The following is a 57,671-nucleotide window of genomic DNA, read 5'->3' as shown; positions in this document are numbered from 1 at the left end:
ATGTTCATCGTGGCGACCTCAACCCTGCTGGGCTGGTATCTGACCAACCAGCGCATCCCGCAGGACATCGCACAGGCGATCCTCGGGATTTCAGACAATTACTGGGTGGTTTTGCTGGCGATCAACGTGTTCTTCCTGCTGGCGGGCACGATCATTCATGGCACACCGGCAATCCTGATGCTGGTGCCGATTTTCCTGCCGCTGGCCGATCAATTGGGCATCGACCGAGTGCATTTCGGTCTGATCCTAACGATCAATCTGGGCATCGGACAGCAGACGCCGCCGGTTGCATCTGTGGTTCTCATCACCTGCGCCATCGCCAAGATCTCGATTGCCAAGATCATCCCGTCGATGCTGGCCTTTATCGGGGCCATGCTGATCGCGCTGATCCTCGTCAACCTGTTCCCGGCGATTTCGCTCTGGTTGCCATCGGTGCTGGTCTGATGCGCTTGCTTGTCGTCAATCCGAACACATCGCGGGGCATCACCGACCGCATCGCACAAGCGGCGCAAAGTGCCGCGCAACCCGGAGATCGGGTGACGACCTTTTCGGCGGCGTTCGGCCCTGAACTGATTGTGACACCCGAGGATGGGGAAGAAGCCGCGCGCGGTGTGGTCGAGACCATTCGGAGCCAGCCTGAACTACCGGACGCAATTGTTCTGGCGTCGTTTGGTGACACTGGCGCAGAGGCTGTTCGCGCGCTTTGGCCGGATATCCCCGTGATCGGGATCGCCGAGGCCGCGTTCGAAACCGTGCGCGGGATCGGAGGGCCGTTCGCCATCGTGACCTTTGCGCCTGAAGTCGCGCCACCACTTCGGGACAAGGCCTTTGAGCATGGCGTCGGTGACCAGTTGATCGGGGTTGCGGCGCATCCCGAAGCCATTGAGGGCGATCCCGCTGACGTGGCCGACGCCCTGTTCAAGGAGCTGGTCGATCTGTGCCACGCCTGCGAACGTGATGGCGCAAATGCGATTGTCATGGGCGGTGGTCCTTTGGCCGGACTTGCTGCGCGGATTGCGCCGCTGTGCGATGTGCCGATCATCGACGGCACAGTCGAGGCGCTTCGCCACATCCGCCTGCGCATCACTGCCGCCACCCCGCTTTCAAAAACAGGCGGCGTGCTGCCGTGAGTGTGCGGGTCGTCACAGCCAGATGGGTCGTCACCGGCATCTCCGAAGATGGCGAGATCCAGATGATCGACGATGCCGCCATCGCGTTTGAAGACGGAGTGATCCGCGCCGTTGCGCCAAAAGCTGAGATCGTGGCCGCCTTTCCCGACGCGCGGGTTGAGGAGTATTCCCATCACCTGATCATGCCCGGCCTGATCAACGCGCATCACCATGTCGGGCTGACACCACTGCAACTGGGTGCCCCGGATTCCCCGCTTGAACTTTGGTTTGCAGCGCGGCTCGCCATTCGTAAGGTCGATCCCTATCTCGACACGCTTTATTCCGCATTCGAGATGATCTCGTCCGGTGTGACCACGGTGCAGCATATCCAAGGCTGGGCCGTGGGCGATCTGGATGCGGTGGTCGGATCGGCCAGCCGCGTGATCGAGGCCTATGACGACATCGGGATGCGGGTGTCCTACTGCTACGGCGTGCGCGAACAGAACCGATTTGTCTACGAAGACGATGCCGCTTTCTGTGACCGCCTGCCGCCAGAAATTGGCAAAGCAATGGCGGCGCATCTGCAACGGCTGACCATGCCGTTCGAGGATTTCCTGACGCTGTTCGACCGGTTGACCGAAACCAAAACTTCCCGCCGCGCGCGGGTGCAATTGGCCCCGGCCAACCTGCATTGGATGACCGATGACGGGCTGTTGGCGTTGCAGGAAAAATCCGTTGCCGCCAATGTGCCGATGCACATCCATCTGCTCGAAACAGCCTACCAGAAAGAATACGCCTACCGCCGCACCGGCACGACTGCCGTGCGGCATCTGGAAAAGCTGGGGATGTTGGGTCCGCATATGACCATCGGCCATGGCGTCTGGATGACCGAAGAAGACATCGAGATTTGCGCCGGGACCGGCACCTGTATCTGTCACAACTGCTCGTCCAATCTGCGGCTGCGGTCAGGCGCGTTGCCTCTGATGGAACTGGTCAATCGCGGCATGACCGTTGGCATGGGCATCGACGAAGCCGGGATCAACGATGACCGCGATATGTTGCAAGAGATGCGCATGGTTCTGAACCTGCACCGCACCCCCGGCATCGACCCGTCGGATGTGCCCTCGGCGGGTGACGTGCTGCGGATGGGAACCGAACACGGCGCGCGCACCACCGCGTTTGGAACTGAAATCGGTCAGTTGGAACCCGGCTGCCGGATGGATGCGGTTATCCTGGATTACGACAAGGCCACCTTCCCCTATCAGGATCCGGACATCGCGCCGATGGTCGCCCTGATCCACCGAGCGAAATCGAAAGACGTTGATACGGTGATCATCGAAGGTGAGGTGGTTTACCAAGACGGATGCTTCACGCGGGTGGATCGCGACGCCATTCTGGCTCGGATCGCCGAAGCGCTTGCGGCGCCACGTGACGCGGATGAACTGCACCGCCATGAATTACGCGAAGCCGTGTTTCCGACGGTTCGGGCGTTTTACGACGACTACCTTCAGAACACTGCAGACCGGACACCCTTTTACAAAGCGTCATCTCGCCGATAACTCCAGTTCGTCACCGATGTAACGGCGATTGACCTTCCGCCGCGTTAGCGGCATGACCGAACGCACTCTTGCTCAACCAAAAGTGTACCGGCGCGCCAATATGCAAACCCTTTCGGAAACCTCCAAGGCCGCGGCGGAACGTGTCGCCTCGATCCTGCGAGACCGGATCGTCAAAGGCGACCTTGCGCCTTTGGATCGTTTGGTGGAACGGCGCTTATCGGCAGAGTTGGACGTTTCAAGAACGCCAGTGCGCGAGGCGCTGAAGCTGCTGGAAGCGGATGGTTTGATCGAAATCACGCTGCATCGCGGCGCTTTGGTGTCGGTCTTTGGCCCCGATGAAGCGCTGCACCTGTTTGATGTGATCTCAAGTCTTGAAAGCCTCGCCGCCGAACGGCTTGCGGAAACCATCACACCCGACAGCCTTCAAAAGCTGGAAGACTTGCATGGCACCATGCTCGAACAGTTTCAGTCGGACCGGATCAGCAACTATTTCGATACCAACACGCTGATCCATGATTTCATCGTGACAAGCTGCGGAAACCCCATTGTGATCGCGACGCATAACCGTCTGATCGCCCGCGCGCGGCGTGGCCGTTATATGGCGATCATGAACCCCGAACGGTTAGAACAAGCCGTCGGCGAACATGAAACTCTGATGCAGGCTTTTCGGTCGCGCGATCCTTTGGCAGCCGCCAAAATATGGAAGACTCACCTGTTGCATACGGGTGAAACGCTGGCCGAGGTTTTGGTCCGCCAGGGCGACCGGAACCCGGGTTGATTCCACCCAGCACAATTATTCCCCCCACCCTGCTCATTCGCTCAAACATGAGGCAAAACCGAGATTTACCGCACGATTTCCCCTTAAAAATATGACTCCCCCAAAATGGCATGCCATTTTTATGTGGAACTGAAACATCCTGATGGGGGATTTGAAGATGACGAAAAGAACCATGGGCGACCTATCCCGCCGGTCTGTCCTGAAAGGCTCTGCCTATGCCGCGCTCGGGACGCTGGCAACACCAGCTCTGCTGCGGGCGCAAAGCTCTGAGCTTGTGATCGGATGCGCCGGATCGCACACCGCATGGATGGAAGAGATTGTCATCCCGCACATGAAGTCGACCATCGGTGCGGACATCCTGTTTGAGGGCACCAAATCGTCGGTGAACCTTGAAAAGATGTCATCGAACAAGGACGCGCCCTATCTGTCGGTGGTCCAGATGGACGACCCGGTGATGATCCAAGCGGTCGAGGCCGATTTGCTGACACCGATCACTGCCGATGCGGTTCCGAACATGACCGACCTGCGCCCGGACGCAGTGCACATGGATGGCATGTGGTGCAACTACGTGCAGCCTTGGGCAGGTGTTGCCTACAACACCGAATTCGCGCCGGATGGCGTGCCGTCTTGGACCACGCTTTGGTCGCCCGAGGCAAAGGGACAGCTGATTATCCCGTCGCTGCAAAACACCGAAGGCATGTGGACGCTGTTCGCCGCTGCCATGCTCGGCTCTGGCAAACCATTCTCTGAAGCGCAGTACGAAATCGACGCGGCCTTTGCCAAGCTGGAAGAGCTGAAACCGAACCTGCTGTCCGTCTACACAACGATGAGTCAGGCCTTCAACCTGCTTGAGCAGGGTGAAATCACCATGCTGGCAGGCAATTTCTCGTCCTATGCGTTGCCGCGCAAGAACGAGGGTGTACCAGTCGACCTTGCCGCGCCGTCCGAGGGGATTTTCGCAATGCCATCAGGTATTTGCCTTGTCAAAGGCGGGCCGAACCCTGAACTGGCGCAGGCCTATGTCAACGAGATGCTTGGCTCGGACATGCAGTCGGCAATTGCCGATTTTGCCTCCTCCGTCCCGGCCAACACGACTGTTACCGCCGGTGCGATCATCCCGGACGGGGTGCCGATCTATTCGCCCGACTGGGCCTTCGTCGCCGCCAACCGTCGAGACTGGATCGAACGGTTCGACAAGCTGATGGCCATCTGATCCATGCAGGGCTCCGCAGGGACGGAGCCGGACAAACGCGCCTATCTCGACGTTGTCGGTGTGGGCAAGGCGTTCAAGGGAACCACCGTGATGTCCGACATGGACTTCCGCGTGGCGAGAGGAGAACTCGTGTCTCTTCTCGGCCCGTCCGGCTGCGGCAAAACCACATTGCTCCGCATCATCGCAGGTCTGACCTCGGCCGATGCGGGCGACATCCTTCTGGACGGGCGCGCGATCACGCGGGTGCCGGCACATCGCCGGAATATCTCGGTGGTGTTCCAAAGCTATGCGCTGTTCCCGCACCTTACCGTGGCAGAAAACGTTGCTTTCGGCTTGCGGGCGCGCAGCGTTCCTAAAGGTGACATCGCCCCAAAAGTCAGCGAGGCGCTGCAATTGGTGCGGATGCGCGACTTTGCGGATCGTCCAGTGGCTGCTCTATCCGGTGGTCAGCAACAACGCGTGGCGGTCGCCCGCGCGCTGGTGGTCGATCCGGTGCTGTTGCTCTTGGATGAACCGTTTTCCGCGCTCGACCGCAAGCTGCGCGAAACCATGCAGGTCGAACTCAAGTCCCTGCTGCGCGACCGGGGAATGACAGCGATTTTTGTCACCCACGATCAGGAAGAAGCAATGGGTGTCTCCGATCGTATCGCAGTCATGAATTCGGGCCAGATCGAGCAATTCGCCACACCGTCTGAACTCTACGCCCGGCCACGTTCGTCCTTCGTGATGGACTTTGTCGGCCTGTCGACGCGCATGCGCGGACGGGTCAGCAAGACCGATGGCCCGGTGATGCAAATCGACACTGCAAACGGCATGGTTCTGGCCCAAGGGGATTACGGAGTCGGCACCGAGGTGACCGTCGGCGTCCGCCCGGAACTGATCACGCCCGTTGCCGGAGAAAACACAATCAAGGTTACGCTGGCTGATGCGATGGTGTTGGGGGCAAAGACCCAATTGCACGGCGCAAGCCACCCCGAGGATCGCCTTCTGTGCGAAGTGCCGGGCATCCAGACCAACCTGACCCGCGGACAGGACGTGACCTTTGGCTGGTCGGTCAAAGACACTCTGGTCTACGAGGCGCCACGCTGATGCGGCGGCTGGAACATATCGGGCTGCTGGCCCTGCCGGGGCTCACCTTTCTTGCGGTGATCTTTGCCCTGCCGCTGTTCATGCTGCTGCTCAAGTCGTTTCAGATTGACGGTCAGTTCTCGCTTGAGGAATACCGCCTGTTCTTCACCGATGAGTACAACATGTCGGTGCTTTGGCGGACCTTGCGCGTCGCCGCTTTGACGACGATCGTAGCTTTGCTCATCGCCTACCCGACCGCGATCGCAATGTCGCGAGCCAACGGGATCTGGTTGTCGATCTTCCTTGTCGCGATGGTTCTGCCGATGTCGGTCGGCGTTGTGGTCAAGGCCTTTGCGTGGTCGATCATATTTCGCACGCGCGGGGTACTGAACGACATTTTGATGTCTCTGGGTATCGTCGACACGCCCATCCGCATGCTGTTCACGGAAACAGCGCTGATCATCGGCGCGGCCAACGTGTTCCTACCCTTCATGGTGCTGCCGATCTATGCGGTCCTGCGCCAGATGGACACGCGCCTGCCCGAGGCCGCGGCATCCCTTGGCGCGACACCCGTATTCCGGTTCTTCAACGTCACCTTGCCGCTCAGCCTGCCGGGTGTGGTAGCGGGATGCGCCTTTGTCTTTTCGCTCGCCGTGTCGATGTACGTCATTCCATCGCTGATCGTGGGCGAACGGCAGCAAACGCTGTCGATGCTGACCGCGCGGTCCTTCCTCTACCTTCGCAACGAAGCACTCGGCGCCACGATCTCTTCCATCCTGCTGATCATCGCGATCTCGGTCGTGCTGGGGTCAAGTTGGCTCGCCAACCGTCTGGGGGCACGATCATGACCGGGACGGACCGCCTGTTTCTTGCGATCAGCTGGGCCATCGGGCTGTGCTGCGTGGTGTTCCTGATGCTGCCCATCGTGATCACGGTGGCCGCGTCGTTCACGTCGTCTTCGGTCTACACGCTGCCTCCACCCGAATGGTCGCTGCGCTGGTATCGGTCACTGCAGGAACGATCCGGCTTGTGGGAGGCGGTGACCCTATCGCTCAACCTAGCAGTGGTCTCGACGGCGATTTCTTTGGTGCTGGGCACACTTGCCGCCGTTGCGGTCGCACGGGGCCGGTTTCGGGGACGCGAGGCAATCGCCACATTTACGGTGTCCCCGCTCATGATGCCGGGGTTGGTCGTCGGCGTGGCGCTTTTGCAGTTCTTCCGCGAGATCGGTTTGCGCGATGCTTATTGGTCGCTGCTGCTGGGTCATATCGTGATCACCCTGCCCTTTGTGATGCGCACGCTTCTGGCGTCGATGTCGGCCTTCGATTTCTCACTTGTGGATGCGGCGCGGACCCTTGGGTTGTCTTACCCCAAAGCCATTCTCAAGGTGCTGGTGCCCAATCTGGCCCCCGCCTATCTGACTGGCGGCCTGTTCGCGTTTCTGGCGTCGATGGACAACTACCCGATCTCGATCTTCCTGACGGACGCCCGCAACAAGACCCTGCCAATCAAGATGCTGCAGTATCTTGAGGAACAGCCCGACCCGTCCTTGGCAGCCATGTCGTCTGGCCTGATCCTGATGGCGGTGATCGCCCTAGTGGTCGGCGCACGGACCGTGGGCCTCAACCGGATGATCCAGGGATGAGGCGTGATCTGAAGGGATATTTCGGCGCAGAACCCGCGCCCTGCTGGCCGGATGACGCGAGGCTAGCCGTGTCGTTCGTCGTCAATGTCGAAGAAGGCGCGGAACTGTCCATTGGTGACGGGGATGAACGTAACGAGTCGCGCTACGAATCCGTCGAAGAGGTCAAAGGCGCGCCGGACCCCTGCATGGAAAGCCACTTCGGCTACGGTCCGCGCCAAGGCTACAAGCGGATTGCTGACGCGTTCGACGCGTATGGCGTCAAGGCGACCTTCTCGACCTGCGGACGCGCTGCTGAACGCACGCCGTGGCTCATGCGCGATGCGGTTTCACGTGGGCACGAGGTGTCTTGCCACGGCTGGCGCTGGGAAACCCATGCCGGCTGGGATGTAGACAAGGAACGCGCTGTCATCGCCAAGACCCACGCTGCCCTGACCGAGATTGCTGGCGTCGCTCCGGTCGGCTGGCACACGCGCTCCGCCACGTCGCCCCACACGCGTGCGCTGCTGATTGAACATGGGGGCTTCACCTATGACAGCAACGCTTATGATGACGACATCCCCTATATGGAAGGGGCGCATGTCGTGCTGCCCTATGCGTTTGACACCAACGACATGCGCTTTTCCCCCGGCGGTGGCTTCGTGCAGGCGCGGGACTTCTCCGACTACGTGATCGCCGGGTTCGACCGGCTGTATGCCGAGGGCGCAACGGCTGCACGGATGATGTCCATCGGGCTGCACCTGCGCATCATTGGCCGCCCGGCCCGCATCGGCGGGTTGGAGACAGTTCTGGCCCATATCGCGGCCAAGCCCGGCGTCTGGATTGCGCCACGCCGCGACATTGCCCGCCACTGGGCCGCCCAGCATGGAGAGACGACATGACCGCGCTTGACCTGACCGCCCGCGATTTGGCCGCTGCTGTGCGCCGTGGGGATGTCACCCCGGCAGCCATTGCCGCGGAAACGCTGGCCCGCGCAGCAGAGCGCAATCCAGCGATCAACGCCATCTGCCACATGAACCCCGATTTCGAAGCCGAGGCTGACCGTGTGACGCAACGCCTTGCCGCTGGGGAAGACATGCCACTGGCCGGGGTGCCGGTGCTGATCAAGGACAATATCTGGGTCAAAGGCTTGCGGGTCTCGCAGGGATCACGGCTCTTTGCCGATCACATCGCCCCCGAAGACGCCGAAGCCGTGCGCCGGTTGCGCGCAGCAGGCGCGATGATCCTTGGCATTACGACCTGTTCTGAGTTCGGCTGCAAGGGTGCCACCAATTCGCCGCATCACGGCATAACCCGCAATCCCGTGGACCTGACACTTGGTCCGGGCGGATCGTCCGGCGGGTCGGTCGCGGCGGTGGCGGCTGGCATTGTGCCGCTTGCCCTTGGCACGGATGCAGGCGGGTCTAGCCGCCGTCCCCCGGCGCATACCGGCCTGTGCGGAATGAAGCCAACCTATGACCTGATCCCGTATGGTCCCAGCTTTCCCGAACCCGTCTGGGGCATATCCGTGATCTGCCCCATTGCCCGCGACATGGGGGATATCGCGCTGGCGATGGAGGTCATGGCGGGCGTTCGGGCCGAGGCACCAGCCACACTCCACATCGCCACAAGCCCCGATTTCGGCACGGGACAGGTGGTCGAACCGGATGTCGCCCAGAACTTTGCCGACGTGATCAAGGCGTTTGGCACAGCGGGCATCGCAATCCAGTCGGCAGAGATCGACTGGGGTGAACAAAAGGGACACGATATCCTGCCGCTGCAATTCGCGGGCCTTGCGCAGGCTTACGGCGATGTATGGCGCAAAACGCCCGAGGTTTTCGATCCGGTGATCGCCAAGCAGATCGAAACCGGACTGTCTCTGACAGGTGTCGATGTCGCAGCCGCGCATCAGGTCTCGCACCGGATGCGGGCGACCCTTCGCGCGGCGTTGGACCGCTACGGGATCATTGCGACCCCGACCACACCCTGCCCAGCCTGGACTGCAGAACTCTCTGCCCCCGAAACCATCGCAGGTCAGCCCGCTGGCCCCCGCGACCATGCTGCCTTCACTCCGCAAGTGAACCACGCGGGCGTACCTGCCCTGTCCCTGCCCTGCGGCAAGGATCACCAAGGGTTGCCCTTGGGTCTGCAATTGATTGCCCCCGCAGGTCAGGACGGCGCGCTGATCGGCGCGGCACAGATGCTGGAACCTCTCTTGAAGGAACTCAACTGATGCGTCTGTTGATGATCAACCCAAACATGACCGAAGCGATGACGGGGCCGATGGCACGGGTCGCCCAGGATCTTGCAGGGGATGCTGCCGAGATCGTGGCGCTGACCGCAGCACAGGGCTTTCCCTACATCTCGTCCCGTGCTGAAGCCCAGATCGCCGGGGCGCATGTGCTTGAGATGATTGCGGATCACCAAGACAGCGTTGACGCGGTCATCGTCGCAGCCTTTGGTGACCCCGGTCTGGTGGCCGCCCGCGAACTGTTCAACCTGCCCGTCGTGGGCATGGCCGAAGCGGCGATTATGACCGCCGCGATGCTGGGTGACCGTTTTTCGGTGGTGACGTTCTCGCCGCATATGGCGCGGTGGTATACCGATTGTGTCCGCCAGACAGGGTTAGAGGCGCGCTTTACCGGTGTCAGATGCCCCAAGGTTGCGCCTGACTCGGTCGACAATGTGGCAACCGCATTGCGGGGTGACCTGATTGACCTTGTCGGTCTGGCCACCTCAGCCGACGGCGCAGATGTGGTGATCCTTGGCGGCGCGCCGCTGGCCGGACTGGCCAAAGAGATGGCATCCGAGGTCGACGGGCTGCTGATCGACCCAATCGCCGCTGCTACGGCGCAGGCGATGAGCCTCGTGCGCCTTGCCCCGGCCTATGGTCAGCGCGTGGCAAGACCGGCGGCCAAGCCTTCTAAAGGACTGTCGCCCGCCCTTGCCAGCATCATCGCAGGAGAACGGGCATGACCCATGATCTGGTGATCAAAGGCGCGCGCGTGGTCTCTGCAAGCGGCACAACGCAATGCGAGATCGGCATCAAGGACGGTGTAATCGCCACGTTGGGCCATGACCTTGCCAGTGCCGAGGTGATCGACGCCACCGGTCTGATCGCCCTTCCCGGCGGGATCGATAGCCATGTTCATATCTCGCAACCGTCGGGTCCGGGGATCGAGATGGCGGATGATTTCACCACCGGCACCCGCGCAGCGGCTTGCGGTGGCAATACGACTGTCCTGCCCTTCTGCCTGCCAGAAGAGGGCCAGACCCTGCGCGAGGCCGTCGCCGCCTACCGCGCCAAGGCCGAGGGCAACTGCCTGACGGACGTAGCCTTTCACCTGATCGTCAAGGAAACTGATCCGGTCACCTTGGGGCAAGACCTGCCCGCATTGATCGAAGCGGGCTACACCAGTTTCAAGGTCTTTATGACCTATCAGGGGCTGGCCCTTTCGGACCGTCAAATCCTCGAAGTGATGTCAGTCGCCAAAGCCCATGGTGCCATGGTGATGGTTCATGCGGAAAACGAGGACGCCATCGAATTCCTGCGGGACCGCGCAGAACGCACCGGCGAAACGGCCCCCTATCACCATGCCACCACGCGCCCCGTACCAGTGGAACGCGAAGCCACCCATCGCGCCATTTCACTGGCCGAGATCGCGGGCGTGCCGCTGACCATCGTGCATGTCTCAAACGGAGAGGCGACCGAGGAAATCATGCGCGCCCGACAGCGTGGGTTGACGGTCTTTGCCGAAACATGCCCGCAATACATCACGCTGACCGCCGACGATCTGGACCGCGACGGGTTTGAAGGGGCAAAATATGTCTGCTCCCCGCCGCCCCGCACGCGGGATGAATGGGCCAATATCTGGCGCGGGATCGAAACCGGGGTGTTTGACCTTTTCTCCTCCGACCATTGCCCGTTCCGCTTTGTCGATACCGCAGGCAAGGATGCGCCCGGCGCGCGCCAAAGTTTTCGCAACATTCCCAACGGGATACCCGGCGTTGAAACCCGTCTGCCGATCTTGTTCTCGGAAGGCGTCGTAAAGGGCCGCATTTCGCTTGATCGCTTTGCGGCGCTGACGGCCACCAATCACGCGCGGCTTTACGGGCTGTTCCCGCGCAAGGGGGCGATCATGGTCGGCGCCGATGCTGATATCGCACTTTGGGATCCAACGCTGACGAAACCGATCCGCCAGAGCGACCTGCATCACGGCAGCGACTACACCCCTTGGGAAGGCTTCACAGTCACCGGCTGGCCCGTGCGCACCCTTTTGCGCGGCGTAACAACTATGCAAGACGGCGCGCCTGTCGCGGCGGCCATAGGCCAACACCTGACACGGGAGGCCCCTGATGTGCTGCGCTGAACCAAGCCAACGCCCTGCCGCACAAGGACTGCGACAATGACCAAAGAACTCGCCACAACCCGGCTTGGCATGCTGACACCGTCGTCCAACACGGTGTTAGAGCCGATCACCGCCGCAATGCTTCATCAACTTCCCGATGTCTCGGCACATTTCGCGCGCTTTCGGGTCGTCAAAATTTCGATGGAAGACGACGCACTCGGGCAATTCACCAACGAACCGATGCTCGCGGCGGCGGACCTGCTTGCAGATGCAAAGGTGCAGTCGATCTGCTGGAATGGCACCTCTTCGGGCTGGCTTGGGTTTGATACCGACCGAACGCTGATCGCAGAAATTGAGCAGCGCACCGGTGTTCCTGCCTGTTCGTCCGTGCTTGCTATGAACGAACTGTTCGAAAAATTGGGCGCGACCCGTATCGGTCTCGTCACGCCTTACCTGCCTGAAATTCAAAGCCGGATCGTCGCCAATTATGCAGCGAACGGGATCGAAGTCGTTGCAGAACGACATCTGAACGATCCCGGCAACTTCTCGTTCGCCACCTATAGCGAGGCGCAGATCCTGCAGCTGTGTCGCGAGGTTGCAGAGGCAAAACCGCAGGCCATCGCGATCTACTGCACGAACTTTCGGGGTGCCGGGGCAGCCGAGCTTATCGAATCCGAAACCGGCATTCCTGTGCTTGACAGCGTGTCCACCGCGCTTTGGAAATCCATGCTGGTGGCGGGCGATGATCCGGCCCGCATTCGCGGCTGGGGACGTATTTTCGATGTCTGAGCGCGATCTGATCGGATACGGCGCGCAGCCGCCCAAAGTGATCTGGCCGAACGGGGCACGCGTTGCCGTTGCTGTGGCCGTCAACTTTGAGGAAGGGGCCGAGCTTCAGGTGGGCGATGGCGACCCTGTGTCCGAACGCGTGGGCGAGATTGTCAGCGTCGTCAAAGAGGGCAGCCGCGATCAGGGGCAGGAACAGCTTTTCGCCTATGGCACGCGGGTCGGGTTGTGGCGGTTTCTGGACGCCCTGCGCAGGACCGAAACGCCTGCCACATTCCTGATGTGCGGCCGCGCGGTTGAACGCAGCCCCATGCTTGCCCGCGCCATCACTGACGCCGGACACGAGGCGGCAAACCACGGCTGGACATGGCGACCACATTCGGATTACGCCGATGCCGCAACGGAACGGCAGGACCTGCTTCGCGCGACCGACATCATCGAACAGGCAACCGGACAGCGCCCGCGCGGGTTCTTTTGCCGGGGATCGGAAAGCGCGTGGACGCGCAGCTTGCTGGCCGAAGCGGGCTATCTCTATACCTCAAACGCCTTTGATGACGATCTGCCTTACAGCGATCCAAGCGGCCTCATTGTTGTGCCGTACAACCTCGACACCAACGACATGAAATTCTTTCATCCCAATGGCTTCGTCCGCGCTGTTGAGATGGTGGATTATGTTCGCGATGCGGTTGAGCAGCTGCTGATCGAAGCCGAGCGCGGCAGGTCCTCCACACTCTCTATCGGATTTCACCTGCGCATCAGCGGCAGGCCCGCCCGGTTCCGGGCTGTGACCGAAATCCTCGAATATCTGGCCTCACTCGAAGACCAGATCTGGCGGGCGCAACGCATCGACATTGCCCGTCACTTTGCCGCGTTCTCCCCTGCGGCCAATACATCTCAGACCCGACAAGGAGACATGACATGAAGACGACGATCCTCGCCTCTGCACTGGCGCTGGCCACGGCGCTGCCTGCCATTGCCGAAACCGAAATCCGGGCCACTGGCCTTGTGTCGACGCACAAATTCCACACCGCGCTGGAACAGGAATTCTACGCCTCGCTGCCCGAAAAGACCGGCATTCCGCTGGCCATCAACTTCAACCCGCTGGACGTCATGGGCGTCGACATGCAGGACACGCTGCGCATGGTGCGCACCGGCGCGTTCGACATCGTGCAAAGCACCGTCGGCGCCGCTGCCCGCGATGATGCGTTTCTCGAAGGGATCGACCTGATCGGTGTGTCCACGGACATGGATCAGTTGGCTGACGTGATCGAGGCCTTCCGCCCCGAACTGGAAAAGCGCGTTGCCGAGAAATTCAACGCAAAGCCATTGGCCGTCTGGCCCTATGGCCCACAGGTGTTCTACTGCAACGCCGAAATTGCCTCGCTTGATGACTTCGAGGGCCTGAAGGTGCGTAGCTATACCGCGTCGATGTCCACACTGCTCGAAGCGCTGGGGGCAAGCCCGGTAACCATGAGTTTCAAGGAAGTCTACCCTGCCCTGCAACGCGGCGTGGTCGATTGCGCCATCACCTCGCCCACATCCGGCAACACCGGCAACTGGCCAGAAGTCACCACGCATTTCCTACCCTTGGGAATTTCGTGGTCGGTGAACGCGCATTTCATCAACCTCGACAAATGGAACAGCTTCTCGGACGAGGAAAAAGCCAAGCTGGAAACCGAATTTGCTTCCTTCGAGCAAGCGTTCTGGGATCTGGCCCGTGAAAACAATGGCTGGGCCACTGCCTGCAACACCGGCGGCGAAGGCTGCGAGAATTACACCCCTTTCAACATGGTTCTGGTCGAACCCAGCGCCGAGGATCAGGCCAAGGTGACCGCAGCCACCATGGAAAAGGTGCTGCCGGGATGGGCCGAAAGCTGTGATGCCGGGTTCGCGGATTGCTCCAAGATCTGGAACGCCACCGTTGGTGCCGCACGCGGCATCTCGCTGAACTGAGCAAAGACTGAACTGGGCACGCCATCGCGCGCCCAGTTCCGACAATAAGGAAGACGCCTGCAATGCGACTGATTGGAATCCTCGGAGGATATGCCTGCCTTGGCCTGTCGTTCCTGATCGTGTTCGAAATCCTCGCGCGCAAGCTGTTCAACTTTTCGCTTCAGGGTGTGGACGAGATCGGAGGCTATGTCGTCGCGGTTGCGGGCACCTTCGGCATGGCGCTGGCTGCGGTTGAGCGGGCCCACACGCGCATTGACGTCCTGCTGCTGCGTCTACCGTTCAAGATGCAGGCCGCGCTCAACCTGCTGGCCTATGTCGCGCTTGGACTGGGGGCTGCCTTCATGGCCTATATGAGTTGGCAGACCTTGTCGGAAAGCCTTCTGTTCAACTCTGTCTCGTCCAGCCCGTTGCAGACACCGCTATGGATTCCGCAATCACTATGGGTGGCGGGTCTGGTTGTCTTCGCCATCGCAGCACTCTGGTCCGCCTGCCGGGGCGTTTTTGCCTTGCGAAATGGACTGGAGGCCGCAAGCCGGGCATTGGCCCCGCCCAGCATCGCAGAAGAAATCGAAGAGGCCCGCAAATGATCGACGTCACCGGCGCAACCATCGGGTTCGTGATCATGCTTGGCCTGATGTTCATCGGCCTGCATGTCGGCATTGCGATGCTGGCCACAGGTATTCTGGGTGCACTGGTCTATTTCGGCCCGCCGGTTCTGATGTCCTTTGGCACGAACCTTTGGGCGACGATGAACGACTTTCTGCTAACGACAATCCCGCTTTTCGTGCTGTTGGGTGAAATCCTGCTGCGCGCAGGGATCACCCGCAATATGTATGACAGCCTGTCAGACTGGCTGAGCCGCCTGCCCGGTGGACTGCTGCACACCAATATCGGCGCGTGTGCGATGTTCTCGGCCGTGTCCGGATCTTCCGTCGCGACAGCCGCCACCATTGGCACCGTGGCCTTGGACGAATTCAAACGCCGCGCCTATCACGAACCCTTGGTGCTTGGCACCATCGCGGCGGGGGCGACGCTTGGCATTCTCATTCCTCCTTCGGTGAACCTGATCATCTATGGCGCGTTGACCAACACCTCGATTGGGCAGCTTTTTGCGGCGGGCATCCTGCCGGGTTTGATGCTCACGGCACTCTTCATGCTGATCATCGCACTGATCGTGTTGCTGCGTCCGTCATTGGCCGAACCTGTGCAACCCCCTGCCTCGCGTGCCGACCGGTTGCGCCGTCTGCGTCACCTGCTGCCACCGTTGGCGATCTTCGTGGTCGTCATGGGCGCCATCTATGGCGGCTGGGCCACCCCGACCGAAGCCGCCGCAATCGGCGTGGTCATGGCATTCGGGCTGGCGTGGAGCAACAAGGCGCTCAGCTTTGTCATGCTACACGCTGCCTTTATCGCGACGATCAAGACCTCAGCGATGCTGCTGTTCATCATCACCGCCGCATTCTTTCTGAACTTCATCGTCGGATTGCTGGGCGTGCCCCAAGCGATGAGCCGGGTCGTCACCAACCTTGGCCTTTCGGCGACCGAGATGATCCTGATCCTTGTCCTGTTCTATCTGGTCATGGGGTGTTTTCTGGAAACCCTGTCGATGATGGTGGGCACGATCCCGGTCGTGATGCCGGTTATCCTGCATCTGGGCATTGACCCGGTCTGGTTCGGGATCTTCCTTGTGATCATGATGGAGCTGGCGTTGATCACGCCCCCGGTTGGCATGAACCTTTATGTTGTCCAAGGCGTGCGCGGACGCGGAGAGCTGGCGGATGTCTATCGCGGCATCCTGCCGTTTGTGTTCGCGATGCTTGTGATGATCGGGCTGATCATCATCTGGCCGCAGATCGTACTGGTGGTTCCGGAGTGGCTCTATTGACCCCGCTTGACCGAGCAGAACGGCTTTTCGCCGAATTGGCAACGCTCAGCGCCGATGTGCCGGGGGTGACCCGGGCCAGCTTTGGCCCGGTCGAAGACGCCGCCCATGCGATGATCACCCGCGAGGCCGTGGCGCTGGGGTTGGAAACCCGGACCGACGCGATCGGCAACCTCTACGTGACCTTGCCCGGAGCAGACCGCGACGCCCCTGCGCTTATGACCGGATCCCATCTCGACTCGGTCCCGCATGGCGGGAATTTCGATGGCGCGGCCGGAGTTATCGCCGGATTGGTACTGCTTGAGCGGCTGCGCGACGGGCCTCAGCCCCCGTGCGACGTGACGTTGATGGCCATTCGCGCAGAAGAAATGATCTGGTTCCCTGAACATTACCTTGGCAGCCGCGCCGCGTTTGGTGTGCTGCCCACAGACGCGCCGGACCGCGTGAAGCGCAGCGATACGGGCCGCAGTCTGGCAGAGCACATGACCGAAGCCGGATTTGATCCGCAGACGATCCGCGACGGTCAGCCCCAGCTTGACCCCAATCACATCGCCGCCTTTGTCGAAGTCCACATCGAACAAGGCCCGGTGCTGATCGAAGCCCAGCGCCCGGTGGGCATTGTCACGGCAATCAGGGGCAACATCCGGCACAGGTTCTGCCGGATTGAGGGTGAAACAACACATGCGGGCGGTGTTCCGCGCCAAAGCCGCAGGGATGCGGTTCTGGCTGGCGCAGAATTGGTCCACGCGATGGAGACCTATTGGCTTGAGGCCGAAGCCAAGGGCGATGACATGGTGCTGACCTTGGGGGAATTCACAACCGACGCCAAATTGCATGGCATCACCAAGGTGCCCGGTCTTCTGACCTTCACACTGGATGTGCGCAGTCAGGACGACACCGTTCTAAACCTCTTCGAACATTGGGTGCAGAAACAGGCCAGTGACATCGGCGAACGCCGTGGCGTACGGATTGATCTTGGGCCGTACACGCAAGCCGCCGCCGCGCCGATGACCGCCAGCATCAGGCGTGGCCTGGTCATCGCGGCAGAGCAGTGTGCCATCGACATCCTCGAATTGCCGTCAGGCGGTGGGCATGATTGCGCGACCTTCGCAGACCAGGGAGTGCCATCAGCGATGGTGTTCATTCGAAACGAGAATGGCAGCCACAACCCCGCAGAGGCGATGGACCTCAGCGATTTCGGTCACGCCTGTGACGTGCTTTATGCTTGGGCGCGCAGTTACCTGAAGGTGTAAGCGGTTCGGGCCGTATCAGGCGTCCCGCTCCATAATCCATTCCACTTCGGGCGCAGCCACAAAGCGCCACTTGCGCAGCGGACCGGCCATGACGTTGAGGTAATACATCTCAAACCCATAAGGTGCCCCGCAAGGGTGATGCCCGCGCGGGACAAGCACCACGTCGCCATCGCTGACTGCCATGGTTTCATCCAACTGACCGTCGTCAGTATAGACGCGCTGAATACCGAACCCGTTGCCGGGGTTGATGCGGTGGTAATAGGTTTCTTCAAGATAGGTGATGCGCGGAAAATCGTCTTCGTCGTGGCGGTGGCTGGGATAACTGGACCAATGGCCGTGCGGCGTAAAGACTTCGGTGACCAGCAGGCTGTCGGCGTAGTCTTCGTTCTCCATCGCGATGTTGTTGATATAGCGGGTGTTCACGCCCTTACCCCGTTCCGTGAGCGTGATCCCATCCGGTCCGATCCGACGTGCCTCGTGCCCGCCAATACCGGGAGCCGAGCAAACCGCAACCGTACACGCGGTTACGGCTGTGGCATTCCAGTCCGATCCATTTGGTAGGTATAGGCAATGCGGTGGCGTTTTTTCGAACACATCCATCCGGTCGCCCAGAACGCCCCAATCCTGCCCGGCACCACTGATGCTGGCCTTGCCCTCGACCATGACAAGGATCACCTCGCGGTCGCCAGTGACCTCGCTCACAGTCTCGCCTTCACGCAGCCTGTAGAGGGAGAATCCGACATAGCGCCACCCGGCAGAGGCAGGCGTAATCTCGTGTACCTTTCCGTGAGTACCAAAGGGTTTGCGCAGAAGATCGGGCATATGTCTTATCCTTCTGGGGCTCCGGGACGCCGATGCGACGCCCCGAAGCAGGGAGGTTCCAGGATCACGCCGCCTGACGGGCGGACATCTGACCAAGGGCGTCGGACAGCTGATCCGTCGTCCAGCCTTCTGACACGGCACGGCGCATCAGGTCGGCCTGACTTTCGGGTGCAAGGCCACCCACCGGCGGGTCGGTGTCCAGATTGGTCGGAAAGCTGTAGCCCTCGGCACAGGCCGCAATCGCCGCGTCCAGTTCCGGGGCCGTCAACCGCCCCCCCTGTTTCAAAGCGACAAGCGCCGGGAACAGGGCCGCTGTCATCGACCGACGGTTCACCGCTTCCATCGCCCGGCCAAAGGCCGAGGACACCTGAAGCAGATTTACCATCCGGTTGATATCCGTGCTGCGGTTCTCGCCCGCTGCATGGAAGAGCGCCGGATTGAAGAACACCGCATCGCCCTTTTCAAGCGGCACTTGAACATGCGCCTCTTCGAAATGCTCCCGATGATCCGCCTCGTGAAACCCCAGATACCCTGCCGGATACAGCTGTGAGAACGGCAAGAGCTTGGTCGGACCGCTTTCCAGTGGCATGTCGCAATGGGCCACAGCGCCTTGCAGCGTCAAGGTTGCCGTCACCTCATGCGCATGCGCCGGGTAACGTGCCGACTGGTCGGCCGTCTGGAAACCCAGATGATAATCCCGATGCGCCGATTGCGCCTTGCCGCCGGGTCGCACTTGATTGACCTGCGCGGTCACCTGGTAATTCGGCCCCAACCACGCCTCGCACGCCGCAGCGATGGACGTGTTGCCGTAGTAAAGCGCAAAGCCTTCGGGATCGCGAAGACATTGCTTCTGCAGCGAATTCCAGATCCGATCGTTAGCGCCAGAGGCCGCAAAGTGATCGCCTTTTCCCGCAGCGCCGACCTTTTCATCTGCAATGATTCCATCGAAAACGTCGGACGCCCGGTCGATCACCGACGTGTCGGCATAGGCATGCTTGAGCGCGATCACCCCTGCTGATGAGCGCAGAACATGCGCCCATTCCGCCATCAGCCCACGGCGCTTGTCCGCGTCGTCCAGCGCGGGTCGCAGCGCCGCCATATCATAAAGCGGCACGTTCTTTTCGATGGCAGCGGCATGGGGCAAATCCACCGCCTCAAGCTGTTGCGAGGTCAGCACCTTAAATTCATCCAGATCGCAGGATTCCCGGTCAAAATAGCCGATGTATCCGAATGTCTGATGTCCCATGTCGTCCTCCTATTGCATGGTGTTCAGTGCTGGCCCCAAACCGGGACCGGTGAAACCTTACGGCGCGATCGCCAAACCAGAGGCGCTGGCGACGGCGCGAATGTGGTCATAGCCCATTTTCGAGTAGTCAAAGGGTGGCGCCTTGGCGGGGTCCTGTTCGGCTTCGACGACAATCCAACCATCATAGCTCATCGCCTTGAGCCGATCGGTGATGGCTTGGAAGTCGATGCACCCTTCGGGATCACCCGGCACGGAATAGACGCCCGCCGCGACCCCATCGAGGAAGCTGCGGTCTTCAGTATGGACCCAGTCGAGAACCGGCTGGCGCACATCCTTGAAATGGACGTGGTGGACCCTGTGTCCCCATTTATCCAGTACTGCGAGCGGATCGGCCCCGGCGAAATGCAGGTGCCCGGTGTCATAGAGCAGCGTGAGGTCGTCGGTCGAGCCTTCCATCAGCCAGTCGATGTCTTCGGCATCCTGTACCATTGCCCCCATGTGGTGGTGGTAGGACAGGACGCAGCCCTGATCCGACGACCATTTGGCCAGTTCAGAAAGCTTTGCGCCATAGCCCATGACCTCGTCACGGGAAAGTTTGGGACGCTGGCTGACCGGGCGGTGAATGTCGCCCTGAATGGTGTTGGAGCATTCGGCGTAGACGATGCAGGGCGCATTCAACGCCGCGAATTGTTCGACCTGTTGGCGGATCGCAGCCTTTTCGGTGGCCAGATCGTTGATCATCAGGTTGCCGGAACACCAGCCACCACAAAGCGCCACGCCATAGCGATCAAGATAGGCGCGCAACCCTTCGGTGTCGGCGGGCATACGCCGCCCGCGTTCCACGCCCTGATAGCCGATCCGCCCGGCATCCTCCATCGCGCCTTCGGTGGTGAAGGCCGCCGTAAGGTCCGGCAGGTCGTCATTCTGCCACGCAATAAGGGAAATCCCCAGTTTGACAGCCATCAATCGGCCCTTTGCAGTTTCTTGTTGGTGACAGCTTTCTCATGTGCCGCGCGCACTTCGGCCCGGTCGGACACTTCGGGCACGCCCACTTCCCACCATGTGCCGCCATGCTCGGTCGACGGGTACGGGTCGGTGTCGATGACTACGACATAGGGCACGGTCTGGTTGTGGCGTTTGGCGAGTGCCTCCTCCAATTCCGCGATGGAGCCGACCTTGACGCTGACAGCGCCCATCGCCTCGGCGTGTTTGGCAAAGTCGATAGCGCTGGGATTGGCGTGAACGGCGTGGTCCAGCAGGTTGTTGAACTCGGCCCCGCCGGTGCCCATCTGCAGCCGGTTGATGCAGCCGAAACCCCGGTTGTCGGTGACGACGACAGTGAACGGAATGCCCATCATCGCAGCGGTCGCCATTTCAGAATTGGCCATCATGTAGGTGCCGTCGCCGGTGAAACAGATCACGTCCGCCTCTGGTTGAGCCATCTTGATGCCCATGGCGCCAGCGATCTCGTACCCCATGCAGCTAAAGCCGTATTCCATGTGATAGCTGCCCGGCTTGCCCGCCTTCCAAAGCTTGTGCAATTCGCCCGGCATGGTGCCTGCGGCGCACATCACGACCGTGTTATCGGCGGCGGCGCGTTGGACAGCGCCGACCACTTGCATGTCAGTCGGCAGTTGATTGCCGTCAGGAGCTTCGGTCAGCGGGTCGACTTTGGCGAACCAACCCTCTTTGAGCGAGGTCACAGGCGCATCAGGCGCATAACCTGCCAGTTCGATGGCTAGCTCGGTCAGGCCTGCCTTCGCGTCTGCCTGCACAGGCATCGCGCTGTGTTTCATGGCATCATAGGCCTGCACATTCAGGCTGATGAGTTTGCGTTTCGGGTTGGCAAACAGCCCCCAAGACCCGGTGGTAAAATCCTGAAAACGCGTGCCGATGCCGATCACCACATCCGCCTCGGCACAGGTGGTGTTGGCAGGCTCGCCGCCGGTCACACCGATGGGGCCAAGGTTCAGCGGATGATCCCAAGGCAGCGCGGATTTGCCCGCCTGCGTTTCCACAACAGGGATGTTGTGCGCCTCGGCAAAGGATTTGAGGTCGGCGGTCGCATCCGAATAATGCACCCCGCCCCCGGCCACGATCACCGGGCGTTTGGCAGCGCGGATCACTTCGACCGCACGGTGCAACTCATGCGGATCAGGATGAATGCGGCGGCGGTGCCACACGCGCGGTTCGAAAAAGCTTTCGGGGTAGTCATACGCCTCGGCCTGCACGTCCTGACAGAAGGCCAGCGTCACCGGACCACACTCCGCCGGGTCCGTCATGGTGCGGAAGGCACGCGGCAGTGCTGTGAGGATGTGTTCGGGCCGTGTGATGCGGTCGAAATAGCGGCTCACCGGGCGGAAGCAATCGTTCGCGCTGACCGTGCCATCGCTGAACACTTCGGGCTGTTGCAGCACCGGATCGGGGCCGCGATGGGCAAACACATCGCCGGGCAAGAGCAGCACTGGCAGGCGGTTCACATGCGCGAGCGCGGCGGCGGTGACCATGTTTGTGGCACCGGGTCCGATGGAGGACGTGACCGCCATCGCGCGTGTGCGACGCAACTGCTTGGAGTACGCAATGGCCGCATGCGCCATCGTCTGTTCATTATGCCCGCGATAGGTCGGCAGACTGTCGCGGACGCTGTATAGCGCTTCGCCCAACCCTGCCACATTGCCATGTCCGAAGATGCCCCAGCATCCGGCGATAAAGGTCTCGCCCTCTTCATTGAGCTGTGCTGTCAGGTAGCGCACCAGCGCCTGTGCGGCGGTCAGTCTGATGGTTTTGCTCATGCTGCGTCCTCCTTTGCGCCTCTGCGGGCGTCGTCCCATATGCGGCAAAGCCGAGTGTACCGGTCGGCCATCTGGGTCACGGCCTCGGCATCTGATATCTCACCCTTGAGCCACGCCCGTGCGGCATCGCCAAAAATCGTGCGTCCAACCGCAAACCCTTTGACCAAGGGCTGTTTTGCGGCCAGCGCAAAGCTCGCCACAAGTTCGTCTTCCGGTGCGTCGAGGCCCAACACCACGATCCCGCGCGTGCGGGGATCGTTGCGGGTGATGACGTCAACGGCGTTCTGCCACGCGATGTCGGTCTTGAAAGGCTCCAGCTTCCACCAATCGGGGAAGACGCCCGCATCGTAGAACGTCTGGATCAATGTTGCCGTCGTGTGGTCATCTACCGGGCCGACCTTGGACGGGATCAACTCAAGCAGGAATTCCAGCCCATTGCGCCGCGCGGCGGTGAATAGCCGTTTGACCCGTGCGATCTGCATCTTGGCGGTCTTGTCATCGTCGTCCGGATGGCAGAAGACCAACAGCTTGACCACGTTCTCGCGCGCCCATTCGCGGAACCCGCCAAGGTCGTCGCCCAGTTCCGGCTCAAACTCGATGGGCCGCGATCCGGGCAGTTCGGTGGGCCGTCCGACCCAGAGGCCCGTGCCGCTGGCCCGGTGCAGCGCGCTGCGCCCGATCCGGTTGTCGCAGAGAATGCCATAGCCCACCTGCCCGTTTGCCACCTTGAGGGCCGCGTCAAGGCATAGCTCTTTGAAGGCCGCGCCCTTGTCGGGGGTGTAGCCCGTCATCTGTTCCAGTTGCGAGCGATGATCGAACGCAAAAGTACGCACACTGGACCAGTCGCCCTTGCGGTTCGTGGCCCAATGCACCTGTTCGAGTTCCGCATCGTTGCGCAGATCGGGACGTTTGATGCCACGGTCGAAGAAAAACTGCAGTTCTTCCCAGCTGGGATACGCCGGGGTGCAGCCATGACGGCTGACAGCAAAGGCTCCACAGGCATTGGCGTATTTGAGCGCGGTGGGCCAGTTTTCGCCGTCCAGCCAACCTTTCAGCAGACCGGACATGAACCCGTCACCCGCGCCCAGCACGTTGAACACTTCGATGGGAAAGCCCGGGCCGGTCTGGCCGTCGTCCAGAGAGTCCGGAATGTCGCCCTCAAACGCCACGGCCCCTGCGGCCCCGCGCTTGCAGACCAGCGTCGCGCCCGACACGGCCCGCACCGCACGCAGGGCGGCAATCGTATCGGTCGAGCCGCCCGCGATGTGGAACTCTTCTTCGGTGCCGACGATCAGGTCGAAATAGTGCAGCGTCGATTGCAGCTTGGCTGTGACAGCCGCAGACTCAACGAACCGGCTTTCCCCATCGCCGTGCCCAGCCACACCCCAAAGGTTCGGACGGTAGTCGATATCAAGCGCCGTCTGAATTCCCTCTGCCCGCGCGATCTCAAGCGCCTTGAGCGTCGCCGCTTCGACCCGAGGATGGCTGAGATGCGTGCCGGTGGCGACCACGGCCCGCGCCCGACGGATGAACTCCGGGTCGATGTCATCGACCGTCAGCCCCATATCCGCGCAGTTTTCGCGGTAGAAGATCAGCGGGAACTGCTCTTGATCGCGGATGCCGAGCAGCACCAAAGCAGTCAGGCGGTCGGGGTCGGTCTTGACCCCGGTGGTATCCACCCCCTCTTTCTGCAACTGCTCGCGGATGAAGCGGCCCATATGTTCGTCGCCGACCCCGGTGATGACTGCCGACTTCATACCCAACCGTGCGGTTCCGCAGGCGATATTGGTGGGCGAGCCGCCGATATACTTGTCGAACGACCCCATATCCTCCAGCCGTCCGCCAACTTGTGCGCCGTAAAGGTCTACCGACGATCGGCCAATGGTGATGAGGTCCAAAGTCTTGGTCATGGCTCAGCCCGTGATCTCGGAAAGTTTAACCGCGCGGCCCTCTTTGACCGACAACACTGCCGCATCGGCCAGTGCCAGCGCCATCAGACCGTCCTGCCCCGTCGTCGGTGTCGGTGCGCCATCGGCGACAGAGGCGACAAAAGCCGCGATCTCGTTTTCATAGGCGGCAACGTAACGGGTCATGAAAAAGTTGAGCAGCGGCGGCGTGCCAAAGCCGTCACCATTGGCCAGTTCGATATTGGCTTCGGCCATATTCTTGGCGCTGACCATGCCACCCGAACCTAACACTTCGATGCGCTGGTCATAGCCATAGGTTGCACGGCGGGAATTGGTGATGATCGCCTGTTTGCCGGATGCGGTGCGCAACATGACATTGACGCTGTCAAAATCGCCCGCCTCGCCAATTTTGGGGTCGGTCAGGACCGAAGCCTGCGCCATCACGGTTTCAACCTCTTCGCCCAAGAGCCAGCGAGCCATGTCGAAATCGTGGATGGTCATGTCCCGGAAAATGCCGCCGGACACCTTGATGTACTCCACCGGCGGCGCACCAGGATCGCGTGAGGTGATAGTGATCATTTCGACATCACCCACGCGACCCGCGTCAATAGCGGCTTTGACTGCCATGAAGTCGGGATCAAACCGGCGGTTGAAGCCGACCATGAGTGTCGCATCTTCGGCGGCAACGGTGGCAAGGCAGTCCTGCACCCGCTTCAAGCTCAGATCGACGGGTTTTTCACAGAACATCGCCTTGCCCACCTTTGCGAACTGCTCGATCAGGTCCGCATGGGTGTTGGTCGGGGTGCAGATCAAGACCGCGTCCACGTCCGAGGACGCCGCGATCTCGTCGATGGTGCGGATATCGCAGCCATATTTTTGGGCGACCGATTGCGCCGCCTCGGTCATGGGGTCGGCAATGGCAACCAGTGTGGCACCCGGGGTGGCGGTGACCGCCTTGGCGTGCACTTGGCCGATGCGGCCTGCACCAAGGATGGCAAATCTGACAGTCATGGGTCTTCCTTTGTCCTCCCAAAGCCTTTCGCTTGGGATATTCTTGTTCTGTTGCCGTCAGTGCTCTGGTTGTCCGGTCAAAGCCCGGAGCCGGCACGTTGCGGGCAAAACAGCCTTAGCCGCAGCTTGCCCACAATTCGAGGTTTGTTCGGCGGCTTCGCCTTTGATCAGACCGCTTCCGCCACCTCGTATTCGGGCTGCGTCTTGGCCCCAGTGATATAGGCCACAACATCTTGCCCGTCGGTGTCTTCCTTGCGCAGGTTGGCGCAGATGCGACCCCTGCGGAACACGACGATCCGGTCCACCAGATCCATCACCTGCCGCATGTTGTGACTGATGAGGATCAGGGGCTCACCCTGTTCTTTCAGGGTGCGGATGATGTTTTCCACCTGTGCGGTTTCCTGAACCCCCAAGGCCGCCGTCGGTTCGTCCATGATGGTCAGCTTGGAATGGAAGGTCGCCGTTCTGGCAATCGCCACACATTGGCGCTGACCGCCGGACATGTTCTGGATCGTGTTGCGGATGTTGGGGATCTTCACCGCTGTTTTTTCCAGCGCGGCAATCGTGTCAGCGCGCATCGCCTTGTAGTCAAGAAACCGGAACGGCCCCAGCCAATCGAACTTGGTCTTTTCCCGCCCCAGAAACAGGTTGTCCGACACATCCAGATCATCAGCCAAAGCCAGCGTCTGGAACACCGCTTCAATCCCGGCCTCGCGGGCATCCAGCGGCCCGGCAAAGTGCACCTGTTTGCCGCCGAAATGGATCTCTCCGCGTGTCGGCTGTTCGACCCCCGTGATCTGGCGCACGAAGGTTGATTTGCCCGCGCCGTTGTCGCCCATGATGGCCACGTGTTCACCTTTGCGCAGGGTAAATGTCGCATCCTGCAAGGCGTGCACACCGCCGTAATGTTTGGTCAGGTTGCGGGTCTCAAGAATGATATCTGACATTGTCTCGCCTCCTTATGGCCGCGCGCTTGCGCGTTGTTGCCGCCATTTGTCGAGCACCACAGCGCCAATGATGATCGCGCCCATCGCCATGATCTGAAAGTACGCGTCAAGCTTGATATAGGTGAACCCGGACTGGATCACGCCGAACACCATGGCCCCCAGAACCGTGCCGATGATGGACCCGCGCCCACCAGTCAGGCTGACCCCGCCGATCACCGCCATCGCGATGGCGTAAAGCTCGTAGAACAGCCCCATACCGGATTGCGCCGTGAGGTTTTTGGAGCTGAGGATAATGGCCGCAAACGCTGCCAGCATAGAGGCGATCATGTAGACCATCACCTTGTGCCGTCTGACGTTGATCCCCGACATGCGCGCCGCGTCTTCGTTCGATCCGATGGCATAGGTGTGCTTGCCGTAAACCGTATAGCGCAGCAGCACATGGCACAGGATCGCCAGCATCACGAACCAGACCACCGGCATCATGCCCGCGCCCAAACCAGCGTAGCTTTCGGTCGGGAACGACACGGGCTGGCCACGGGTCCACCATTGCGCGATACCGCGGCAGATCAGGAACATGCCCAGTGTCGCGATGAACGGCGGGATGCGCGTGAAGGCGATGAACATGCCATTGATCGCGCCGATGAAGGCACCGAAGGCCAAACCAACAATGATTGGAATAATCACTGGCAGATCAAAGGCCCACGACCCGAACACCGCTTTGGGGTTGGGGTTGCCGTTGACCAGTTCGGTCTGGGCAAACGACATCACGATCATCGCGGTGGCGGCGACCAATGGCCCCGAGGAAAGGTCGATCCCGCCCGAAATGATAACCTGCGTCACGCCCAGCGAGATGATCCCGATAATCGCCACCTGCAGAATGATGATCTGCAACCGCGCTTCGTTGAAGATGGAATTGAACCGGTCATTGGTGTCGAACAGAAAGCTCTGCCCATTCATGTAGGGCAACACCTGACCGAGCACTTCAAAGATCGCAACGATGATCACAAGCGCGATGAAGATGTTGAATTCGTTGGGCCAGCTGCGCTTGGAACTGTCGTATTTCAGCCCGCCCGTCCCTTGCGTGGTCTCCGCCATGGGTGACACTCCTGATGGATTTGGTCTGCGCCCGAACCGGGCTTCGGTGCTAAAATGGACAGGGCGCAGGATGCGCCCTGCCGTGTCGCTGTGTCAGCAGATCAGTTCTTGCTGAGGAACTCGTCGACATTCGCCGGGGTCACCAGCTTGAACGGGATGTAGACCTTCTGGTCCACGTCTTCGCCACGGGCCAGCGCCAGTGCCGCATCGACCGACCCTTCACCCTGACCAAACGCGTCCTGGAACACTGTTGCATCAAGATCGCCTGCCTGCATCGCAACCAGAGCGTCCTGCGTTGCGTCAACGCCGACCACAACCACGTCTTCCATAGAAATGCCGGAGGCTTTCATCGCCTGGATCGCGCCGATGGCCATTTCGTCATTGTTGGCGAAAACGACCTGGAACTCTTCGCCCGAGGACAGCCAGTTGGTCATGAGATCCTGCGCTTCGTCGCGCGACCAGTTTGCAGTCTGGCGGTCGTTGATCGAGATGAAGTTACACATGTCGATCCCAAGGATATCGTCCACGTCTTTTGTCCGCTGAACAGCCGCTTGGTTCGACAGCTGGCCCATCATCAGGTAGCCCGATGCACCACCGGCATAGCCCATGCCGCGCAGCAATTTGCACGCCTCGAACGCGGCCAATGTGCCGGATTCGATTTCGTTCGACGCCACAAAGGCCTGATTGTCCGGCAGGTTGTCCACGTTGATCGGCTGGCGGTTCACATAGACCAACGGAATGCCTGCGTTGGCTGCGGCCTGTGACATCGCCTCGGTTGCCGACGTGTCGACTGCGTTTACGATGATCGCATCCACACCGGAGGCGATGAAGTTGTTGATCTGGTCCAGCTGCTTGGCCACGTCATCCTGTGCGTCTTCGACCTGAAGGTCGACACCGTCGATGCCTGCCGCGTAATCCACCATACCGTTGCGCATCACGGTCAGAAAGTTGTCGTCGAACCGCGCAATCGACGCACCAATGGTTTCCGCCATCGCGGTGGTCGACATGAGGGCGGCAAGGCCCGCGGCAATAAGGGTTTTTTTCATCAGTCTAGTCCTCCCAAAGTGGTGCCGGCACACCATTTTTACACGCCGGAGCCCCATTCGGGGCAGTTTCCCTTCACTCAGGCGGCCTCTACCGCCAGCTGCGAAGAAATGAACTCGAACGATTTGCGGATCGCGCTTTCAGGATCACGCAGCGCATGTGTTAGCGGTGAAAAGCACTCGTAAGAAATCGGGCCGTCATATCCGGCATCCAGCAAAGCGCGGATCTGTGCGACGTTGCTCAGCCGGTCTTTTTCATCGACCAGAACACGGTGTTCGTCCTCCATCTGGTCGATACCCAATGTCGGATCGACGACCCCCGAGATATGCACGATGCCGGTTTGCGCCGGGAACAACGGGCCACCTTCGGCCAAGGTGTGATGGAACGTGTCATGCACGATCTTGAACACATGCGCGGCGTCCAACGCCTCGATTGTCTCCACCAAGTCTTGTTTGGATCGCAGCGAAGAACGTGGAAAACCCAAAGGTTCGACCAGCGCGATCAGCCCGGCATCGTCGACCATCGGTTTGATATTTTTCAGTGCGATGCGCAGATTGGCGTGCCGTTCCCCGTTGCCGCATTCTGTTCCGTCATTGCGCGGGATCAGGCTGATGGTTTCCGCTCCACAGGCGGTGGCGGTGGCGATCAGGTCGCGCACTTCGGTGGCAATCGCATCTGACCAACTGTTGAACGGATAGACCTGGCTTACACCGACAAGACGCAGCCCGGCATCGCGTGCCATCTTGCCAGCGGTTGCCGCATCGGTCCCGTCAAATAGCGCGCGATCCAGATCGTTGCGTACCTCGACCCCAATGCATTCAAGCGATGCGGCCAGCGCAAGAAACGACTCGTATCCAAGTCGGGGAACCGTCATGTGATTGAGCGCACGCTTCATGTCGATCACATCCTCCCAAATGCTTCGGCCAGTTTGACGCTGGGTAAGCTGTGCGAAGGTTGGGCGATTCCGTCAATCGTTCGACAGTCGCTTTACATCAACCATGATGGATTTCTGCAGATGCAAAATGATGCTTTTACATCACTACAAGATCTCGGGAAGGATGATCCTTGGGTCCAGAAAATGCTGCTCGACCGAGGTCGAGTTCGGGTCGGAACAGGCTTTGATCGCCAAATCGATCATACTTTGACAGACATCCCGAAGCGGCGTTGAAATCGCCATTTGCACATATCCATCCAACAGCCCTGCCCGGCTGTCAGCCGTCACTTCATTGACCACCAGACGCACCTTGCCCGGTGGCCGTACCTCGCGCAGGGCTGCAATCGCACCCTCCATCCCGCCACCCGCGACATAGATCCCGCGCAGGTCGGGGTGACGTTCCAATAGGCTCAAGGTGGCCTCGTAGGTGACTTGCCGGGTTTCAAGATTGACCAGCGTTTCGAGCGTTTCAAAGCTTGGCGCATTCTCTCGCATGAAGGCGCGAAACCCCACTTCGCGCAGGTCGTGGCCATGCCATCTATTACCTCCGACAAAGATCCCAACCCGGCCCGGCGTGGCAGTTTGGGTCAACATCCAAGCAGCTTGCCGACCCACCTTCATGTTGTTTAACCCAATGTAACTACGCCTAATTCCTTGCGCAAAGTCATTGAGAAGCGAAAACACCGGCACATCTTTGGCCTTGAGATCAGACACCACCTTGTCCAGGCTCTGGTGGTTGACAGCGACCGCCGCCACAGCATCGCATTCGGCCCCAAGCTTTTGCAGAAGCTCCGCGAATTCGCTTGGGGACTGCGAATTCGAGAACCGGATGGCAACCTTTCCCCGGATGTCCGTCCGCTCTAAAACCGCCCGTTCGATCTCTGCACGGAACGCCTGATAGAAGTGCTGCTTTTCCTTGAGCAGCACCACACCGATCCGCAGTTCGGGAACAGTCGCATCCAGACGGTGATCCAAGACTCCCCGCGCATGATACCCAACCTCTCGGGCCGCGTCGGCGATCCGGCGCAGGGTTTCTTCACGCACCGTCACACGTCCATTCAGCGCCCTGTCGATGGTCGCGGTGCTAAGACCGGACACACGGGCCACATCTTTGATGGTTGCTCTGCGTGCCATGCCTTGCCTCCGATCTGTAGAAGTACTCACTCCATCACGAATGATGTCTTTTCGGCAAGAGTGCATTTTTGGACTGGGATTTTTGCAACCTGTTGCAAAATCCTGCAACGCCCGGTCAAAATGGTGCAACGCGCAAAAGGAAACACCACGGATGCCCATCACTCTTCAGGACGTTGCACTTCGGGCGGGTGTCTCGAAATCCGCTGTCTCCCGCACCTTTACGCCCGGCGCGTCGGTGTCCGCCAAGACCCGCGCCAAGGTCGAAGCTGCCGCCAAAGAGCTGGGTTACATGCCTAACGTGCTGGCCTCGAGCCTGACAACCGGCCGCACCGCGCTGATCGGTCTGATCTCCAACAACTTCACCAACCCCTACTTTCTTGAGATCTTTGATCTGTTCACCCGCGCCCTGCAAAAAGCGGAATTGCGCCCCTTGCTCATCAATCTCAGCGCCGAAGAAGACGCGAGCCGGTCACTGTCCATGCTGCGGCAATACAATGTTGACGGGGTGATCGTCGCCTCCTCCACCCTGCCACCCGATTTTGCCAAGGTGTTTCACGACGCGGGCATCCCCGTGGTCCATGCTTTTGGCTGGTCCTCCGAGGCGCCGCAAACCGGGCGGGTGAGCATCGACAATACCGAAGCCGGGCACCTTGCCGCCGTGACACTGATCGAACGCGGCTATCGGCAGGTCGGGTTTCTGGGGGGGCCGCAAAACGCGGCCACAACCGCCGACCGTTTGCGCGGGTTTCAGACCGAGCTTCTGACACATGGCTTGGCCCCGGAGGTTGAGTTCGCCACCGCCTATTCTTACGAGGCCGGGCGCGTCGCCATGACCCGCGCGCTGGATTCCGTACCCGAAGTCGAAGCGTGGTTCTGCGGCGACGATGTGATCGCCATCGGCGCAATGGACGCGGCCACTGCTTTGGGCCGCAGCATTCCGTCAGACATCGGCTTTATCGGCCTCAACGATATGAACATGGCCGGTTGGGACCGCATTGCACTGACTACGATCCGCCAACCGGCACAGCAGATCGTAGCCACATCGGTCGACCTGATCCGTCAAGGCATCGCTGACCCGGCGACCGAGCCACAGATGGTCCTGTTGCCCTGTACCTTGATCGACCGGAAAACGCTGCGCGCCAAACCCTGACGCGCAGCCTTTGTTTATGTGCGGAACATCGGCGGGCGGGCATCCACCCATGCGCCTTGGGCCTTGCCGCTTTGCGCCACGGCAAACACCGCCGCCATCGACCGCAATCCGTCTTCTGCACGCGGATAAAGGTTCGCCGCCGGATCCATCGCGCGGCCGTCTTTCTCGGCCCGGATCGCCTCGGCCAGATCGGCATAAATGTTGGCAAAGGCCAGCGGCATCCCTTCGGCATGACCGATGGTGACACGGCTGGTGCGGTCGGCCTCGGGCGATAGGTTCGCCTCACCGCGTTCGATCACCTGCAAACGCTGGCCCAGCGGCATGTAGTAGAGCTGGTTCGGCTGTTCCTGCGCCCAGCGCAATCCGCCCTTTTCGCCGAAGACCTGGATCGACAGACCGTGCTGATTGCCCAGCGCGATGGACGAGGTCCAGAGCCGCCCCACCGTGCCGCCATCAAACCGCAGGTTCAGCATGGCGTCGTCTTCGAGAACGCGGCTCTCGATGCAACTCACCGTATCGGCGCTCATGCGGTCAACCTCCTGCCCGATGACAAACGACGCCATGTGCAGCGCGTGAATACCGCAATCGGCAAACTGCGCGCTGACGCCGGCTTGCGCCGGATCATAACGCCAGCGCACACGGGGGTTGTCGGCATCGGCGGCATCGGCGTGATGGCCGTGGGCGAACTCGGCCTTGACCAGCCGGATGCGTCCCAGATCGCCCCGCGCCACCATCGCACGCATGTGACGGACAAGGCTGTAACCGGTATAGCCGTAATTCACCGCGCAGATGCGTCCGGTGGATTTTGTCAGGCGCACGATCTCTTCGCCCTCTTCGACGGTCATGGTCATGGGCTTTTCGCAGAGCACATGAAACCCGGCTTCAAGAAACGCCTTTGTGATCTCGAAATGCGTGGCATTGGGGGTGGCGACCGTCACCAGATCAATCCGGTCGTCCCGGCCCTTTTCGCCCGCCAGCATCTCGCGCCAATCGCCATAGGCGCGATCCTCGGCCAGGCCCAGCCGTTTGCCATAGTCGCGCCCAGCGTCGGGCCGGTGATCCAGCGCACCTGCCGTAAACTCGAAATGCCCGTCAAGCCCCGCGCCCAAGCGATGCGCCGGGCCGATCTGGCTGCCTTCGCCGCCACCGATCATGCCCCACCGAAGCTTTGCCATTCTGTTCGTCCTTTCGTGAAACGTCCTGACCCTGTGCGCGGATCAGAAGCCGATAGAGGTAAGGTATTCGCGGTTCGCACGCGCGTCGTCGATGGGCCGCACGTCAAGCGTCGGATCACAGTCCTGTTCAACCGTGCACCAGCCGTCGAAACCCGCGCCCAAAAGCACGTTTCGTACCGCCGGGAAGTCAACGTCGCCCTGACCGAGGTTGCAGAAGATGCCCTGCCCACAGGCTTTGTAGAAATCGGTGCGGTTGGCCACGACATCCGCCTTCACCGCAGGATCAATGTCCTTAAAATGCATGTAGGATATCCGGTCGATATGGCGCTGCATGAACGCCACCGGATCGAACCCGGCATAAGAGTGGTGGCCGGTATCGAAGCAGATCTTGAGTAGGCTTGGATCGACTTCATCCAACAGGCGTTCCAGTTCCGGCTCGAAGTCAATGAACCCGGCTGCGTGGGCATGGATCGAAGGGATCAGCCCATACTCCTCCGCGCCAATCTTGGCCGCTGTTTCAATGCGCTGCACAAAGGCGCGCCATTCATCCGCCCCCATCTGCTCGGCCTCATCCGCCCGACCTGCGGTGGGCGCACGGCGGGGCGAAATGGAATCGATCAGCACGAAATGTTGCGCCCCATGCGCGGCAAGCGCCTTGGCTGTGCGGTTCACCCCGTCCAGCACATCGTCCCATTTGGTGGCGTCATGAAACGGGCGGAACACCACGCCGCCGATCAGTTCCATGCCGAATTCGGACAGTGCCTCGCCCAGTTCTACCGGGTCTTCGGGCATGAAGCCCACCGGCCCCAGTTCGATACCGGTATAGCCCGCCTCCGCGCAGTCGCTCAGCACCTGCCGCCAAGGCGGGTTGCGCGGGTCGCCTGCGAATTCGACACCCCAGGAACAGGGGGCATTGCCGATGCGGATGGTCATGCTGTGGTCTCCTGAAAATCGCTGACGTTTGTCCATCCGCCCCCATTGGCAGAGGCGTGGATGGCTTCGATCACCTCGGCAACGGCAAGCCCATCGCGGAAGGTGGGCCAGACGGCCTCTCCGGTGTGGATGGCGGTGAGAAAGTCCTTGGCCTCGATAATGATCTGGTCCTGATAGCCGGTGCCGTGGCCCGGCCCCTGGCAGAACGGAAGGTAGTCAGGATGCGCAGGTCCGGTGAGGATCTTGCGAAAGCCGCGTGTCGCCTCAGGCCCTTCGGCGAGGTACAGCCAGACGGCGTTCTGGTCTTCCTGATCAAACCGGATCGCGCCCTTCGTGCCGGTGATCTCATAGGCATAGCCCATCTTTCGGCCCGTCGCGATGCGGCTGGAATAGATGTGGCCCATGACGCCAGAGGCAAAGCGCACCATGATCTGCGCGTGGTCGTCATTGTCCACCTTGCCGCCGGGGCGGGAGGTGTGCACGGTTTCGAGATCCGCGCAAACCTTGGCCACTGGCCCTATCAGCGCAAGGGCGGCGTTGATCGGATGCGGGGCAAGATCGCCCATATTGCCATTGGCGAGTCCCGTGCAGCGCCAGTTGAAGGGCGTTGATGGGTCGGACAGGAAGTCTTCGGTGTGTTCGCAGCGGAACCATGTGACATCGCCGATGGTGCGTTCGGCCAAGAGCTGGCGGACGAACTGGCTGGCCGGAGTGCGGATATAGTTGAAGCCGATCATGTTCGGCACGCCCGCCGCCTCGGCCGCTTGGACCATCGCGCGGGAGTCTTCCAGCGTATCTGCCAATGGCTTTTCGCACAGCACCGGCTTGCCTAGCGCGATGGCAGCTTCAGCGATGGCGCGGTGGGTGTCCTGTGGTGACGCGATCACCACGGCGTCGACCTTGGGGTCTGTGACCAGCGTTTGCCAATCGGAGGCAGCGCGGTTGAAGCCAAAAGAAGCGCGATACCGTTCTGCACTGGCGAGGCTCGAGGCGGCGATCATCTCAAGACGGGGGCGCAAAGGCGTGTCGAACACGGCAGCAACAGACGACATGGCAACGGCATGCGCCTTGCCCATGTAGCCCCCGCCAATGATCCCAATTCCGATCTCGGACATGGAGTCCTCCCTGCATCTTGCAACCGGTTGCAAAATCTGTATCGTCCTGTTCAAACCCGTGCAACTCAAAACGAGTGTGACCATGAAAGATCTGGCCCGGCTCCGCGGCAAAGGCTTCCTCGTGATTGGACGCGCAGGGATGGATCTTTATGCCGATCCACCGGGCACGGAAATCGAAGACGCCGTGCAGTTCACCGCAGCACTTGGTGGATCGTCAGCCAACATCGCCGCGGGTCTTTGCCGAATGGGCTGCGACGCGGCATTGGTCACCTGCGTGTCGGATGATGCGGTGGGGCGTTACTGCCTGAAACAACTGGACAATTACGGGATTGATCGTCGCTTCGTGCGGTCGGTCGCAGGCGAAGCGCGCAACTCGCTGGCTGTGGTGGAAACGCGGTTGGAGAACACGCAGTCGGTGATCTACCGCAACAACGCCGCCGATTTCGCGATGACGATGCAGGATGTCGACGCCCTGCCCTATGCCGGGTTTTCGGCGCTGATCACCACAGGCACGGTACTGGCAGCAGAACCCTCGCGCAGCGCCACATTCCATGCGTTCGAGCGTGCAAATGCAGCTGGGGTGCCCGTGATTTTCGACGTGGATTACCGGCCCTATTCCTGGGCCTCGGCGCAGGAAGCGTCTGATGTCTATTCCCGCGCTGCCGCGTTGTGTGACATCGTCATCGGCAATGATGTGGAGTTCGACTTCATGGCCGGAGCCGAAGGCCAAGGGCTTGAGAAAGCGCGATCTTTACTGAACGAAGGCGCGCAGATCGTCGTCTACAAGATGGGCGAACTGGGCGCGATCACCATCACGCCTGAGGGCGAGACACGCACCGGCATTTTCGAAACCCAAGCGCTGAAACCCACCGGCGCGGGCGACAGCTTTATGGCAGGCTTTCTTGCCGCGCTGGCCGAGGGCCAGACCGTCGCGGACGCGGTGCGCAAAGGCTCAGCCGCTGCTGCCATCGTGGTGTCGCGCGTGGCGTGCGCGCCTGCCATGCCGACCCCTGACGAAGTGACCGAATTCATGGCGCGCTCTACCATGCGCCCCGCCTGACAGGAGGCTTTATGCACATCCCCCCCTTTGACAACGCGAACCAACCGATCGTTGATGTGGACCACCCGCTGGTGCCGCTCAATTACTTTAACATCGTGAAGCTGAAGGCGGGTGAAACGTACGATTACCAGCTTGAAGCGTACGAAACCTGCATCGTCCCCGCGACCGGGACGGTGACGGTCGAAACGGCGGGCGAGACATTTGCCGATATCGGCCATCGGGGCGCAGACGTGTGGGATGGCGATCCGGAGGGCGTCTATGTGCCGACCGGATCAGGTGCCCGGATCACTGCGCGCACCGACACCGAGGTGTTTATCGCAGGTGCAAAATTTGCAACGGCCTTGCAACCCTTTGCAATCCGCAAGGATGACTTGGACCTCGTGCAATACGGGAGCGACGACACCAAGACCCATCGTAAGATCAAGCACATCCTTGGGGCCAACCACCACGACCGCGTCGGGCGGCTGCTCGTGTCCGAGTTGTTCACTGTTGGCGCTGGCGGCTGGTCGGGCTTCCCGTCGCACAAGCATGATACGGACCGCCTCCCGGACGAGACGCGGCATGACGAGACGTACAATTTCCGATTCAAACCGGACTACGGGTCGGGTCTGCAAATGCTTCAGCGGGTCGATAACGAGCCGGGGGATGCGTATCACATCATGAACGGATCGACCGTGTTGATCGATAAGGGCTATCACCCCTGCTGTGCGCTGCCGGGATACGAGATGTATTACTTCACCATCCTTGGCGGGCTGTCGCAGCGCTCGCTCAAGCAGTATTTCCAGCCGACCCATGCCGAGCAATTGCACACGATCCCCGGCATCATGGACATGGTGGCCAAGTTCAAATGACCCGCGCAACGCTGGCCGAGGTGTTGCAACCCGCATTGCGGGACGGATACGCCGTGGCCGGGCTGGTCTGCCTTGGCTGGGAGGATGCCCGCGCCTATGTCGCCGCCGCCGAGGCCGAAGGCGCGCCGGTCATCCTGCAGGCCGGACCGGGTGCGCGGACGCACATGCCCCTGCCTGTCTGGGCGGCGATGTTTCACGCATTGGCAGACGGGGCGTCGGTGCCGGTGGTGTCGCATCTGGATCACGGGACCAGCGTTGAGGAATGCGAAGAGGCAATTGCGCTGGGATTCACGTCGGTGATGTTCGACGGCTCGCGCCTTTCGTTGGACGAGAACATCGCACAGACACGGGCAATCGTGGAGATGGCGCATGCAGCCGGTGTGTCCTGCGAAGGAGAGATCGGGTTTGTGGGCTATGCAGACGGCGGGGAGTCCCACGGAACCGACCCGGTTGAGGCGGTCCGCTTTGCGGCTGAAACGGGCGTTGATGCAGTGGCCGTGTCCATCGGCAATGTTCATCTGCAAACCGAGCAATCAGCGCAGATCGACCGCGACAGGCTGGCCCGGATCGAGGCTATGACGGACGTGCCTTTGGTGATCCACGGGGGGTCCGGCTTGCCGCATGACCTGCGCCAAGACCTCGCGCGGAAGAGTGCCATTTGCAAATTCAACATCGGCACCGAGTTGCGCATGACGTTCGGCGGGGCTTTGCGCGGAACTTTGACGGCACGGCCTGATGTGTTTGATCGGATCGCAATTTTGTCGGCGGTGGAGGAACCGTTGACACAGAAAGCGCGTGAGGTCATCCGGGGATTGCGCTGATCCTCCGGGTTTTCACCTATTCAGCGTCGAACCAGCATCGCGCCTGCCCCGTGGGGGCGGTTCGGGCGCTGCCTTTGCTTGGCACAGGCATGGGACACTGCTTTTCAGAACAGCCTGTTCAACCTTTGCGGAAGGCTGTCATGATGGTAGCGCTCGACCCAGTAAAGGACCAAACCCTATGATCGCCTATGTCACAGTTGGTGCAGATGACATCGAACAGGCCAAACGGTTCTATTCGGCGTTCCTACCTGCCCTTGGCTATGGCATGACCCAAGGCTCCGAAGGGCTGAGCTATGCGCTGCCGGTCCCGCCGGGCCAATCGCCCATTCACCCGGATTTCTACGTCAAACCCACGTTCGACGGGCGTCCCGCCTCAGCCGGAAACGGAACAATGGTGGCGTTTGAGGCCGCTGATCAGGCGCAGGTCCGCGATCTGCACACCGCCGCGTTGGCTGCAGGTGGGTCCGATGAGGGGCAACCGGGTTTTCGAGCTGACTATGGCCCGCGTTTCTATGTGGGCTATTTGCGCGACCCGCAGGGCAACAAGATCGCGCTGTTTTCAAGCAATCCGAGCGATCCCAGCCGGGACGACTAAGACCGGACGCAATCTGCATCAGCTCTCGAGCGCCGCACGGAAGGCATCGAACTCGCTGTCAGAGATCGGAACGCAATGCTCGGGCGCCGGATATGCGCCGGTTTTCACATCCGCGATAAACTCTCCGAAGGCCGCGATGCGTTCGTCTTGAAGGCGCGCGAATTCCGACGCGAAGTTGCGATATCGCTTGGCGTGACGCGGTTGTTTGTTGGTGCCGTGGCCCAGCACGTCTTCGGCAAAAAGGTATTGCGCATCGGCATGTGCGCCGGCCCCCATGCCCAGCATCAGAAGCGGCGTATTCCGCGCGATGAGTTCCGCCACGCGATCCGGCACGACTTCAAGCTCTGCGCCGAAACAGCCGATTTGCTCCAGCCGTTTGACATGGTCCCAGACCGCCTTGGCGCTGTCTGCTGTTTTTCCCACCGCCTTGAAGCCGCCGGTCCAGGTGCATTGCGACGGGATCAAGCCGACATGAGCCACCACCGGGATGCCATTGTCACAAAGCAGTTTCTGGATGTCGAGCGAGGCCGAACAATAGACGCAATCTCCACCGCTCTGCATCGCGGCATGGGCCGCCCGCAGGTAATCCTCGCCGGTGCAAAGCTCACCGTAAAGCAAGCCGACCTGAACAAAGCACTCCCCCGCCGCCGCGCGCATGGCGGGCGTCCAGAACGGCGCGATGATCGACAACATGTCGATCCCTGCCGCCGCTGCAGCGCGGGCCTCGTCCGGGGTTTCGACAAAGAGCATGGTCAGCTTTTCGCCCCGCGCCTTGCGCGCGCGCAGGTCAGCGACCGTGGGGCGGTTGTGATACATGCCCACCGTCAGACCTCGATCAAAACGCGGCCACCTTCGACCTTGGTTTTGTAGGTGTTCAGGTTCACGCAGGCGGGGGCGCGTTTGGCCTCTCCGGTGCGGTAATCGAAGGTGGCGTTGTGCTTGGGGCACTCGATTTCGTATTCCATCACCAGCCCGTCTTCGAGATGCACATGCTCGTGCGTGCACAGGCCATCGGTGCAGAAATAGTCGCCATCTGGGCTGTGATAGATGGCAAAGGTGCGGTCTTCGTGATCGAAGCGGATCAGGTCTTCTTCGTCGATGTCATCGGTCGCACAGGCGTCGATCCAGGGCATGCTGGGCCTCCTTCGTGGTCTGTTGGGTCTTGGGTTATTCGGCAGCAGCGCCGAGGGCGGCTGCGTGGAAATCCTCGCGATAGGGTTTCGCAGTGGGCGGCAGATCGCGCTTTAGGAACACGTCCTCATAAGCCAACTGACGGCGAAGGATCGGCAGGATTTCTCTGTAGGCCTGCCACATCGACGTATTGGCCGCAGGCAAGTCGTGTTTGATCGCCGCATGCAGGTCGGGCAGCCGGTGATAGGGCACCATCGGAAACATGTGATGTTCGACGTGGTAGTTCATGTTCCAATAGATGAAGCGCGACACCGGATTGATATAGACGGTGCGCGAATTCAGCCGGTGGTCAGTGACGTTGTCGGCCAACCCTGCATGTTGCATCACACCGGTCAGCACATGATGCCATGCGCCGTAAAGCCGGGGCAGACCGATCACCATGAGCGGCAGGATCGACCCCATTGCCAACGCCAACGCAATGGTCGCGGCATAGATCGCGACCCAGATGCGGGCAACGCGGATGACCTTGGGCTGTTCCTGTTCTGGGATGTAGTCGGCCTCTTCCGGGTGAATGCGGCCCGACGCGTTATAGAGCATCCGTTTCCAGCCGTCATAAGCGTCGAAAATCCCGAGGAAATTCACCGCAATCCGGAACAGCGCAGGAGGACGCATGGCAACGATTTCGGGGTCGCGGCCAACGATGATCGTGTCGGTGTGGTGGCGTGCGTGGCTCCACCGCCAGGACACCGGGTTGCGCACCATGCAGAAGCTGGCGATCTGGTAAAGCCAGTCGTTGTAGTGGCGCGTCTTGAACGCCGTGCCGTGGGAACATTCGTGCCAGCGCGAGTCCATGGCCGAGCCGTAAAGCACGCCATAGGCCAGCCAGAACGGCGCGCTCCACCATGACGACCAAAAGGCGATGCCGATACCCGCCAGGCCGATCATGCTGGCGAAAAGGAGGATCGTGTCGCGGATCGCGGGCTGATCAGACCGTTTCATCAGCTCTTTCATCTGCGCTCGAGGAATGTCGGTGTGATACCACTCTGCCGCCGCAAGCCCGGTTTCGACCGCATGGCGGGCATTTGGCCCCAGCAGGGAATAATCGCGTTTTGCCATGATCCTTGGATCCGAATTTGGGTGTGTTGGAGGTCACGTTACGGGGGAACACCGATCCGGCAAAGGTTTTGCAAAGCAAAAGCCATCAGTTTACATCAGTTCAGACCCTTTCATTGATGGATTTACATCATGCCGCGACACCCAACGCTTCGGGATCTTGCCACAGCCGCTGGTGTCGGTGTGGCAACCGTGGATCGCGTGGTGAATGGGCGGGCCAATGTATCCAAGCGCAGCATCGCACGTGTTTTGGAGGCCGCCCGACAGATTGGCTATCCCCTGCCCGATCACGCATCGCATATGCAGTTGGCTGACCGGCCGGCGCTGGAGCTTGGCTTTGTGCTGCACAAACCGTCGCAAGCGTTCTATCAGCAGTTTGCAACAGAGATCAGGGCGGCCTGTGACGCCCAGTCCGAGGCCAACGTCACGCCACACATCCACTTCTCGCCGTCCCAAGCGCCTGATGATTTCGCAACGGCCATCCGATCCGCCGCGGCGCATAGCACGGCTGTCGCTGCCACAGCCATCAACCACCCCACGATGATCCGACTGGTGGAAGAGCTTGCCGATCAGAGTGTTCCGGTGTTTTCCCTGCTCAATGATTTCGCGGGCCGGGCGGGTGCTGGATATTTCGGGCTGGACAACATGAAGGTGGGGCGATTGGCGGGGTGGATGATGGCAACCCAGTTGCAGCGCCCTTGCCGCGTCGCTGTAATGGTGGGTGGCGCGAGATGGCACGGTCAGGGGTTGCGCGAGACCGGCTTTCGCGCGGCGTTGCGCGAGCACGGTCCGCAGATCACGATCACCGACACGAGCGTCAATCTTGAGACCCGGCAAGTCACCTATGAGGCGACGCTCGACCTGTTGCAGCGCCATGGCGATCTTGCCGGGATCTACGTGGCCGGTGGCGGGATGGAAGGCGCAATTGCAGCACTGCGCGAGGCGCGCCCGCCGGGCAAGGTGGCGTTGATTGTCAATGAACTGACCGAAGACAGCCGCGCTGCCTTGGCTGATGGCTATGGGACGATGGTGATCGCAACGCCATTGCGGGCGCTGTGCACAATGTTGGTCGCAACGATGACCGGAACGGCGCTGCATGGGAGCGCAGCGGTGCAGAAACCAGCACTGTTCGATCCGCAAATCTATCTTCCCGAGTCCGTCTGACAGACCATCAAGCGACGTGTCCCTCTGTGGCCCTCGGACAACAACCTGTCCGAGGGATGATCGGTTTCGCCTAAAGCGCCGCCTGTCCTGTCCGTTGAAGTGTCTGAACGAGCCTCTTTCGAATGGGACCAGCGACAATGACACCGGCTGCCAGACCCTGCCAATCGCATCCCTATACACGAGGCACAGAGGCTCTGACGGCTTGCCCCCTCAGAATTCGAAACCGCTAAGCCGCTCGTAGATTCGGGAACCGACATCACATGCCCATCGCAACCGAACTCAACATCGCACAGACGACTGATGCGTCCCTGGTCGCTGATACGATTTTCGGGCCCGGCATTACGGTTATATCGTCCACCCTGACAGGCACGGCGGGCCAGACCGGCATTTACAGCGATGGCCTTACAACGTCGCCCGGCGTTGTTCCAAGCGACAGCGGTGTGATTTTCTCGACCGGTAATGTCGCGGATTTCACGAATTCCAGCGGCACCACAGACACAAATACGCTGGAAGGAACGAGTACCGTCCATGGCGGTGCGGGCGACCCAGACCTGACGACGATGTCTGGCTACACAACGTTCGACGCTGCCATTTTCGAAGCTGTCTTTATCCCAGACAATGACTTCCTGACGATGCAATTCGTCTTTTCGTCGGAAGAGTATCTCGAATTCGTCAATAGCGGTTTCAACGACGTTATCGCCGTCATGATCAACGGGAGTGTTGTCGAACTGACCCCGACCGTGGAAGCGGTTTCGATCGACACAGTCAACACAACAGTCAATTCCAACCTCTACGTCGACAACCCTGCGGCATCCGATTTTTACAACACCGAGATGGATGGCTTCACTATCACGATGGCGTTGAAGGCCCCGGTCAATGCCGGGGTCGAGAATACGATCAAAATCGGTGTCGCCGATAGTGGAGATGGCGAACTCGATTCCAACTTCCTGATTGCCGCAAACAGTCTGCAAACCGTTGCTATCGCCTTCGCGGACGAAATCGAACTCGAGCCAAACAGCCCAGCGGTCCTCGACGTCCTTGCGAATGATACCGATTACTCGGGCCAAGGGCTGACCATTACAAAGATCAACGGTGTTGATGTCGTGGCGGGCGACACAGTCACGTTCGGCACTGGCGAGGCTGTCACGCTCAACTCCGATGGCACCTTCTCGGTGGTGACGGATGGCGACCTGACTGCGTCGACATTCACTTACGAAGTGATTGACGGCAACGGCATCACGGATGTCGGCTATGTCACGGTCACAACAGCAGCGGTGCCGGACCCAGATGGGTATGTAAACGGAACCACCGGCGCTGATCTGATCGACGTGAATTACACAGGCGATCCTCAGGGAGACCGGGTCGACAACAACGATTCCCTTGGTGTGCTAGGCACAAGTGGCGACGGTGACGTCATAAACGGCTTTGAAGGCCGAGACACCATTCTAGCCGGTGCCGGTGATGATATCGTCGATGGCGGAGCGGACGCGGATGTCATCGACGGTGGCACAGGCAATGACACGCTGGACGGCGGCATCGGGTTTTCCCCAATCAGCTATCTTGATGTGGCCAATGGGCAGAGCGCCAACGGCAACTCCGGCGGCAACTATTTCCAGTGGCTGGCTGAGCCGTTCTCGAACGCCACGATTTCGCTGGACGCGGGCACAGATGGTGACCGCACAGGCGACGGCGTGGCAGACTATATCCTTGTTGCCACCACGAACTCCACCAACACGCTGGCCGTGCGCAGTTTCGATTACGGTTTGGACAAGATCGTCCTGCCTGAACGCTATGTCGATTTCTCGTTCAGCGCGACGCGCAGCAGCGACAATGACTACAGCGTAACGGTCAAGATCGCCTATGCGTCCGGCAACAGCCAGACCTTCAACATCGAAGGCGAAGGCGTGGCACCGACAGTGGACAACATCTTCACCACGACCCTCCCCAGCAACGAGACCGGGGCCAATGATCTCATTGCCGGCGGAAGCGGTAATGACCTGATCACCGGCAATGACGGCGATGACACGCTTTTTGGCGGAACAGGCGAAGACACGATCTTCGGTGGCACCGGGGCGGACTCTATTGATGCTGGCGGCGGGGCAGACACGATTTATGCCGGTGATGGCGATGATGTTGTCACAGATGACACTGGTGTGTCCCCTGAAGGCTGGGCCGATGTCGTGGATCTTGGCGACGGCAATGACGTTTTCATCGGGACCGGCTATTATTCCAACGACGACGATTTGGTTTTCGGCGGCGCAGGCAACGACACGATCACCGTACAGCAGAGTTATGACACTGTTTACGGCGGTGACGGCGACGATCTGATCAATTCCACAAGTGAGTTGGTCCAATTCGGCGACCAGTTGCACGGCGATGCGGGCAACGACACGATCAACGCCGAAACCACCCACGACACGATCACCGGCGGGTCGGGCAATGACCTGATCGATGCCGGTGGTGGTGCTGATGTAATCGCCGGCGGCGGCGGTGCCGACACGATTTCGGGCGGTTTGGGCAACGACACGATCCATGGCGACACGCCGGTGGATGTGGCGATCTCTCTGACCGCGCCGGTCGTTGGCGCGGGCGTGCAGGACTTTGGGTCGGACAGCTATCACTTCGGGTTTGGCGCAACTGTCGGCGGAACGTTGACCTATACGCTGGAAACCGAGATCGGAGAGACCTACACACTCACCTTCGATCTGGAGCATGTCGGCACCGAACAGGGCGCACATGTCCTGCAAATCGGCAATCAGACCATCACCATCCCAGCCGATATGGTGGGCGCGCAAAGCTATACCCACAGCTTTACCGCGACCGACACGACCACAACGATCGTCATCGAGGACGCCACGCCCAACGGTGATACAGTCAACGCCAACTCTGACGTGGCTTTGACGAACCCTGTCCTGTCGATAGTCGACATGGGCGCGGATGGTGCAGACAGCATCGATGCAGGTGGCGGCGATGACCTTGTCATTGGTGGTGCTGGCAACGACACCCTGACAGGCGGCGACGGTGACGACACCTTCGTCTATGCCCCCGGCGATGGTTTTGACACGATCAGCGATTTCAACGTCGGTAATTCCGGAACGCTGACAGATGGCGACAGCACCAACAATGACCGGGTCGACCTGTCGGCCTATTACGACGATATCTGGGAACTGACGTCGGACTACCGGGATGACGGCATCCTGAACCAGTCCAATGACGGGATTGGTGGCGCGGATTACAGCGACAACACCCCATTTGGCGATGGCGGTTTGGTGTTTACCAACGGCGTTGCCAGCACCAGCTTTTTCAATGTCGAAAACACCGGTGTGGTGTGTTTCGTGTCCGGCACCCGCATCCTGACCGAAACCGGAGAACGGTTGATTGATACGCTTCGGGTCGGTGACCGTATCGTCACGCAAGACAATGGCGTGCAGGTCTTGCGTTGGATCGGTCGGCGGTCCGTCAGTCAGCACGATCTTGTTCGAAACCCAAAACTGCTGCCGATCCAGCTTTCACCAAAGCTGACTGGCGGCGAAAGCTGCCTTGCCGTTTCACCGCAGCACGGGGTTTTGCTGCAGATAAATGGCGAAGAGCGGCTTGTCCGCGCCACTTGGCTTGCGGATATGCAAGGTGGTGCAGCACGGATCATGACAGGCCGCCGAGAGGTCACCTATCTGCACCTGATGTTCGACCAACATCAGATCGTGTTCGCCAATGGTGCAGCCTCAGAAAGCTTTTATCCCGGCAAATTCGCCTTGGCCGCGGTTGCGCCCACCGCGCGGCGTGAGATATTCGCCCTGTTCCCTCGACTTGATGTCTCAGAAGCGCAGGCGAGCTATGGAGCATCGGCACGGGAGTTTGCCCCGCGGAATGACTTGCCCCGACACCTTCGAGATTTGAAAAGGCACAGTCACCGACATCGCGCCTCGGAACCGATCAAGACGCCGCCATGTGTTCGCACATTGTCGCCGCAGCCAGTTCAGTCTTCGGTTTGCTGAGGCATTGTTTCCAAAATCGAATGAATAGAACACAGCCCTGCCCAAGTCGTTCAGAATTCTAGCCGCAATTTCCAGATACTGAAGGGTTTGGGGAGCGTCTTGATCGCTATCGCCAGCCGACGCCCGGGCGCCCCCCAGACCCGAAGTTCAGTACTGGAGCGTACGAGTTGATGATCGGTGCACGGTGTCAGGCAGACAGAAGGCCAACAGGTTCGTTGCTGCCCTTAAAGCTGCACGCATTTGCGTCGTTAACAAAAATGCGCAGTTTTTCGCCTGAGGTAGCAAAGTAATGGCCATCTATATTGTAACAGCGTCGAATTGGAATTCGGCGGCGTTCTGGTCCGGTATCACTGAAACCGGAACAGGCCATACGCTCGATTTCTCGGCGCTGGACGCGACATATTCGGTCTCCGTCAATCAAACGACGGGCGTGGTCACGATCGTCAATGGCTTCGACGGCTACACGGTCGGCGAAGCTGGCGTCACCGGGGTGAACGCCAATTTTGGCGGCACCACCCTGCTGGATTACTTCACCACCATTTCAGGTGCGCAAAGCGGCGACCAGGTGACCGGATCGGCCGAGGACGAACTCCTTGATGGCAATTCCGGCGATGACCGCATGGAAGGCATGGCCGGGAATGACACGTTCTACGGCAACGGCGGAGCCGACCAAATGGATGGCGGTGATGGGGCCGATATCCTTTATGGCGGCAGTGGCGGTGACGAACTGTACGGTGGTACAGGTGCAGACCAAATCTTCGGCGAGTCCGACAACGATACGATAGACGCAGAGTCGGGCGACGATTTCGTCAATGGCGGCGCGGGCGCCGACCTGATCTTTGGCGGCGACGGGGCCGACCAACTTGAGGGTGGTTATGAAGACGACTCCGCCGATACGATCTATGCCGGCACCGGCAATGACCTTGTTTTCGGTGGTGGCGGTGACGACTCGATCTTCGGTGAGGCGGGCTTGGACTATCTCGATGGTCAGGCCGGAAACGACTATATCGATGGTGGCTTGGAGAATGACCGTATTCTCGGTGATCTGGGAAGCGATACGATTTTCGGTGGCGGAAGCTACGACACCCTGACCGGTGGCGAGGGTGCTGACCTGATCAACGGCGGCAGTGACGGCGATCATATCTACGGCAATGCTGGCGATACCATCGATGGCGGCGAGACCGGAGATGACTTCGACACTCTGTATGTCTCGTATGTCGATTTCATCACCTACTCCACGGCTGAAAGCGGGACCGTCACCTTCAATTCCGGTGATACGCTGACCTTCACGGGTATCGAACAGGTGGTCACCCTGTCGAATGACGGTATCGTGCAGGGTACGGCCGGCGGCGACCAGATCGGCCAGTTCTATTTCGATGCTGATGGGGACTGGGTCGACAATGGCGATGCCATCGGCGAAGGCGACGGCGATTCCATCCGCGCGGGCGACGGCAACGACACGGTCTGGTCGAATGACGGCGATGATACCGTGCACGGCGAAGGCGGAAACGACCGGATCAATCTGGGCGGCGGCAACAATGTCGCCTTTGGCGGAGCTGGCGCTGACACAATCAACGGCGAATGGCAGAACGACACGATCTCGGGCGACGATTTCATCGCCAGCGGGCCGAACCTGATCGTCAACGGGTCCTTCGAGGACACGACGGGGATGACGACAACAGGCTGGGGCTTCAGTGGCGCAGGAGCCGCACCAGGCTGGACCGATGGGAATGGCTTTGCAGTCGAATTCCACAACGATGGGCGCGGCGGGCTGACCGCGACTGACGGGAGCAACTGGCTCGATCTCGAAGCCAATCCCGGGCAGCAGAACATTGTCAGCCAGACTGTCGCAGGCGTGCAGGACGGGCAGGTCTATGTCCTGACTTTCGACGCCGCGGACCTATCCGACATCAACGATGGGACAACGCAGGACAACCAGCTTCAGGTGATCTGGAATGGGGATGTCGTTGGCACCATCGATGCCAGCGACGGAAGTTGGAGAAACTATGAATTCCACCTGATCGGTGGCTCTGGAAATGGCAGTAACACGCTGGTGTTCCAGGGATTGGGCGATGTCAGCGGAGTCGGTGCATCGATCGACAACGTGCAGCTGTACGAGGGGCTGGAGGCCGCGGGCGACGCTGACAGCATCGTTGGCGGGGACGGCAACGACGACCTCATGGGTGGTTCGGGCGACGACACGATCGATGCTGGGAACGGCGCGGACGAAGTTGTCGGCGGTTCGGGCAATGACTACATTCTTGCGGGTGCTGGCAACGACAAGGTTTATGGCGGCACTGGCCAAGACACTATTCTTGACGGGGCCGGAGATGACCTTGTCTACGGTGGCGACGGCAACGACGTTGTCTACGGTGGCGATGGCGCCGACACATTTAGCGGCAACTTTGGTGCAGATGAGATCCTCGGCGGCGACGGGGCCGATAACCTTCAAGGTGGGCAAGGCAACGATACGCTTCAGGGCGGCAATGACAACGACACACTCCTTGGCGACGGCCAGTGGTTCACTGTCGCGGACTACGCCTCTGGCGGAGGTGCCGCCACCAACCTGACAATCATCAACAGCGCTGATGGTCCAATTGAACTGTGGTGGATCGACGGAACTGGCACAGCGCAACAATATGCCACGATTCAACCGGGTGATACCTTTGTTCAACCGACCTTTGAAGACCACAACTGGGTGCTTCGGGACAGCGACGGATACTGGCTTGAACTGATCGAAGGCGCGCCCAACCAGACCGTGAACTACGGCGCAGAAGGCCTGGATGACAGTCTCGACGGCGGCGCGGGCAATGACATCCTGACCGGCCAGTTTGGCAATGATACGCTTCTGGGCGGCGATGGGTTGGACACGCTGTTTGGCGGCGATGGCAATGATAGCATCAACGGCGGATCGGGGGCCGACAGCCTTCTCGGGCAGGCCGGCAATGACACGATCGTGACCGGGACGGGTCAGGACACTGTCTTTGGCGGCGCGGGAAATGACAGCATCCTTGCCAATACAGGCGCCAACGACAAGCTGGTCTATGGCGAGGACGGCGCAGATACCATCTTCGGCTCGTCTGAGAACGACACGCTGGATGGCGGAGCGGATGCGGATGTCATTTATGCCGGTAACAGTTTCGGCCTAGGCAATAACAGCATCACCGGCGGCGAGACCGTCACCACTGGCACCGATTTCGACACCATCGACCTGAGCACTTTAACCACCGGTGTCACCGCGACCTACTCTGGCGGAGAAGCCGGGACGATCACCGATGGCACCGACACGACCACCTTCTCGGAGATCGAACGACTGGTCCTGACCGATCAGGCGGATGTCGTGAACGGCGGTGGCGGCAACGAGGTGATCGACGCGGGCGGCGGTGATGACACCGTGTCTACTGGCACTGGCAACGACAGTATCCTTGGCGGTGCGGGCAATGACTTTTTGGAGGGGGGCGCAGGCAACGACACGCTGGACGGCGGCGCGGGCAATGACCGCTTCTTTAGCAGTGAAGGGGCCGACACGATCATCGGCGGCACGGGGCGTGACACTTACTTTGCGAGCGATGGCTTTGACGGCGATGTCGTTGATCTGGGCGGTGATGCAATCACCATCAATAATGGTAACGCCGAAGAATTCATAAGTTTTTTCAACGTTACGACCTCTGTCGATATTGTCTACACCTCGGCCACAGGCGGTACTGCGACCTCTGGCGCGGGCGAAAGCCTGACTTTTGACAACGTCGATGGTTGGGAAGGGGCTTTTGACGTTGGCGGGACGTTCGATGCCAGCCTCGCCGGGTTTGACGTCACCTTTTACGACTATGGCGGCATGACGTCCGTTGTCGGTTCGGACTATAATGATTTTCTGGTCGCCTATGGCGCAGATCCTGTAGGCGGCCCCACGGATCGCTTTTACGATGGTGGTGCGGGCAATGACACAATCGACACCGGCATTGGCAACGACACCATCCTTGGCGGCATTGGCGACGATGATATTGTTGCCCGCGCGGGCGACGATGTCATATCGGGTGGCACCGGCGCGGACACGATGCGTGGCGGCGATGACGCCGATACATTCATCACCGAAGACAATTTCGGCAATGACGTCATTGTTGGCGGCGAAGGTGTGTCCACCGGAACCGATTTCGACACCATAGACCTGAGCGCTGTGAGTTCCTCGGTCACAGTCAATTTCACCGCAGCCGAAACTGGCACAATTACCGATGGCACCGACACGATCACCTTCTCGGAGATCGAACGACTGGTCCTGACCGATCAGGCGGATGTCGTGAACGGCGGTGGCGGCAACGAGGTGATCGACGCGGGCGGCGGCGATGACACGGTCTCGACCGGCACAGGCAATGACAGCATCCTTGGTGGGGCAGGCAATGACAGCCTCATCGGTGGTGATGGCAATGACACTGTCGATGGCGGCGCGGGCGATGATTACGTCGCCGCCTTTACCGGCGATGACAGCCTGTCCGGTGGCGACGGCAATGACGACATTTTCTCGTTAGGTGGCGGAAATGACACGCTGGATGGCGGCGCCGATGCCGACCTGATTTCTGTCATGACCATGAGCAACACCACCGTCACAGGTGGCGAGACGGTCACGACAGGCACCGACGACGACACCCTGAACGCAGGCGCAGGCGTCGACATGACGCTGAATGTCTCGGGTGCCGAATCCGGCACGATCACAAATGGCGCGGAAACGATCACCTATTCCGGTATCGAAGCGATCCGTCTTGGTTCTGGCAATGACACGGTCGAGGCAGGCACGGAAAGCGCTGCGCTTAACATCGATGCAGGCGGCGGCGACGACCTTTTCAACGCGGCCTCAACGTCTGGCGACAACACCTTCGAAGGTCAGTCGGGCAACGACACGATCTTTGGCGGCAGTGGCAACGAAACACTTGGTGGTGGCTCTGGCAACGACCAGATCTTCGGCGGCGCAGGCAACGACTCGATCCACAGCGGTGGCGACGCCGACACGGTCGAAGGCGGTCTGGGCAATGATACCATCGATGGCGCGCAGGGCGATGACCTGCTGGATGGCGGAGACGGCGCCGACCTGATCCTTGGTGGCGATGGCGCCGACACCATGTCCGGAGGTGCAGGGTCGGATCAGCTTGTCGGCGGAGGAGATGCCGATACCTTCGTTTTTGCAGACGGCTTCGGCGCCGATACTGTCTCGGGCGGCGATACCGCAACCACCGGCACCGATTTCGACACGTTGGATTTCAGCCAGATCACCACCGGCGGTGTGAACGTCACCTACTCGGCCAACGAGGCGGGGACGGCGACCGAAGGGACAAACTCGGTCGCCTTCACCGAGATCGAAGCCGTGACCCTTACCAACCAGGCCGACATGGTGGATGCCTCGGCCTCGACCGCGGACGTGACGGTTTCGGGTCTCGACGGCAATGACAGCATCACCGGCGGGTCCGGCGCGGACACCCTGCTCGGAGGCGACGGGGCGGATACGCTGAATGGCGGGGCGGGCGATGACCTGATCCAGGGAGACAACACCGCAGCCATCATCACCAATGGCGGTTTCGAAAGTGACCAGACCGGCTGGACCACGGTCGACCCGGAAACCGGCTGGGAAGATACATATCTCGGGAATGGCTCGACCAACAAAATCTTCGAGATGGACGGCGTGTCCGGCCAGACCACTGTGCTGGAGCAGGACTTCACGGTCACGGAGGCGGGGTCGACTTCCGTTTCCTTCGATGCGGTTGTGCGCACTGCAGGCACCGTCGGAGTCGACGGGTTCACCGTCGAGATCCTTGATGACAGCGGCGCGGTGGTCGCGACGTCCACGACCTTGCCGACTTCCAACACCACCTGGGACACCTACAGCCTTGACGCGGTGTTGCCCGCGGCGGGTACCTATACCCTGCGCTTCACCGAGGTGGGCGACGACAACGGTATGGGTGCGTTGCTTGACAATGTGGCGTTCAGCAGCTTCGGAGGCGCCGATAGCATCTCCGCGGGTGATGGTAACGACACTGTGCTGGCGGGTGACGGTAACGATATGCTGGATGGCGGGGCGGGCAATGACCTTCTGTCCGGCGGCGCTGGCAACGATTACTTCGAGTCCGACGCCGGGGCCGACACGATCATCGGCGGCACGGGCATTGACCAATACTGGGTGTCTGGCGGGTTCGATGGGGATGTCGTCGATCTGGGCGGCGACGAGATCGACAACACGACGATGGGATATTCGGAATATCTCAGCTTCGACTTACTCAACTCGACCACAAACATCGTCTTCACCTCCGGCACGGGCGGCACCGCGACATCGGGCACGGGCGACAGCCTGACCTTCGACAATGTCGATGGCTTCGAAGGGGGGGCCGCATCGGGCGGGTCCTTCGATGCACGGCTCGCCGATTTCGACGTTTCGTTCTTCGACTATGGCGGCACGACCCTTGTATACGGTTCGGCCTATGACGATGAACTCAACGGTCAATGGGGTTCGTCTGTCGACCGCTTCATCGACGGCGGCGCGGGCGATGACTACATCTCATCCGCTGGCGGCAGCGACACGCTGATCGGTGGCGCGGGCAATGACAGCATCCTTGGTGGGGCGGGCAATGACTTTTTGGAGGGGGGCGCAGGCAGCGACACTCTGTACGGCGGCCTTGGGCAGGATACGCTGGTCGGCGGCGCTGGTGGCGATTTCCTGCAAGGTGATCAGGATTCCGACCTTGCCGACTACAGCGATTCAGATGCCGCAATCACCATTGTGCTGGATGGCGGCGGCGCTGCTGGATTTGCCGCTGGCGGTCACGCCGAGAACGATACGATTGTCGGCATCGACGAACTCATCGGTTCTGATTTCAACGACTCCCTGACTGGATATGATGCAACCCATCACGGCACACTCAGCAACATTATTGATGGTGGCGCCGGTGATGACACCATTGACGGGCTGGGTGGAAACGACATCCTGATCGGTGGCGTCGGCAATGACAGTGTTCTTGGCGGAGCCGGTAACGACGCTCTAACCGGCAGTGAAGGCGCGGATTCGCTCTTGGGTCAGGACGGCGACGACCTGCTGATAGGCGATGGCCCGGCAAGTACGACAGGCGGTCAGTTCGGTATCTTTGCCCTCGCGAGCGCCGGGACCACAGGCATTCTCAACAACGGCACCTTTGTCTTTGACAGCAGTGCCGCCAGCACCGATGTTCAGGTCACCGATGATGAAACCGCGTTCGAGGATCTCAACAACAGCAGTGGCAGCACACTGGATGCAGGTGCGCCGCAGGTCCTGACGCAGGACATCACCATCGGCTCGAGCACCTATCTCGCGGGCACGTCGATCCACGCGATTGCCCAGTCCGACATCGTGAACGAGACGACGGGCGAAACCGGCAATGCCTGGCTTGTCCAGCTGGGGCCGACCCTGGCTGGCCACGTCTACTGGTCCTTCGACATCGCCGTGAACAATGGCGACCAGATCACCTGGACCTCGTCCAACACTCCGGGTGTTCAGGATCAAGTCTACGCCAACACGACGGGCCTTGAATATATTGACCTGGTTCAAGCCGACGGGCAGTTCCTAGCCTCCAACGACACGCTGGTGGGTGGAATCGGCAATGACACACTGATCGGCGGCGTGGGCGACGACAGCCTCGTGGCCGGTGACGGGGCCGACTCGATCTCGGGCGACGGCGGTTCTGATTTCATCGACGCGGGCACCGGCAGCGACACCGTTGATGCCGGCGACGGCAACGATCAGGTCTTCGCCTGGACCGGCGACGACAGCGTGCTCGGTGGTGCGGGCAGCGATACGGTCTTTGGCCAGGATGGCAACGATACAATCTTCGGCGGTATCGGGAACGATTACCTCGACGGCGACGACGCTGTAGCAGGCGCGGATTCCATCTTTGGCGAAGACGGCGATGACACGATCATAGGGGATGGTGGCAATGACACGCTGTCTGGTGGCAGCGGGAATGACCAGATCTTCGCTGGGGCGGACGATGACATCGTCGTGGGCGGCACAGGCAATGACCAGCTTTACGGCGAAGGCGGCAATGACAGCCTCGACGCAGGCGCGGGCAATGACACCGTCCTTGGCGGCGATGGCAATGACACCATCATCGGCTTCGAAGGCAATGACAGTGTGCTTGGTGGCGCAGGTGACGACGTCATCAACACCCGCACCTCGCCCGGCACGGGCCTGCCGGACGAAGGATATGGAGCCATTGGCAACCCGCTCTATTATCCGGCTGACTCAGATGCGTTCAATGACCGCGACACTGTAGATGGCGGGATCGGCAATGACAGCATCCTGACCGGCGATGACAACGATGTCATTCTGGGGGGTGACGGGGCCGATACGGTTGATGCGGGCTTTGACGACGACGAAGTGTATGGCGACGCCGGGGCGGATTCGCTCGAAGGCAATGAAGGCAACGATACGATCTCGGGCGGTGCCGACGGCGACGTGATCTATGGCGATGTGTCGCCCACCAACCCGGACTACCCCTTCTACACGCCCTATGAGCTGGTCAATGACGGCACGGACCTCGCGCCCAACAACAACGCGGACGTTCTGAGCGGCGATGGCGGCAACGACACGATCTACGGCCAAGACGACAACGATACGATCTCGGGTGGTCTTGGTGACGACGAGATTTACGGTGGCATAGACAACGACTCTGTCACCGGCGATGACGGCAGCGACACAATTGATGGTGGCGCTGGCACCGATTACATCGACGGTGGAACCGGAGCCGATCTGCTTTACGGCGGCACGGGTGACCTGATCGGGCCCAACCTGATCGCTGACGGTTCGTTCGAGGGTGCAACGCCAACATCCCCTGGACAGGTCAATAATCTACCTGACTGGTACAACTGGAACACTGCCTCACCGGACCTGTCTGACGACACAGGGTACGAACCGACTTACAGTTCCAGCGCGGCACCGACCGATGGCACCAACTACGTGTCGATAGTCAGCAACGGCTCAGGGTTTCAGGAGGGTATCTCTCAGGATTTGGCCACGCCGCTTGTCGCGGGCACCACGTACACCATCACGCTGGACGCAGCGGCAGGCGGATACAACAACACGTCGCCTCTTGGGGACAACCTGCAAATCTTGCTCTTTGGCAACGAGACAGCGGGACAAGTTGCTGGCGACAGTGGCCTTCCTCCCGGAGTGCAATTGCTTGGCAGCGCGGATGTCACAACCGACTACAACACCGGCACTATGGGAACGATCACCATATCGTTCACGCCTACGACAGATATCGCCACGTTGTCACTCTCGCTTGAAGACCCGGACTTCAGCGGGGGCTTTGCCGTCCTGACAATTGACAACGTCAGCTTGCAGGAAAACACGGCCCTGCCGGGTGACAACGATACGATCATTGGCGGTACTGGCGATGACACCATCTTTGGGCAGGATGGCGACGATTCACTAAGTGGCGGGGCGGACAACGATATCGTCGATGGCGGTATTGGCAATGACTGGCTGTCGGGCAACTCTGGCAACGACACCGTGCGCGGTGGCGATGGCGCGGACAGCGTGTTTGGTGCCGAAGGCGACGACGTCATGTATGGCGACGCCGGCAATGACAGCATGGAAGGCTGGATCGGCAACGACAGCATGTTCGGTGGCACCGGCGACGACTATATCGACGGGGCCATCGGCGCAGACTCTCTTGAGGGTGGCGACGGCAACGATACGCTTCTGGGCGGCAGTGACGTTGGAAATGATACCCTGCGCGGTGGTCTCGGAGATGACAGCCTCAGTGCAGGCGGCGGTGACGACGTTTTGGACGGTGGCGACGGTGCCGACATCCTGTTCGCGGCGGACGGCAATGACCAGCTTGACGGTGGCGCAGGCAACGACACTCTGGATGGCTGGACCGGCAATGACACGATCACGGCAGGCACCGGCGATGACCAGATCACCGGTGGTGACGGGGATGACACCTTTATCTATGTCGCTGGTGATGGCGTCGACACGATCACCGACTTCAACTTTGGCAACTCCGGCACACTGAATGACGGTGACATCACCAACAACGACCGGATCGATCTGTCGAATTTCTACGACGACATTTGGGAACTGACCGCCGACTTCAACGACGATGGCATCCTGAACCAATCGAACGATGGCGTCGGAGATGTCGATTATTCCAACAATGCAAGTCTGGGTGGCGGCGGGCTGGTCTTTGCCGGGGCAACCGGCAACATGAGCTCTTTCACGGTCGAGAACACCGGCGTGGTGTGCTTTGCCTCTGGCACGCGGATCCTGACCACTGAGGGCGAACGGCTGATCGAAACGCTGCGTGTCGGCGACCGGATCATCACCCGCGACAACGGTGTCCAGACCCTGCGCTGGATTGGAAAACGAGATCTGAGCAAGACGGATCTTGCCCGCAACCCCAAGCTGCACCCGATCCACCTGTCTCCCAAACTGACCGGTGGGGATCTGCCTCTGATCGTGTCACCACAGCACGGTGTGGTGTTCAATGTCGATGGCGAAGAGACCCTTGTTCGGGCGATCCATCTTGCCAGACTGCAAGGTGGCGCTGCCCGTGTGATGCACGGCTGTCGCAAGGTAAGCTATTTCCACATCATGTTCGAGGATCACCAGATCGTCTTTGCCAATGGCGCGCCTTCTGAAAGCTTCTTTCCGGGGCACTTTGCCTTGGCGGCGCTGGAAAGCGACGTTCGCAGCGAAATCTATGAACTTTTCCCAGATTTGCAGCATCACGCAGCAGAACAGAGCTACGGCATGCAGGCCCGCAGCTTTGCACGGTTCTCGCATCTACCGGATCATTTGAACGCGCTTCGCGGGCGGTCGCGTCATAGAAGCGTTCCGGGCGCGGCTATTGCGGCACATGCCCATCGGCCAAATGCAGTCACCCAGCGTCAAGCCGCCTCGTAACGGTTTTGCCTGTCGGAAGATGGATGGCCCAGCGCGTCGATGCGCCAAGTGTGCCCGCTCCGCCCGTGTCGCGCAAAAGCGCGGCAGGGGTCGAGGTGGCGCGCCGCACCGCAGTCCCAATCCCGTCACCCACCTGATCAATCATGACCCGCAAAGCCTTGGCCATTTCAAGGTCCGCCCCCGCAAGTGTGCCGTCAGCAAGCGTCAATCGCTCTGCTTTGCGGAACACGTCCCGGCCGTTGAGGCGGAAGTGGTCAATGTCGGACCCTGCAGGCGCCATAGCATCCGTGACCAGAAAAATTCCTTCAGGTGCCCGGCTTGCCGCGAGCGCGATGCGGATGGTTGCCGGATGCACATGAACGCAGTCCGCAATTAACCCGGCATGCACATCGTCACGTTCCAGCGTCGCCCCGACAAGACCGGGTTTACGACTGCCCAGTTGACTCATCGCGTTGAACAGATGGGTGACGCACCGCACACCGGCATCGAATGCGGCGTGACAGGTGGCGTGATCGGCGTCCGTATGGCCAAGGGACAGGATCACCCCTGCCTCGGACAATCGCCGCATCTGGTCCAGCGTAGCGTTCTCTGGCGCAATGGTCACCTTCAGGTTCGGCAAACGCTCTGCGGCGCGCACCAGCAGTTCCACATCCTCGTCCGTCATTGGCCGGATCAATGTGCCGTCATGCGCCCCCTTCCGCGACACGGACAGATGCGGCCCTTCCAGATGCAGCCCAACAATCCCCGGCACGCGGTCGTCCAACGCCGATGCAACCGCCTCGATGGCGGCGCGGGTCCGGTCTGGCGTGTCGGTGATCAGCGTCGGCAAGAACGCCGCTGTGCCGAGCAGCGCATGGGCGTTGGCGATGGTGTGCAACGTGTCGACGGATGGATCGTCGTTGAAAAGAACGCCCCCACCCCCATTGACCTGTAGATCGACAAAACCGGGTGTGATCAGGCCACCATCCAGCGCCTCGGTCTCACAGCCCTCGGGCACTTCTGTGATTGGAACGATCCGAAAGCCCTCGGCTTGCGACACTATCAGCGCGTGGCCGGTGTGAACCCTGTGCCCGTCATGGATCAACGCGCCGGTGAATGCCTTGGTACGGGTCATCATCGGGTCTCCGTCACTTTCTTGAGGTGG

The 57,671-nt window shown here is 60.5% G+C and carries 45 protein-coding genes (2 of these 45 cut by a window edge); 26 read left to right on the top strand and 19 right to left on the bottom strand.

Going from position 1 to position 57,671, the window contains the following annotated elements:
- The 18 genes from MCRY_RS05975 to MCRY_RS05890 form a co-directional block, all read left to right on the top strand.
- A protein-coding gene (locus tag MCRY_RS05975; RefSeq protein ID WP_238939651.1) for a TRAP transporter large permease crosses the window boundary here: on the top strand, positions 1-444 show its final stretch. The gene continues 846 nt to the left of window position 1, outside the view; the window shows 444 of its 1,290 coding nt (coding positions 847-1,290); its start codon lies off the left edge, out of view; its stop codon occupies positions 442-444.
- Complete coding sequence (locus MCRY_RS05970) at positions 444-1,130, top strand: aspartate/glutamate racemase family protein (protein WP_085628578.1); 687 nt, start codon at positions 444-446, stop codon at positions 1,128-1,130. Before MCRY_RS05975 ends, MCRY_RS05970 begins: the two co-directional genes overlap by 1 nt.
- Positions 1,127-2,668 carry an amidohydrolase family protein gene (locus tag MCRY_RS05965; RefSeq protein ID WP_085628577.1) on the top strand — a complete coding sequence of 514 codons (1,542 nt, stop codon included), beginning with the start codon at positions 1,127-1,129 and terminating at the stop codon, positions 2,666-2,668. Before MCRY_RS05970 ends, MCRY_RS05965 begins: the two co-directional genes overlap by 4 nt.
- 100 nt (positions 2,669-2,768) lie before the next feature.
- Positions 2,769-3,446 (top strand): GntR family transcriptional regulator, encoded by a 678-nt coding sequence (locus tag MCRY_RS05960; RefSeq protein ID WP_085628719.1) that lies wholly within the window; start codon positions 2,769-2,771, stop codon positions 3,444-3,446.
- A 157-nt stretch (positions 3,447-3,603) separates the two neighbouring features.
- The gene (locus tag MCRY_RS05955; protein ID WP_085628718.1) at positions 3,604-4,659 is read left to right on the top strand and encodes an extracellular solute-binding protein; all 1,056 of its coding nucleotides are present in this window, start codon (positions 3,604-3,606) and stop codon (positions 4,657-4,659) included.
- A gap of 3 nt (positions 4,660-4,662) precedes the next feature.
- Positions 4,663-5,748: an ABC transporter ATP-binding protein gene (locus tag MCRY_RS05950; protein ID WP_085628576.1), complete on the top strand. Its 1,086-nt coding sequence runs from the start codon at positions 4,663-4,665 to the stop codon at positions 5,746-5,748.
- On the top strand, positions 5,748-6,575 hold the full coding sequence (locus MCRY_RS05945) for an ABC transporter permease (protein WP_085628575.1): 828 nt from the start codon (positions 5,748-5,750) through the stop codon (positions 6,573-6,575). The genes MCRY_RS05950 and MCRY_RS05945 overlap by 1 nt, the downstream gene beginning before the upstream one ends.
- On the top strand, positions 6,572-7,372 hold the full coding sequence (locus tag MCRY_RS05940; protein ID WP_085628574.1) for an ABC transporter permease: 801 nt from the start codon (positions 6,572-6,574) through the stop codon (positions 7,370-7,372). Before MCRY_RS05945 ends, MCRY_RS05940 begins: the two co-directional genes overlap by 4 nt.
- Positions 7,369-8,250 (top strand): polysaccharide deacetylase family protein, encoded by an 882-nt coding sequence (locus MCRY_RS05935; protein WP_085628573.1) that lies wholly within the window; start codon positions 7,369-7,371, stop codon positions 8,248-8,250. The genes MCRY_RS05940 and MCRY_RS05935 overlap by 4 nt, the downstream gene beginning before the upstream one ends.
- A complete protein-coding gene (locus tag MCRY_RS05930; protein WP_085628572.1) occupies positions 8,247-9,581 on the top strand; it encodes an amidase in 1,335 nt (444 codons plus the stop codon). The genes MCRY_RS05935 and MCRY_RS05930 overlap by 4 nt, the downstream gene beginning before the upstream one ends.
- The gene (locus MCRY_RS05925; protein ID WP_085628571.1) at positions 9,581-10,324 is read left to right on the top strand and encodes an aspartate/glutamate racemase family protein; all 744 of its coding nucleotides are present in this window, start codon (positions 9,581-9,583) and stop codon (positions 10,322-10,324) included. The genes MCRY_RS05930 and MCRY_RS05925 overlap by 1 nt, the downstream gene beginning before the upstream one ends.
- The gene (gene hydA / locus MCRY_RS05920) at positions 10,321-11,718 is read left to right on the top strand and encodes a dihydropyrimidinase (protein WP_085628570.1); all 1,398 of its coding nucleotides are present in this window, start codon (positions 10,321-10,323) and stop codon (positions 11,716-11,718) included. Before MCRY_RS05925 ends, hydA begins: the two co-directional genes overlap by 4 nt.
- 36 nt (positions 11,719-11,754) lie before the next feature.
- Positions 11,755-12,486 (top strand): maleate cis-trans isomerase family protein, encoded by a 732-nt coding sequence (locus MCRY_RS05915; RefSeq protein ID WP_085628569.1) that lies wholly within the window; start codon positions 11,755-11,757, stop codon positions 12,484-12,486.
- Entirely contained in the window at positions 12,479-13,405 is a 927-nt protein-coding gene (locus MCRY_RS05910) for a polysaccharide deacetylase family protein (protein WP_085628568.1), read from the top strand. Before MCRY_RS05915 ends, MCRY_RS05910 begins: the two co-directional genes overlap by 8 nt.
- Positions 13,402-14,436 carry a TRAP transporter substrate-binding protein gene (locus MCRY_RS05905; protein ID WP_085628567.1) on the top strand — a complete coding sequence of 345 codons (1,035 nt, stop codon included), beginning with the start codon at positions 13,402-13,404 and terminating at the stop codon, positions 14,434-14,436. The genes MCRY_RS05910 and MCRY_RS05905 overlap by 4 nt, the downstream gene beginning before the upstream one ends.
- A 62-nt stretch (positions 14,437-14,498) precedes the next feature.
- Entirely contained in the window at positions 14,499-15,023 is a 525-nt protein-coding gene (locus MCRY_RS05900) for a TRAP transporter small permease subunit (protein ID WP_085628566.1), read from the top strand.
- Positions 15,020-16,321, top strand: a complete 1,302-nt coding sequence (locus MCRY_RS05895) for a TRAP transporter large permease (protein ID WP_085628565.1) — start codon at positions 15,020-15,022, stop codon at positions 16,319-16,321. The genes MCRY_RS05900 and MCRY_RS05895 overlap by 4 nt, the downstream gene beginning before the upstream one ends.
- Positions 16,309-17,571 (top strand): hydantoinase/carbamoylase family amidase, encoded by a 1,263-nt coding sequence (locus tag MCRY_RS05890; RefSeq protein ID WP_085628564.1) that lies wholly within the window; start codon positions 16,309-16,311, stop codon positions 17,569-17,571. The genes MCRY_RS05895 and MCRY_RS05890 overlap by 13 nt, the downstream gene beginning before the upstream one ends.
- Before the next feature lie 15 nt (positions 17,572-17,586).
- Here MCRY_RS05890 and iolB read toward each other — a convergent pair whose 3' ends face one another.
- The 11 genes from iolB to MCRY_RS05835 all read right to left on the bottom strand — a co-directional run bounded on the left by iolB (position 17,587) and on the right by MCRY_RS05835 (position 30,503).
- Complete coding sequence (iolB, locus tag MCRY_RS05885; RefSeq protein WP_085628563.1) at positions 17,587-18,393, bottom strand: 5-deoxy-glucuronate isomerase; 807 nt, start codon at positions 18,391-18,393, stop codon at positions 17,587-17,589.
- Between the two features lie 64 nt (positions 18,394-18,457).
- Positions 18,458-19,639, bottom strand: coding sequence for a phytanoyl-CoA dioxygenase family protein (locus MCRY_RS05880; RefSeq protein ID WP_085628562.1), 1,182 nt, complete (start codon positions 19,637-19,639; stop codon positions 18,458-18,460).
- A gap of 57 nt (positions 19,640-19,696) precedes the next feature.
- On the bottom strand, positions 19,697-20,602 hold the full coding sequence (gene iolE, locus MCRY_RS05875; protein WP_085628561.1) for a myo-inosose-2 dehydratase: 906 nt from the start codon (positions 20,600-20,602) through the stop codon (positions 19,697-19,699).
- Positions 20,602-22,431 carry a 3D-(3,5/4)-trihydroxycyclohexane-1,2-dione acylhydrolase (decyclizing) gene (gene iolD, locus MCRY_RS05870; protein ID WP_085628560.1) on the bottom strand — a complete coding sequence of 610 codons (1,830 nt, stop codon included), beginning with the start codon at positions 22,429-22,431 and terminating at the stop codon, positions 20,602-20,604. Before iolD ends, iolE begins: the two co-directional genes overlap by 1 nt.
- Positions 22,428-24,341, bottom strand: a complete 1,914-nt coding sequence (locus tag MCRY_RS05865) for a bifunctional 5-dehydro-2-deoxygluconokinase/5-dehydro-2-deoxyphosphogluconate aldolase (RefSeq protein WP_085628559.1) — start codon at positions 24,339-24,341, stop codon at positions 22,428-22,430. Before MCRY_RS05865 ends, iolD begins: the two co-directional genes overlap by 4 nt.
- A gap of 3 nt (positions 24,342-24,344) precedes the next feature.
- Positions 24,345-25,349: an inositol 2-dehydrogenase gene (iolG, locus tag MCRY_RS05860; protein WP_085628558.1), complete on the bottom strand. Its 1,005-nt coding sequence runs from the start codon at positions 25,347-25,349 to the stop codon at positions 24,345-24,347.
- Between the two features lie 167 nt (positions 25,350-25,516).
- On the bottom strand, positions 25,517-26,296 hold the full coding sequence (locus MCRY_RS05855; protein WP_085628557.1) for an ATP-binding cassette domain-containing protein: 780 nt from the start codon (positions 26,294-26,296) through the stop codon (positions 25,517-25,519).
- Between the two features lie 12 nt (positions 26,297-26,308).
- Complete coding sequence (locus MCRY_RS05850; protein WP_085628556.1) at positions 26,309-27,391, bottom strand: ABC transporter permease; 1,083 nt, start codon at positions 27,389-27,391, stop codon at positions 26,309-26,311.
- 101 nt (positions 27,392-27,492) lie between these two features.
- Positions 27,493-28,437, bottom strand: a complete 945-nt coding sequence (locus tag MCRY_RS05845) for a sugar ABC transporter substrate-binding protein (protein ID WP_085628555.1) — start codon at positions 28,435-28,437, stop codon at positions 27,493-27,495.
- A 77-nt stretch (positions 28,438-28,514) separates the two neighbouring features.
- Positions 28,515-29,330 carry a TIM barrel protein gene (locus MCRY_RS05840; protein WP_085628554.1) on the bottom strand — a complete coding sequence of 272 codons (816 nt, stop codon included), beginning with the start codon at positions 29,328-29,330 and terminating at the stop codon, positions 28,515-28,517.
- 144 nt (positions 29,331-29,474) lie between these two features.
- The gene (locus MCRY_RS05835) at positions 29,475-30,503 is read right to left on the bottom strand and encodes a LacI family DNA-binding transcriptional regulator (protein ID WP_085628553.1); all 1,029 of its coding nucleotides are present in this window, start codon (positions 30,501-30,503) and stop codon (positions 29,475-29,477) included.
- 151 nt (positions 30,504-30,654) lie between these two features.
- Here MCRY_RS05835 and MCRY_RS05830 point away from each other — a divergent pair, with 151 nt between their 5' ends.
- Entirely contained in the window at positions 30,655-31,653 is a 999-nt protein-coding gene (locus MCRY_RS05830; RefSeq protein ID WP_085628552.1) for a LacI family DNA-binding transcriptional regulator, read from the top strand.
- 14 nt (positions 31,654-31,667) lie between these two features.
- Here MCRY_RS05830 and MCRY_RS05825 read toward each other — a convergent pair whose 3' ends face one another.
- From MCRY_RS05825 to MCRY_RS05815, 3 genes are read right to left on the bottom strand one after another with little or no spacing between them, the layout of a single operon-like run.
- The gene (locus tag MCRY_RS05825) at positions 31,668-32,828 is read right to left on the bottom strand and encodes a Gfo/Idh/MocA family protein (RefSeq protein WP_085628551.1); all 1,161 of its coding nucleotides are present in this window, start codon (positions 32,826-32,828) and stop codon (positions 31,668-31,670) included.
- 42 nt (positions 32,829-32,870) lie between these two features.
- Positions 32,871-33,761 carry a TIM barrel protein gene (locus MCRY_RS05820; RefSeq protein ID WP_085628550.1) on the bottom strand — a complete coding sequence of 297 codons (891 nt, stop codon included), beginning with the start codon at positions 33,759-33,761 and terminating at the stop codon, positions 32,871-32,873.
- Complete coding sequence (locus tag MCRY_RS05815; protein WP_085628549.1) at positions 33,758-34,876, bottom strand: Gfo/Idh/MocA family protein; 1,119 nt, start codon at positions 34,874-34,876, stop codon at positions 33,758-33,760. Before MCRY_RS05815 ends, MCRY_RS05820 begins: the two co-directional genes overlap by 4 nt.
- Positions 34,877-34,958: 82 nt before the next feature.
- Between MCRY_RS05815 and iolC the strand changes: the two genes are divergently transcribed.
- The 4 genes from iolC to MCRY_RS05795 all read left to right on the top strand — a co-directional run bounded on the left by iolC (position 34,959) and on the right by MCRY_RS05795 (position 38,203).
- Positions 34,959-35,936 carry a 5-dehydro-2-deoxygluconokinase gene (gene iolC / locus MCRY_RS05810; protein ID WP_085628717.1) on the top strand — a complete coding sequence of 326 codons (978 nt, stop codon included), beginning with the start codon at positions 34,959-34,961 and terminating at the stop codon, positions 35,934-35,936.
- A gap of 11 nt (positions 35,937-35,947) precedes the next feature.
- Positions 35,948-36,787, top strand: a complete 840-nt coding sequence (locus MCRY_RS05805; RefSeq protein ID WP_085628548.1) for a 5-deoxy-glucuronate isomerase — start codon at positions 35,948-35,950, stop codon at positions 36,785-36,787.
- Positions 36,784-37,608, top strand: coding sequence for a class II fructose-bisphosphate aldolase (locus MCRY_RS05800; RefSeq protein WP_085628547.1), 825 nt, complete (start codon positions 36,784-36,786; stop codon positions 37,606-37,608). The genes MCRY_RS05805 and MCRY_RS05800 overlap by 4 nt, the downstream gene beginning before the upstream one ends.
- A 178-nt stretch (positions 37,609-37,786) precedes the next feature.
- Positions 37,787-38,203, top strand: coding sequence for a VOC family protein (locus MCRY_RS05795; RefSeq protein WP_085628546.1), 417 nt, complete (start codon positions 37,787-37,789; stop codon positions 38,201-38,203).
- 18 nt (positions 38,204-38,221) lie between these two features.
- Here the strand turns inward: MCRY_RS05795 and MCRY_RS05790 are convergent, their stop codons facing one another.
- The 3 genes from MCRY_RS05790 to MCRY_RS05780 are packed head-to-tail and all read right to left on the bottom strand — an operon-like array spanning position 38,222 to position 40,450.
- Positions 38,222-39,019, bottom strand: coding sequence for a 3-methyl-2-oxobutanoate hydroxymethyltransferase (locus tag MCRY_RS05790; RefSeq protein WP_085628545.1), 798 nt, complete (start codon positions 39,017-39,019; stop codon positions 38,222-38,224).
- Between the two features lie 8 nt (positions 39,020-39,027).
- Positions 39,028-39,336 (bottom strand): MocE family 2Fe-2S type ferredoxin, encoded by a 309-nt coding sequence (locus tag MCRY_RS05785; RefSeq protein WP_085628544.1) that lies wholly within the window; start codon positions 39,334-39,336, stop codon positions 39,028-39,030.
- 34 nt (positions 39,337-39,370) lie between these two features.
- Positions 39,371-40,450 (bottom strand): fatty acid desaturase family protein, encoded by a 1,080-nt coding sequence (locus MCRY_RS05780; RefSeq protein ID WP_085628543.1) that lies wholly within the window; start codon positions 40,448-40,450, stop codon positions 39,371-39,373.
- A 129-nt stretch (positions 40,451-40,579) separates the two neighbouring features.
- On the opposite strand from MCRY_RS05780, the gene MCRY_RS05775 reads away from it, so the two are divergent.
- The 3 genes from MCRY_RS05775 (at position 40,580) to MCRY_RS23340 (ending at position 56,527) form a co-directional block, all read left to right on the top strand.
- On the top strand, positions 40,580-41,611 hold the full coding sequence (locus MCRY_RS05775; RefSeq protein ID WP_085628542.1) for a LacI family DNA-binding transcriptional regulator: 1,032 nt from the start codon (positions 40,580-40,582) through the stop codon (positions 41,609-41,611).
- A 260-nt stretch (positions 41,612-41,871) separates the two neighbouring features.
- The gene (locus tag MCRY_RS05770; RefSeq protein ID WP_085628541.1) at positions 41,872-45,606 is read left to right on the top strand and encodes a choice-of-anchor L domain-containing protein; all 3,735 of its coding nucleotides are present in this window, start codon (positions 41,872-41,874) and stop codon (positions 45,604-45,606) included.
- 289 nt (positions 45,607-45,895) lie between these two features.
- Positions 45,896-56,527 (top strand): Hint domain-containing protein, encoded by a 10,632-nt coding sequence (locus MCRY_RS23340; protein ID WP_085628540.1) that lies wholly within the window; start codon positions 45,896-45,898, stop codon positions 56,525-56,527.
- Here the strand turns inward: MCRY_RS23340 and nagA are convergent.
- Both nagA and MCRY_RS05755 read right to left on the bottom strand, forming a co-directional pair.
- A complete protein-coding gene (gene nagA / locus MCRY_RS05760) occupies positions 56,502-57,644 on the bottom strand; it encodes an N-acetylglucosamine-6-phosphate deacetylase (protein ID WP_085628539.1) in 1,143 nt (380 codons plus the stop codon). The genes MCRY_RS23340 and nagA overlap by 26 nt on opposite strands.
- Positions 57,641-57,671, bottom strand: partial view of an SIS domain-containing protein gene (locus MCRY_RS05755; protein ID WP_085628538.1) — the 3' end only. It continues 1,001 nt past the right edge of the window; only the last 31 of its 1,032 coding nucleotides appear in the window; the start codon falls outside the window, past its right edge; its stop codon occupies positions 57,641-57,643. Before MCRY_RS05755 ends, nagA begins: the two co-directional genes overlap by 4 nt.

The sequence above is a fragment of the Marivita cryptomonadis genome (assembly GCF_002115725.1).
GTDB lineage: Bacteria > Pseudomonadota > Alphaproteobacteria > Rhodobacterales > Rhodobacteraceae > Marivita > Marivita cryptomonadis.
This window is presented reverse-complemented; position numbering and strand designations above follow the sequence as displayed.

Coding starts and splice junctions, on each gene's coding strand:
- MCRY_RS05825 (WP_085628551.1), bottom strand. CDS start 32,828: ATGGCAAAGCTTCGGTGGGGCATGATCGGTGGCGGCGAAGGCAGCCAG.
- MCRY_RS05970 (WP_085628578.1), top strand. CDS start 444: ATGCGCTTGCTTGTCGTCAATCCGAACACATCGCGGGGCATCACCGAC.
- MCRY_RS05790 (WP_085628545.1), bottom strand. CDS start 39,019: ATGTATCACAACCGCCCCACGGTCGCTGACCTGCGCGCGCGCAAGGCG.
- MCRY_RS05910 (WP_085628568.1), top strand. CDS start 12,479: ATGTCTGAGCGCGATCTGATCGGATACGGCGCGCAGCCGCCCAAAGTG.
- MCRY_RS05795 (WP_085628546.1), top strand. CDS start 37,787: ATGATCGCCTATGTCACAGTTGGTGCAGATGACATCGAACAGGCCAAA.
- MCRY_RS05815 (WP_085628549.1), bottom strand. CDS start 34,876: ATGTCCGAGATCGGAATTGGGATCATTGGCGGGGGCTACATGGGCAAG.
- hydA (WP_085628570.1), top strand. CDS start 10,321: ATGACCCATGATCTGGTGATCAAAGGCGCGCGCGTGGTCTCTGCAAGC.
- MCRY_RS05830 (WP_085628552.1), top strand. CDS start 30,655: ATGCCCATCACTCTTCAGGACGTTGCACTTCGGGCGGGTGTCTCGAAA.
- iolD (WP_085628560.1), bottom strand. CDS start 22,431: ATGAGCAAAACCATCAGACTGACCGCCGCACAGGCGCTGGTGCGCTAC.
- iolC (WP_085628717.1), top strand. CDS start 34,959: ATGAAAGATCTGGCCCGGCTCCGCGGCAAAGGCTTCCTCGTGATTGGA.
- MCRY_RS05855 (WP_085628557.1), bottom strand. CDS start 26,296: ATGTCAGATATCATTCTTGAGACCCGCAACCTGACCAAACATTACGGC.
- MCRY_RS05900 (WP_085628566.1), top strand. CDS start 14,499: ATGCGACTGATTGGAATCCTCGGAGGATATGCCTGCCTTGGCCTGTCG.
- MCRY_RS05840 (WP_085628554.1), bottom strand. CDS start 29,330: ATGAAGCGTGCGCTCAATCACATGACGGTTCCCCGACTTGGATACGAG.
- MCRY_RS05845 (WP_085628555.1), bottom strand. CDS start 28,437: ATGAAAAAAACCCTTATTGCCGCGGGCCTTGCCGCCCTCATGTCGACC.
- iolE (WP_085628561.1), bottom strand. CDS start 20,602: ATGGCTGTCAAACTGGGGATTTCCCTTATTGCGTGGCAGAATGACGAC.
- MCRY_RS05925 (WP_085628571.1), top strand. CDS start 9,581: ATGCGTCTGTTGATGATCAACCCAAACATGACCGAAGCGATGACGGGG.
- MCRY_RS05905 (WP_085628567.1), top strand. CDS start 13,402: ATGAAGACGACGATCCTCGCCTCTGCACTGGCGCTGGCCACGGCGCTG.
- MCRY_RS05945 (WP_085628575.1), top strand. CDS start 5,748: ATGCGGCGGCTGGAACATATCGGGCTGCTGGCCCTGCCGGGGCTCACC.
- MCRY_RS05820 (WP_085628550.1), bottom strand. CDS start 33,761: ATGACCATCCGCATCGGCAATGCCCCCTGTTCCTGGGGTGTCGAATTC.
- MCRY_RS05800 (WP_085628547.1), top strand. CDS start 36,784: ATGACCCGCGCAACGCTGGCCGAGGTGTTGCAACCCGCATTGCGGGAC.
- MCRY_RS05775 (WP_085628542.1), top strand. CDS start 40,580: ATGCCGCGACACCCAACGCTTCGGGATCTTGCCACAGCCGCTGGTGTC.
- MCRY_RS05850 (WP_085628556.1), bottom strand. CDS start 27,391: ATGGCGGAGACCACGCAAGGGACGGGCGGGCTGAAATACGACAGTTCC.
- MCRY_RS05935 (WP_085628573.1), top strand. CDS start 7,369: ATGAGGCGTGATCTGAAGGGATATTTCGGCGCAGAACCCGCGCCCTGC.
- MCRY_RS05960 (WP_085628719.1), top strand. CDS start 2,769: ATGCAAACCCTTTCGGAAACCTCCAAGGCCGCGGCGGAACGTGTCGCC.
- MCRY_RS05940 (WP_085628574.1), top strand. CDS start 6,572: ATGACCGGGACGGACCGCCTGTTTCTTGCGATCAGCTGGGCCATCGGG.
- MCRY_RS05915 (WP_085628569.1), top strand. CDS start 11,755: ATGACCAAAGAACTCGCCACAACCCGGCTTGGCATGCTGACACCGTCG.
- MCRY_RS05785 (WP_085628544.1), bottom strand. CDS start 39,336: ATGCCCTGGATCGACGCCTGTGCGACCGATGACATCGACGAAGAAGAC.
- MCRY_RS05930 (WP_085628572.1), top strand. CDS start 8,247: ATGACCGCGCTTGACCTGACCGCCCGCGATTTGGCCGCTGCTGTGCGC.
- MCRY_RS05780 (WP_085628543.1), bottom strand. CDS start 40,450: ATGGCAAAACGCGATTATTCCCTGCTGGGGCCAAATGCCCGCCATGCG.
- MCRY_RS05955 (WP_085628718.1), top strand. CDS start 3,604: ATGACGAAAAGAACCATGGGCGACCTATCCCGCCGGTCTGTCCTGAAA.
- MCRY_RS23340 (WP_085628540.1), top strand. CDS start 45,896: ATGGCCATCTATATTGTAACAGCGTCGAATTGGAATTCGGCGGCGTTC.
- MCRY_RS05880 (WP_085628562.1), bottom strand. CDS start 19,639: ATGGGACATCAGACATTCGGATACATCGGCTATTTTGACCGGGAATCC.
- nagA (WP_085628539.1), bottom strand. CDS start 57,644: ATGATGACCCGTACCAAGGCATTCACCGGCGCGTTGATCCATGACGGG.
- MCRY_RS05835 (WP_085628553.1), bottom strand. CDS start 30,503: ATGGCACGCAGAGCAACCATCAAAGATGTGGCCCGTGTGTCCGGTCTT.
- iolB (WP_085628563.1), bottom strand. CDS start 18,393: ATGCCCGATCTTCTGCGCAAACCCTTTGGTACTCACGGAAAGGTACAC.
- MCRY_RS05770 (WP_085628541.1), top strand. CDS start 41,872: ATGCCCATCGCAACCGAACTCAACATCGCACAGACGACTGATGCGTCC.
- MCRY_RS05865 (WP_085628559.1), bottom strand. CDS start 24,341: ATGACCAAGACTTTGGACCTCATCACCATTGGCCGATCGTCGGTAGAC.
- MCRY_RS05895 (WP_085628565.1), top strand. CDS start 15,020: ATGATCGACGTCACCGGCGCAACCATCGGGTTCGTGATCATGCTTGGC.
- MCRY_RS05805 (WP_085628548.1), top strand. CDS start 35,948: ATGCACATCCCCCCCTTTGACAACGCGAACCAACCGATCGTTGATGTG.
- iolG (WP_085628558.1), bottom strand. CDS start 25,349: ATGACTGTCAGATTTGCCATCCTTGGTGCAGGCCGCATCGGCCAAGTG.
- MCRY_RS05950 (WP_085628576.1), top strand. CDS start 4,663: ATGCAGGGCTCCGCAGGGACGGAGCCGGACAAACGCGCCTATCTCGAC.